The 46,757-nt window shown below is 43.4% G+C and carries 31 protein-coding genes, 2 tRNA genes and 1 pseudogene; 3 read left to right on the top strand and 31 right to left on the bottom strand.

Annotated features, from left to right (window positions below):
* Window positions 1–152: 152 nt before the first annotated feature.
* The 14 genes from HDC92_RS25280 to HDC92_RS23835 form a co-directional block, all read right to left on the bottom strand.
* Window positions 153–278 carry a hypothetical protein gene (locus HDC92_RS25280; RefSeq protein WP_255484666.1) on the bottom strand — a complete coding sequence of 42 codons (126 nt, stop codon included), beginning with the start codon at window positions 276–278 and terminating at the stop codon, window positions 153–155.
* Window positions 275–1,954: a trypsin-like peptidase domain-containing protein gene (locus HDC92_RS23895; RefSeq protein ID WP_183877400.1), complete on the bottom strand. Its 1,680-nt coding sequence runs from the start codon at window positions 1,952–1,954 to the stop codon at window positions 275–277. Before HDC92_RS23895 ends, HDC92_RS25280 begins: the two co-directional genes overlap by 4 nt.
* A gap of 3 nt (window positions 1,955–1,957) precedes the next feature.
* Window positions 1,958–3,070 (bottom strand): TlpA disulfide reductase family protein, encoded by a 1,113-nt coding sequence (locus HDC92_RS23890; protein WP_183877399.1) that lies wholly within the window; start codon window positions 3,068–3,070, stop codon window positions 1,958–1,960.
* Window positions 3,071–3,101: 31 nt separating this feature from the next.
* Entirely contained in the window at window positions 3,102–3,800 is a 699-nt protein-coding gene (locus tag HDC92_RS23885) for a DUF4369 domain-containing protein (RefSeq protein WP_183877398.1), read from the bottom strand.
* A gap of 24 nt (window positions 3,801–3,824) precedes the next feature.
* A complete protein-coding gene (locus tag HDC92_RS23880; protein ID WP_183877397.1) occupies window positions 3,825–4,367 on the bottom strand; it encodes a TlpA family protein disulfide reductase in 543 nt (180 codons plus the stop codon).
* 48 nt (window positions 4,368–4,415) lie between these two features.
* A complete protein-coding gene (locus HDC92_RS23875) occupies window positions 4,416–4,865 on the bottom strand; it encodes a protein-disulfide reductase DsbD domain-containing protein (RefSeq protein WP_183877396.1) in 450 nt (149 codons plus the stop codon).
* Window positions 4,866–4,875: 10 nt separating this feature from the next.
* Entirely contained in the window at window positions 4,876–6,279 is a 1,404-nt protein-coding gene (locus HDC92_RS23870) for a TlpA disulfide reductase family protein (RefSeq protein ID WP_183877395.1), read from the bottom strand.
* A 19-nt stretch (window positions 6,280–6,298) separates the two neighbouring features.
* A complete protein-coding gene (locus HDC92_RS23865; RefSeq protein ID WP_183877394.1) occupies window positions 6,299–7,597 on the bottom strand; it encodes a TlpA family protein disulfide reductase in 1,299 nt (432 codons plus the stop codon).
* Window positions 7,598–7,622: 25 nt separating this feature from the next.
* The gene (locus HDC92_RS23860) at window positions 7,623–8,708 is read right to left on the bottom strand and encodes a TlpA disulfide reductase family protein (RefSeq protein ID WP_183877393.1); all 1,086 of its coding nucleotides are present in this window, start codon (window positions 8,706–8,708) and stop codon (window positions 7,623–7,625) included.
* Window positions 8,709–8,772: 64 nt separating this feature from the next.
* Window positions 8,773–10,260 (bottom strand): RagB/SusD family nutrient uptake outer membrane protein, encoded by a 1,488-nt coding sequence (locus HDC92_RS23855; RefSeq protein WP_183877392.1) that lies wholly within the window; start codon window positions 10,258–10,260, stop codon window positions 8,773–8,775.
* Between the two features lie 20 nt (window positions 10,261–10,280).
* Window positions 10,281–14,066 (bottom strand): SusC/RagA family TonB-linked outer membrane protein, encoded by a 3,786-nt coding sequence (locus tag HDC92_RS23850; protein ID WP_183877391.1) that lies wholly within the window; start codon window positions 14,064–14,066, stop codon window positions 10,281–10,283.
* On the bottom strand, window positions 14,044–14,970 hold the full coding sequence (locus HDC92_RS23845) for a peroxiredoxin family protein (RefSeq protein ID WP_183877390.1): 927 nt from the start codon (window positions 14,968–14,970) through the stop codon (window positions 14,044–14,046). The genes HDC92_RS23850 and HDC92_RS23845 overlap by 23 nt, the downstream gene beginning before the upstream one ends.
* A 9-nt stretch (window positions 14,971–14,979) precedes the next feature.
* Window positions 14,980–16,095, bottom strand: a complete 1,116-nt coding sequence (locus HDC92_RS23840) for a FecR family protein (RefSeq protein WP_183877389.1) — start codon at window positions 16,093–16,095, stop codon at window positions 14,980–14,982.
* 93 nt (window positions 16,096–16,188) lie between these two features.
* A complete protein-coding gene (locus tag HDC92_RS23835; protein ID WP_183877388.1) occupies window positions 16,189–16,791 on the bottom strand; it encodes an RNA polymerase sigma-70 factor in 603 nt (200 codons plus the stop codon).
* Between the two features lie 722 nt (window positions 16,792–17,513).
* Between HDC92_RS23835 and HDC92_RS23830 the strand changes: the two genes are divergently transcribed.
* Both HDC92_RS23830 and HDC92_RS23825 read left to right on the top strand, forming a co-directional pair.
* Window positions 17,514–18,011 (top strand): recombinase family protein, encoded by a 498-nt coding sequence (locus tag HDC92_RS23830; protein ID WP_183877387.1) that lies wholly within the window; start codon window positions 17,514–17,516, stop codon window positions 18,009–18,011.
* A 24-nt stretch (window positions 18,012–18,035) separates the two neighbouring features.
* Complete coding sequence (locus HDC92_RS23825) at window positions 18,036–18,395, top strand: hypothetical protein (protein ID WP_183877386.1); 360 nt, start codon at window positions 18,036–18,038, stop codon at window positions 18,393–18,395.
* Between the two features lie 51 nt (window positions 18,396–18,446).
* On the opposite strand, the gene HDC92_RS23820 is transcribed toward HDC92_RS23825, so the two are convergent.
* From HDC92_RS23820 to HDC92_RS23740, 17 genes are all read right to left on the bottom strand, one after another.
* Window positions 18,447–18,520 (bottom strand) — tRNA-Pro (locus HDC92_RS23820).
* A 55-nt stretch (window positions 18,521–18,575) separates the two neighbouring features.
* A tRNA-Pro gene (locus HDC92_RS23815) sits at window positions 18,576–18,649 on the bottom strand.
* A 231-nt stretch (window positions 18,650–18,880) separates the two neighbouring features.
* Entirely contained in the window at window positions 18,881–20,239 is a 1,359-nt protein-coding gene (locus HDC92_RS23810) for a DUF1080 domain-containing protein (RefSeq protein ID WP_183877385.1), read from the bottom strand.
* A complete protein-coding gene (locus HDC92_RS23805; RefSeq protein WP_183877384.1) occupies window positions 20,236–21,414 on the bottom strand; it encodes a glycoside hydrolase family 105 protein in 1,179 nt (392 codons plus the stop codon). The genes HDC92_RS23810 and HDC92_RS23805 overlap by 4 nt, the downstream gene beginning before the upstream one ends.
* A gap of 27 nt (window positions 21,415–21,441) precedes the next feature.
* The gene (locus HDC92_RS23800) at window positions 21,442–22,848 is read right to left on the bottom strand and encodes a Gfo/Idh/MocA family protein (RefSeq protein WP_183877383.1); all 1,407 of its coding nucleotides are present in this window, start codon (window positions 22,846–22,848) and stop codon (window positions 21,442–21,444) included.
* Between the two features lie 24 nt (window positions 22,849–22,872).
* On the bottom strand, window positions 22,873–24,804 hold the full coding sequence (locus HDC92_RS23795; RefSeq protein ID WP_183877382.1) for a hypothetical protein: 1,932 nt from the start codon (window positions 24,802–24,804) through the stop codon (window positions 22,873–22,875).
* 30 nt (window positions 24,805–24,834) lie between these two features.
* Window positions 24,835–26,865 carry an NPCBM/NEW2 domain-containing protein gene (locus HDC92_RS23790; RefSeq protein ID WP_183877381.1) on the bottom strand — a complete coding sequence of 677 codons (2,031 nt, stop codon included), beginning with the start codon at window positions 26,863–26,865 and terminating at the stop codon, window positions 24,835–24,837.
* Window position 26,866: 1 nt separating this feature from the next.
* Window positions 26,867–29,059 carry a hypothetical protein gene (locus HDC92_RS23785; RefSeq protein WP_183877380.1) on the bottom strand — a complete coding sequence of 731 codons (2,193 nt, stop codon included), beginning with the start codon at window positions 29,057–29,059 and terminating at the stop codon, window positions 26,867–26,869.
* A gap of 6 nt (window positions 29,060–29,065) precedes the next feature.
* A complete protein-coding gene (locus HDC92_RS23780; protein WP_255484665.1) occupies window positions 29,066–31,096 on the bottom strand; it encodes an NPCBM/NEW2 domain-containing protein in 2,031 nt (676 codons plus the stop codon).
* A 1-nt stretch (window position 31,097) separates the two neighbouring features.
* Entirely contained in the window at window positions 31,098–32,690 is a 1,593-nt protein-coding gene (locus tag HDC92_RS23775; RefSeq protein WP_183877379.1) for a glycoside hydrolase family 28 protein, read from the bottom strand.
* A 37-nt stretch (window positions 32,691–32,727) separates the two neighbouring features.
* Window positions 32,728–34,896 carry a hypothetical protein gene (locus tag HDC92_RS23770; RefSeq protein WP_183877378.1) on the bottom strand — a complete coding sequence of 723 codons (2,169 nt, stop codon included), beginning with the start codon at window positions 34,894–34,896 and terminating at the stop codon, window positions 32,728–32,730.
* Window positions 34,897–34,908: 12 nt separating this feature from the next.
* Entirely contained in the window at window positions 34,909–36,480 is a 1,572-nt protein-coding gene (locus HDC92_RS23765; protein ID WP_183877377.1) for a sulfatase family protein, read from the bottom strand.
* Window positions 36,481–36,493: 13 nt separating this feature from the next.
* A complete protein-coding gene (locus HDC92_RS23760) occupies window positions 36,494–38,881 on the bottom strand; it encodes a GH92 family glycosyl hydrolase (RefSeq protein ID WP_183877376.1) in 2,388 nt (795 codons plus the stop codon).
* A 103-nt stretch (window positions 38,882–38,984) separates the two neighbouring features.
* The gene (locus HDC92_RS23755) at window positions 38,985–40,859 is read right to left on the bottom strand and encodes a RagB/SusD family nutrient uptake outer membrane protein (protein WP_183877375.1); all 1,875 of its coding nucleotides are present in this window, start codon (window positions 40,857–40,859) and stop codon (window positions 38,985–38,987) included.
* Between the two features lie 15 nt (window positions 40,860–40,874).
* Window positions 40,875–44,177 (bottom strand): TonB-dependent receptor, encoded by a 3,303-nt coding sequence (locus tag HDC92_RS23750; RefSeq protein WP_255484664.1) that lies wholly within the window; start codon window positions 44,175–44,177, stop codon window positions 40,875–40,877.
* Between the two features lie 198 nt (window positions 44,178–44,375).
* On the bottom strand, window positions 44,376–45,530 hold the full coding sequence (locus tag HDC92_RS23745; protein WP_183877374.1) for a FecR family protein: 1,155 nt from the start codon (window positions 45,528–45,530) through the stop codon (window positions 44,376–44,378).
* Between the two features lie 75 nt (window positions 45,531–45,605).
* Window positions 45,606–46,172, bottom strand: coding sequence for an RNA polymerase sigma-70 factor (locus HDC92_RS23740; RefSeq protein ID WP_183877373.1), 567 nt, complete (start codon window positions 46,170–46,172; stop codon window positions 45,606–45,608).
* Between the two features lie 325 nt (window positions 46,173–46,497).
* Between HDC92_RS23740 and HDC92_RS23735 the strand changes: the two are divergent.
* Window positions 46,498–46,757 (top strand): annotated as a pseudogene (locus HDC92_RS23735) (ankyrin repeat domain-containing protein); the annotation flags it as partial.

The raw sequence follows: 46,757 nt of genomic DNA, 5'->3' as shown, positions 1-46,757 counted from the left end.
CCTAGAGTTATCATGTGATTTGATCAGTTCATTAAAAGTGACTGGCTGAACAAAGTGAAGCTGCCATACTTAAAAAATTGGTTCAATCCTTAACTAGTATACCCTCTATCTTGAATGCTTTAAGTGCGGGATTTTTTTCGCCTGAGCGTCTTTCAGGTCCATGTATAAATCAAAGTCGTGTTTACGTTTAGCCAGGAAATTTTGGCATCCGTTAAAGGGTCGACTACATTTTCAGCGGTATGGATGAATAGGAATTTAACAAAAAAAAATCTTTTCATCTGAATATATTTTTGTGTTTAATATAGGTTTTTAAAAATTCTGCAAGCGTTACTATTGGCATAATGATGCTCGATGTTCTGCTACGCCTGGAAATGTTAATTCCATAAAAATCCCCTGTACTATTGAATACAGGGCTTCCACATTCATCAGCTTTGACCGCCGCATCTTGGATCAGTATGTTTTTGAATCCGTCAGAGCGGTCGCTTCTTCCTCCAGCATAGTCAAAAGATACATGACGCACCGTCGGCTGCCCTTCCAGGTATACATTAAATTGCATCGGATTTCCTTCCCTTACGATATCCAGAGAAATTGAATCGCCAGCGATATACTTTGCAAATTCCTTATCGTAATCCGATGCCGTATGCACCGTAACTCCGTTGATTTTGGTCACCTGATCTTTTGGCTTAAGATAAGCAGCTGTACTCTCCTTGCCAATTCTGTTCAATGTGATTTTTCCGTCTGCGTACTGAGCAGCTGCCCCCAGGTATCCCATACTGGAGACCAAAGGGATATCAGTATACACTGCGCTGAGTACGCCTACCTTAGTAGAATCTTTTGGTAATGCAGTGACCAGGATCTTTCCCAAATCTTTGATTTTAAGTTCCGGATTTTTAACCTCAGGTTTGATCTTAATACCGCGATACAACCGCTCATTATTTTTTAACAATACCAGATCATTTTCCCGATCTCTTTTAACAACCTGAACGGCTACATTTCGGTCACCTATTTTAAGCAAGGGATTGTTGAATACCATAGTGCTTTTACTAATAATGTAGCTGGCATTACCATAGTCAATCAAGGTGCCTAAAATAGGTACCTGCTGTCCCCCGCGAGCACTGCTGAGCATGACCACACTTTGAAGGTTTTTAGCTGAAATAACTGCTAAATCTTCAAGAGCGGGAACAGGTATTACTTTCATAGGCGCTACTTCAGCGGGCAAAGTATCTGCAACCGGGAGCGCGGCATAATCTTTTGCGACATTTAGCGCCGTCCAGTACTTTAAAAAATGATCAACCGGAACATCATAATTCTGATCTTCTTTTTCCTTGATCCAGCTATGAACTCCTACTACGCGGCCATATTGATCGAACAATGGACCACCAGAATCACCTGGTTCCATCTTAGCCGAAGATTCTATAAAGCCATCGCTTAAGTCTATGTCTGATATTCTCCCATACCGCACATTGGGCATTTGCTTGAAAAATGCCCCGGGGTAAGAAATGCTGATTACGGGTTGGTTTATTCGAAGCTCCTTTGCCGGGGCCATCATTGCGAATGGCCATTTTCCCGGTTTGATAATTTTGACCATTGCCATATCGAAATCCATGCCCTTATCCTGGATACCAATGCGCCCCAGCCCCACAGCAATGTGCCTGCTCCCGTCTGGAAATCTAATCTGGTAAACCTGATTGGGCATGGCAGCATGAGAAGCCGTTAAGATATGCCCGGCTTCAGATACCACCACCCCGCTAAAACCACTTTCTTCCCCAATACCATCCTGAACCGTATTTTTAAGGGTATCATATTCAATCATATAGACACTGGCTGCCATCGCTTTTTCCACACAATTGGCAATCAGCTTTTCTATAGCTTCAGGATTACGCTGACAATAACCGCTGGTACAGAAAAGGCAAAACAGACTGAGTATACCCAGTTTAAAATAAATAAGCGACATCGGTTAAGACTTTTTGTTCATCAGCCGCTCAATTTGATCCGCCAGATTTTCTCCGCGGAGATTGATCTCCAATACCACACCATCAGGATCAAGTAACCAGTTTTGTGGTATGGCATCAACGTCGTACAACATGGCTGCTTCATTCTTATTACCTTTGAGATCGCTCACTTGTTGCCATGGCATTTTATCTTCTTTGATCGCTTTAATCCAGGCTTTCTTATCGCTGTCTATAGATATTCCAATAACATCAAAACCCTGATCTTTAAGCCTGTTGTACGCTTTGAGTACATTAGGGTTCTCTGCACGACATGGTCCGCACCAGCTTGCCCAAAAATCAACTAAAACGTATTTACCCCTCATCGACGATAAACTGACTGGTCTGCCCGAAGTATCGCTTTGCACAAAATCTGGTGCTTTTGTCCCGATACTTGTCAGCTTAGCGGTTGCTAACAACTTTGCCCAGCGCTTTCCTTCCGTGCTGTTCTTGTTATCCCTGGAAAGCACATTGTAAAGCGGCTCTAATTTCCGTGCGTCAACCGTCCCACCTATGTACTCATCCAACATGGCAAAAGCAATTGGGGAATTTGGGTTGCTTTTGATATAATTGGGATATACATCATTCATCATATTATCGTAGATGACTTTACTGTCTGCTTCAATTACTTTCAACGCAGACCTATCGTTAGATTTCATGGCCGCGCTATAGGCTCCGTCCATCTCACTCATCTTATTGTAATACCTGGCTAACGAAGTACGGACTTTATTGTAAGCTAAATTTTCCTTTGAACCGGAAACTACGACTTCCTTCAGCGAATTTTTATGGATGACCATAATCCTGGCCGAAGGACCAATAAAGATTTTCACATCCGGCCCGTAACGCCTATGGCTAATGGTCATCATTGCCGATTGCCCGACGCTACCTTTTAGCGTGTAACGATCGTTTTTGACTTTTGCCGAATCCAGTACCATATCTTCTCCAATGATGTAGAAGCTGTAGACATATTTGCCCTCTTTAACCGTTCCATTTACTTTACCCTGCACGGTAAAAGGTTTTTTCTGTGCAAATGCTGCTGCAGAAAGCAGAGCGCACAATAATATAACTGAGATTTTTCTCATCTGATTCTATTTCTTTTTTTGCTACAAGTGTTTACCGGTCACCGCTGATCAGCTTTTTACCAATTAATGAATGACGGGACGCCGGACTGAGTTTCTCCATTGCACGTTTCATCTCCTCATCTGACAACTCCCTGCGCAGAAACTTATAAATGATATAAGCATTGATGTCGGAGTTTGGGTTTTCCGCAAGCCAGGATTTCGCCAGCTCAGTTTTCTTTGCATCTACCAACGGATAGGTAGCGCCCGACCGCCTGACAAAAGCCGTGTCCTGCATCATTCCATCATACGACCCGGTCCTCATTGCCAGCATAATCACGGTATCATTCTGACGCTTCTGAAGCGATAAAATGGGATCATTTTGCTGAATATGATCAAATCGAAGCCAATCTTTCATATAGGGTTCATCCCCAGAAAGCGCAGCCTTTTTCAGCTTACCACGTTCTCCTTTCAGGGTAACATTCCCTGCATCCAGATAGAGTATCCGATTTTCAGGCTTTTTCCCGATCAAACCTACCCTTAATACATACAAGCCTGCACCAGGCAATTTGCAGTCAAATGCAAAGGCATTGGCGCCGACTGTGGCTGTATCGTGGAATTTTTTATTCATCATGTCTGAAAGGATTACCTTGGTATCTGCCGTTAATCCAGATAGCTCCCCTTCAAATTTTAGGTTCTGAGCCTGGCCAGCCAGCGTTACCGACATGGTAAAGGCTAAAAAAAAGTATTTCATTGCTTTAGAAATTAAATAGATTGCTTATTTGTTCCCGTATTTTTTAATGATATCCTGAAGCATGACCTCACTCAGTTCAAAGCCATTTCCGCTGTAACGAACAATTCCAGCCGGATCAATCAATAGCATATGTGGAATGCCTTGTATCTTGTAGTCTTCCCAGGCTTTTGCTTTCTGCATCATGCTATAAAATTCGACTGGAGCACCCGCTGAAAAAGAATAAACTTCCCCCGGATCTTCATCTGTAGTGGCCGCTATAAAAACAACCTGATCTTTATACTTATGGTGCAACTCGTTGATATGCGGGAAACCTGCGATACACGGCTTACAGGAAGGGCCCCAGAAATCAAGTGCAATAAATTTCCCTTTCATGTCCGGCACCTCAGAAAGCCATTCCTCCACGCTCAGTACGGGCGCTTTCATACCAGCGACCAATTTTCCATTATCCTGTGGCACCCTGGCCATAGGAGCTCTTTTTTTTGCGGCTGGAATTTGCTTTGTCTGTCCATATGTGGATCCCGTTGCCAGCATCACAACCATGGTTACTACTATTACTTTTACGTTCATTATCATGATTATTTATAATTTTTGATTTGATTCCTACAGACCTGATACTTATTTTATGGGTATGCTGAAGAATACTTCTGAAGGGGGAAGACATTGTTTGTCATTACAAACCATGAATTTGATTGATCCTTTTACGGTAGCCTGTTTACCTTTTAGTTTCACCTTCTGCTGGAAAACGGCAGTGGTTTCGAAGTAACTGACCTCCATCATGAATACAGGTTCAAACTTCTTTATCGGTTGTGGCTCTACGGTTCTACCCAACAGATCGTATAGTTTTGATACCGGAAAGTAAAAAGATGTGGCCACGGGACCACCTTCGCCTACCTTTTGAGCATAAAGGTGCCAGCCCTTTTCCAGACTTGCTTTCATATATAAGGTTACTTCTTTAGCACTTGTTTTTTTCGCTGCGTAACTCCAGGTGATCGGTTTAAGGATCTGACTGTAGCCGCTCATGCCTGACAGCAAAATAATGGTAAGAAATATTAAAATCCGTTTCATCGCCATCTGTTTAACTTCTTGCCAGTTCTATCATTTGAGAAAGTTCTTCTGCTGCAGCTTCAGCATTTCCTTCGAAACCCTCGATGTTAAAGCGAATTCTGCCATTCCCATCGATAATAAATTTTGCGGGAATTCCCTTTACTTTAAATGAGTCGGCGGCCGGACTTCTTTTGGTCGACTTATCTACAGGATCCATATATAAATCAAATTTATAGTCGCGTTTGGCTAGAAAGTTTTTAGCATCGGTCAATGGGTCAGGCACATTGTCCCAGGTATGAATGAAAAGAAATTTCACATTCGGATCTTTCGCATACCGGTTTGCAGCCATTTGCATAGCCGGGAATGAAGCCACACAAGGACCACACCAGGTTGCCCAAAAATCCAGCACAATCGTTTTACCTTTAAAGTCTGCCAGAGAAACTTTTTTTCCATTCACATCTGTTACTGAGAAATCTGGTGCAGTTTCGTTAACCATCAATTTCGAGACTTGCATCTTGATCTTCTCCACAAAAGCATTTTGCAAGCTGGCTATATAGGCATCAACATCCTTACCCGGATTTAATTTTGCATATCCTCTTCTTACCTGTTCAATGTATTTCTGTTCATGCTTACCTTCTTTTACCGCGTTGGCTAAAACAGGTAGTGCTTCCTCATATTTACCATTCAGGCTGGACAAAAAGGCATAGTTTTCGATCAGCTCAGCATCTCTGTTTTGAATGCTGTTGTAAGCTTCCGTCGTGTATTGATAGGCTTCGTCATTCTTGCCTGCTTTAAAAAGCAGTTTGCCGTAAATATTGATAAAATCGTTATAAGCGGCTTTAGGATCTGCTTTTAAAGGATTACTTAAAGCGGTCTGACCTTTCATTTTTTTCGCATTCGCTAACTCTTTAGTGGCAAGTTCCAAAGCTGGTGTATTATCAATCGCTGCCATCAATTCGATAGCCATTACCAGCGCTCTCAACCTGAATACAGGATCTTCCATAGTGTTCACATATTGAAGAACTTTAGCAGAATTCGGTTCTTCGGCATACAGGCTGGAAAGCATACTTTTTTCCATGTCTAAATTTACTTTAGGATAAGCTTTAATCATGGACTGGAGATGCGCTTCCATATTTTCCGCTCCTTTCAGTTTCAGGAATGAAACCATTCTTTGCATCCTCGCTTGATTACTATCAGGAAATTTTTTAAGTAAACTTTTGGTCGCCGCATCTTTTTTAGCAACATCATTACCATAATACTGAATGAGCAAATCCAGATCCTCTGCGCTGCCATTCCCCAGGTCTTTGATTCTCTGTTGAAGTACAGTTTGATCCTTTTCATTGCGTAACGCTTCCAGTTTCGGGTTTCCCTCTGGTTCTTGTGCCACCATGCTTAGCGTGCTCAGCATTAAGATCACTAGAAGTATATGTTTCATGTCTTGAATTTTAAGTTTACTATTTCGATTTTTGGATTGCTTTTCCCTGTACACGGTCTTTAATGATCTCAACCATAGCTTTTAACTTATAGTATTCCCTGTCTGTAGAACCGGAGTAACCGATAGCATAAAATCTTACATTGCCCATCGGGTCAAATACAATTTTAGTTGGAGTTGCCTGGATATCGTAGGCCTTATTTGGCTCATCATATAACACATCCAGGGTAATCCCCTTTTTCGCAATGAAACTTTTAACAGTTTTTTGCTCTTCGAATAGGTTAATTACAAAAAGCTGGAAAGGTTCATTTTTATATTCAGTCACTACTTTCTCAAATCCGGCGAATGCCGCAACGCAAGGCGTACAACCAGTTGACCAAAAATCAACGACCAGGATCTTTCCATTATAATCAGCGAAGTTTACCATTTTGCCATTTAAATCAGGAAGGGAAACGTTCTTAGCACGTTGCTCACCATTCAGGACTTTTAACTTACCTCCCGGTCCGTCAACTTCTCCACTAATCGGTGCAGAAACATCCGAAATAAAAGATTTTTCTACTTCCTGGTAGTATTTTTTATAAGCTTCTTCCTGAAGGGCTGCAATAAATTTGCCAGCGCCCTGGTCGCTGCCATGAATTTTTTTATAAACCGCTCTAAGCGTAGCGATTAGGCTGGGATTGGAATCCGCATCTCTTACAGCTTTGGTCAGTGTATCCAGGGCTTTCTGGTGCTCACCAGCGGCAGCTAAAACAATTCCGTATCGGTTCAGGTAATTGGATTTCGAGTCTCTGAAATATTTACCTTCTCTCGAACCCTTCACCTTTGAAGACTGCTCAATATTTTTCTTAGCGACAGCAATGTTTCCTAACTTAGCATTGGCCACAGCGCTTACCTCAAGCAGTACCTGCATCCGATCATTTTCTATATCCTCAGCTTTACCTTTTGCCAGCATATCCAAAGCTTCGCCTGAAACCTGTTCAACGATCTTTAGATGCTTATTATCCTCTACCAGATATTCCAGTGCATAAGTAAGGTCAAGGAAGTTTGTATAGGAGAACTTCGGTTCGTTCTTAGTATAATACTTGTAACGCTCCAGATTGCCTTTCGCCAGCCATGCAACAGCCAGAGGAACACGAAATTGATCGTATTGACCAGGTTTCGACTGACCCTCAGTTTTTTCCTGAAGCATGTCATTAAAGTACTTTTCTTTATCCTCAACTTTAACAATGAGGTTAAAATCATTGAAGTTGAATTTTCCCGGTGCTGCTTTCTGCGCCCAGGCGGAACTGGAAATCAGCAGCAGTAAAATCAGTTTTTTCATGCGTATATAGTTTAATTTTCTTCTTTTATTTAATCAATTCAGCAAGTCGGTCATGAAGGTCTTTCCCTCTCAAGTCTTTACCGACAATCTTTCCATTGGGATCAACCAGTACGTTGGCTGGAATCATTGATATATTATAAGCTTTTGTTACTTCGCTCCGGGAGGCCTTAAAGTCACAGAGCTGCTTCCATGGAAGCTTATCTTCGGCAATGGCTTTCAGCCAGAGGTCTTTTTTTTCATCTAAGGAGATGCCAAGAATCTTGAAATTCTTATCCTTAAATTTATCGTAGGCGGCAAGTACATTTGGATTTTCCGCGCGGCAAGGCATGCACCAGCTTGCCCAGAAATCTACCAATACATAGCCTCCTCTGTAAGAGGCAAGCGATATGGGATTACCTTCAGTGTCGTTGATGGTGAAATCAGGGGCAGTTACATTACCGGAAACGGCAAGCTTTGCCTGATCTAACCTTGGTTTCCAAGCTAACACTTTTTCTGATTGCTGCATTCCTTTGCTCAAGGCATTGTACATCGGTTCAACCAATTTTGGCTGTATGGAACTTTGCGTAAACAGGTCCATCAAATCAACGCTGACATAACTATCTGGATAGTTTTTTACCATATCTGAAACCAGTACTTCATAAAATTCCATCCCCCCTGAAGCATCCTTTTGTGCTTTACTTCTGGTCGTCGCTTCATTGCTATAAAATTCCCAGGCCTTTTGCTCTTTACCGCCACCAGCGTACGAAGCGATGCCTGCAGTATCAAACTTGACGTCAATATTTCCATCCAAATAAAACAAGGCTACGTTCTTCATTCCCTGGTTTTCGTTTGATTGGTTTCTGCGGCCCGTCTCACCTGTCGGACGGGGAACAATTAGATTCAATTCAGCCATCTGAGGCCTGCCGATCGTTCCTTTAAATTCAAATTTCCCGTTACTGATCTTCGCAGTATCAGCTCTATATTCCCCTCCTTTGTCATCCGGCGGATAGGACATTACCGCGGCTCTCGCTTTGTGTGTTTTTGGAATTTTCCCGGTAATGGTGTACTTCGCTTGTGCATTTACTAACGCTGGAAGTACCACAGCAACTGCTATTGCAATTAATTTATTCATAAGTATAGCTATTAAAGCGAATTGCGGCCGAAGTAGCAATTCGCTGATTGTGGATTATTTTTATTTATGGATTCTCTTCTAAGCCATTGCTTTCTTTAAGCATGCGTTCACCAAATTTCAGGGCAAACCTTTCTGGTTTCAATTGGTAAGTAGAAACTACGTTACCATTTCCATTGTATATTTTATGGGTGTAATTAATGTGGTTACTGTATACCGGATCCAGAGAAAGGCGACGCATATCTGACCAGCGCAAGCCAGTGATGGCGAATTCACGAATCCGTTCATCTAAAATAAAACGCACCAGAGCTTCCTGATTGGAAGCAATATTCGATGGTACTTTAGCCGCTGTTCCGGAAACTCTTTTTTCCCTCAGAATCTCTAAATCAGCAACAGCACCTGCTAAATCATTGGCACGAGCTTTACATTCCGCAAGCATTAAATACAGATCAGGTAGCGAAGGACCAACATCTGTTCCCGTAAAAAAACCGGAAGTCCTGCGTCTCATGCTCTTAGGATAAGTCTCATTCGAGAAAATCAAATAAGGGGTGTACAAATTCAGGCGCCTATCAGTTGCACCATATAAATTAGCCGTCTCAGGACTGAAAACAAATGCGTCAATAGCCTGTAACTGAAACCAGCCAGCTGTGATATTATAAATAATCTCCGTATTGTTAGCAGCAAGCGGCTCATTATCAAGTCCGAAACCACTATCAGGCAACCATGATCCTGCTGCGTCCGGATCATCAGGGTTAAGCACTACCGAGTAGTCGTATAATTCCATAGGTATGGCAGACTTAGAAACTTCTGCAAATGCGGCATCCAGATGCACCTTTGCAGTGCTAAAGTTTGACATCGCCATATATACCCTGGCCAGGTAAAATTCAGCGGCCAGTTTAGAAATTTTACGGCGATGCGTAAGTACATCTAAATCAGGCAAGGCATCTGTTAAATCTTTGATCACCCGATCATAGCCTTGCTGTAAAGTCTCTCGCTTAAAATCCCTCAGGTTAACATCCGCAACAATGAGATTTGGAATGCCTAAATCAGTCGCTGCAGTAGTTGCATTGTAAGGTTTTGTAAAATCAGAAAGGAACATAAAATTACAGATGGCCCTTCCTGCTTTTGCCTCTGCCAGCAAGGCCATTTTTTGTGATTCTGTACCACCTTTTGAATCCATCACTTCGTTAATGACCTTGTTAAAAAGATAAAGCTTGCGGATATAATTTGATTCATCTGTAATTTCGTCAGGTAGCTGATCCGCATCATATACCCGGTCTTCGTACCTGAAAAGGCGTTGTTGCCGACGTAAAAGATTGCCAGCCATATTATCAAAATCAGGTTGTAAGCCCGCCATCTCGTCCCCCCTGTATACACTCGCATTAAATGAATTGCTCAGATAATTCGCATTCAATATCTTTTCATAATCTTCTGTATTGACGGCTATGGTTTGTCCTTTGGGGATAACTTCCAGGAACTCCTTTTTACAAGAAACCTGCGACAGCAAGGCAAACAGGACTGCTGAACGCAATATATATTTTTTGAAAATTTTCATATCTAATGTCATTTAAATAATTAAAACGTAATATGAGCACCCAAACTCACCGTACCTTGCGCATCACGGGTAGTCCCAACAAACTCCGGATCCATACCTTGCTTATTTGCGGTCCAAAGCAACAGATTATTTACCTGGAACCTGAAAGAGATGGCCTGCGCACGGAGTTTGCTTACGATAAGTTGCGGGATGCTATAGGAAAGCGTGATATCCCTGAGCTTGGCATATGCACCATTTAAGGCATAGCGCTGAGACACACTATAATAACCGATGTTGCGGGCACTTGCAAGCGCAGCAGAAGGTACATATCTCGGAATATCTGTTCTGTTCTCATCACCTGGGACTTTCCAACGATCTAAAAAACCCGGACTTAAGGTATTTTCACCAATTATGGACTCCTGAAATGCGGGATTGTCATTATTCGTAGCAATATTGCCCCCGCTATAGATGATACTTGCACTCAATCCGAAAGATTTATACTGGAAACTATTCTGAAATCCACCAGACCATACGGGTTGTCTCGTACCTGCATAAATCATATCTTCTGGTTTGGTGACATTAAGTGCAGAGGTTACTGTTCCATCAGCTAACCTCACCTGCGGGTCACCAACAGTATTTAAGCCACCATAGTTGTAAACAAAAGTGGTGTACAACGGATAGCCAACAAGCCTGCTTGCATTAATCATTTCACTGCCGGAAACTGGTGGATTTTGACGCAACTGGGTCAATTTGTTCTTGTTATAGCTGAATGTAATTCCACTACTCCACATAAAATTTCTAGTGCTGATATTTGTGGAACTTAAACCAATATCAATCCCTTTGTTCGTTAAGTTTCCATAATTCCCGATTACACTTTCATAACCGGTAAAGGGCGAAGTAGACAGATCACCAATCAGGTCCTCCGTTTTTCTGATATAGCCGTCCACAGAACCATTTAACCTGTTTTTAAGTATCGCAAAATCCAGACCTAAATTATAGACTTTAGTTGCTTCCCAGGTTAATTTCGTGTTTGCAGGAGCCTGCAGGATAAATCCTGCTCCCGTCACATAGTTTGGATCGTTCTGTGCTTCTAAGATATCGTAAGAAGCCGCCGCTCCGGCAAATGGTGCATTACCTGTAATCCCATAAGTTAAGCGGAGATCCAATCGGCCTAACCAGGTCACCGGCTGCATAAAAGCTTCTGAGCCCAGTGCCCATTTCCCACCAATACTGTAGACCGGCCTGTTCTGAGCAGATTTATCCCTTCCGAATAAATTACTTTCATCGATTCTCCAGCTGGCGTTTATGGTATATTTTCTATCGAAAGTATACCCCAGGTTCGCAAAATAGGAAGTTGTTCTGGCAACCCGTCCTTCCCCACCGCCAACGTTATTGCCCGGAAGGTCTATGCTGCCTGCAACAGCACCACTAATTCCGGCAGCTAATCTGGCTAGGTCTACAGGCCTTGAGGTCTGGAGTTGATCGTCCCATCCGTAATAAGTTGCATTAGTACTAACTGGTGTACTGCTGGTTGCCTGTTGGCCCGCCATTATGGATAATTGATGCTTATCCCAATCATGGTTGTAAAGTAATTGATTACGCAGCGTCCAGGCTTTTGAAGAATTTGTACTGACATTTAACTTACCACCAGTTGCGGGAATATTATAAACAGGAGTAACCGTCGGATTTGCAGCCACGGCAAACCGCATCACTTCAATTCTCATGTCATAATTATTCTGGTCCCTGACTGCCCTGGTATTGGTATTGCCAATATTATAACCATAAGTACCCTGAAAATCCAGTCCCTTGATGATATTGGCTTTTACCGACCCTACCAATCTGGCAAACAGACCATTTTCTGTCGTATATGCCCGGTCTTGTTCAAGTAATGGATTAAAGTTTAAATCGACCCGGCTTCGTGCCTGATAAATATTTCTAAGGGAGTCAGGAAGTACAATGAATCCATTTTCTGTTGGTATGCCATTTAAATAATTTATGTTTAGCGGATTTCCGCTTGCATCCTTAAACATCTGATAGGGAACGATACTGCGCTCTGGTTGGTAGGTATTTCCATTCCTTGTGACCGTATTTGTCAAATCTGCATTTACCGCAACAGTAATTCGCTTGTTCAATACCAGACTGTTGTTCAGGTTAATCTTATACTGATTATACTGTTGCCCGGGAACATTACTTTGACTACCGATATGGTTCAACGATCCATAAAAAGTATGCGCTTTTCCTCCCCCTGAAACTGATACAGTTTGGTTCAGGGTACCGGCATCGCGAACAAAAAGGTCCGCTATCTGAGCGGTGTTGGACAGATTCGCTAAACTATCTAATTTAAAATCCGCCTGAGCCTGGGTGATCAAACTCCTGGCGCGGTCGTATTGAATTTTCAAATGTGGTACGCTACCATAATTTTGAGTAACGGCTCTATAATTCTTATTAAAAGGTAAGTATTGAGGAAACAATTCCCGGGCTACAGCGATAAACTGTTGCGAATTTAATCTCGGCACGTAATCCAGATCCGGATGCCCTTGAAAAGCATAGTAACCGTCATAATCGATTCTAAGGCCCTCACCTGCTTTTCCTTTTTTTGTAATGATTACAATTATGCCGTTTGCAGCTTTTGCACCCCAGATCGAAGCAGAAGTAGCATCCTTTAAAATGGTGATATCTTCTATATCCTGCATATTAACTTGTTCGATGTTACCTTCAAATTCAATCCCATCAATTACAATTAAAGGCCTGGTAGAGGTTAGCGGAGCAGCACCTGGAGTGGTAATAGGAATAGAACTTTGTCCGCGAACCAACAAACCACCCGGGCCACGGGTGGTCAGACCGGGCACTAGACCTTCTAAACGGGTCAGGAGATTGGTCGTACTTGTCCTATTTAACATCACTTTCATATCAGGCTTGCCAAATGAACCTGCTGCACGTTCCCTGGAGATCTGCTGGTATCCTGTATTGAACGTGATCTCTACTTCCTCCAGCTTGTCAGTTGAAACCTGCATTTGTATGGTACCAAGGTCCCTGCGGGCCGCGCGCTCTATCGGCTGATATCCAACGTAAGCAATTAATATTTTAGCATTGTCATTCACGTTTTGAAGATAAAATTCACCCCTTTCATTGGTGGTTGTCCTGTTATTGGAATCGTCAACAAACACAGAAGCGCCCGGTAGCGGTTTTCCGTGCTCATCAATAACCTTTCCCCGGACATCTATATGCTCAAACGCAGATTTGATCTTATCCATCAGTGTAGGTTCACTTTGTTTTTTGATCGTGACAATTTTACCTTCAATCGTGTAACTCAGTGACGATCCGGCAAGAACTTTTTTCAACACTTCATGAATGTCACCGTTCGTTACACTTACATCAACCAGCTTGTTTTTTGGTATGATTTTCCCGTCATAAAAAAAATCATAGCTGCTTTGCGTCCTGATTTCTTTTAAAAGGGATTCCAGTGAAGCATTTTTACGGTTAATCGTGATCTGCTGGCCGAATGTCGAGGCAGTGACCTGCAAGATGGATGCTATTAATATTACGGTGGTTAATCGCATAATCAGCATGAGTTTAAACAAGGAAGACGGACCTGTCCCCCGATATCTGTTAGAATTTTTATACATTTGTTTAGTTTGGTTTATCACAGCAATCCTTTTCTTTCCACGGACCAGGTTGCTGTAGTTGACATTTTCTGTTAATTCCAAGCTGTGCCAGTTCCAACCACGTTGGGACTGGTTCTTTTCAATTTCTATGGTAAATTTCTCTTCATGTTTGGTTGGTTTAGGTTTACAATCAGGTTTATTATATCTTAAATAGTTCTGCAAGCTTTGCTTCCAATTCCTTACCGTGCAAGTCCATAGCTATAATGTTTCCTTTATGATCAATCAGCAAGTTTCTGGGAATAGCAATAATGTTATATTTTTTACTCATAGGAGATTCAAAACCCTTCAAATCACTCAGATTTGTCCAGGTGTAGCCATCCGCCTGACTTGCTTTTTCCCAGGCTGTGGCGTCAGTATCCAATGAAACAGCAATCACATCAAAACCTTTAGATTTATAATTTTTATATATAGGAATTAATTCGCGCCCTTGTGCACGGCATGGTGCACACCAGCTCGCCCAAAAGTCAATAAACGTATATTTACTTTTTGAGGTAATGTCCTTTGATGACACGGTCTTCCCATCCATATCAGCCATGCTGAAATCCTCGTAAGCAAATGAGCTCCCGGATTTAGTCTGTGAATTACTGGTATTGCTTGTCCCCTCAGTAACGGCATTTCCCTTTAGATGATCATCTAATTCCAGTGTAAACTGTTTTTTCGATGGTGGCAGGCACATCTGATTGGTACATGCCATGTATTTTACGGTAAAGGCCAGGGTGGTCTTCCTTTCAGATTTAAGTTTTAGGGTCTGTGTAAATGTCACCCCTTTTGAGTAATAGGCTAAACTTCCCCCCTCTTTTTGCTCTTCTCCTTTTTCTGTCATCTCCCCAACAAATTCTACGTTGTCATCCTGAACAAATAAAAATTCCGTAGGCATTCCCATACCACCTGCTGCCCCCTGAGGGTAAATGTGATAAGGCACCTTAACCACAGCATGCAGTTTGATCTGATAAGTTAAAGGTGCAATTAGTTCGCTGCTGAATTTCCAGGAAACTGGATGATTATTCTGCGCAAAAGAGGCAAACGTAGTCTGAACCAGTATAATCAATAAAATAATTCGCTTCATATCTTTCAATTATTGCATTACATAAATTTTCTTACCCCTTACCTTGAATTTCACCAATCCAGACGATTCAATCGACTTCAAGACGGTCGACAAAGGCTTATCTCTTGATATCCATCCCCCCGATTCCATATTATCCGGTACAGACTCGTCATAAATGATTTCCATATCATACCACCTGGCAATTTTCCGCATCGCGGTTTTAAACTCGATATGGTTAAGGTTGAAATCTCCATTTTTCCAGTCCACATAATTCTCAACATCAATCTGCCGGACGGCAATCATACCTGACCGGTTTATCGCCTGTTCGCCTGGCTTGATGACTTTCTGTACATTCCCGGCGCTAATCTTTACTGAACCTTCCAGCAAAGTTGTAGCTGTCCCCGGTTCATCATGGTAACTGTTTACATTAAAATGTGTACCCAATACTTCTATCTGCTGACCTTTCATAACTACGATAAAAGGGTGCTCCTTATCTTTCGCCACTTCAAAATAAATTTCACCCTCAATCTGGACGCTCCGATGCTTTCCAGTAAACCTAGAAGGGAATTCGATACTGGATGCCGCATTCAGGTAAGCTATTGTACGGTCAGGCAGGATAAAACTGTATGTACCACCCCTTGGTGTACTGGCAACAAGCGTCTCAATTTTAGTTGTCTTCACACTATCTTGCACCAATACACGAGATCTTGTCGAATCTAGGCCGATCACCTTACCGTCGGCAAGTCTGATTGTCGCCCGGTTGCCACCAGGCTTAATGTCATTGATGTACGCAGATTTTGAGACAGGCTGAGGTCGATGCGGTTCATTAAAAAACCAGAGCCCAAAAACAATTGCGGCAACCGCAGCCGCAGCAACTGCGATCTTCGGCCATAAAAGGATTCTATGCTCTGATTGGGACTGGTTCAGTAAGGCCTGGGTTTTATTCCATGTTGCCTGTCCGTCACCAGCATCAAACGATCTCAATTCATCTGCTACCTGCTGCTCATCAGCGAAACTTTTTAAAAACGCACTGTTTTCCTCACTTCTTGCCAACCAAACATCAAGTTCGGCTTGCTGTACTTCATTCAACTTGCCCTGCAAAGACGCAGTGACCAGTTTAGATATTTTGAATTGTTCCTCCAACATAGCTGTTCATTAACAAAGGCTTTACGCCAATTTAATATAGAAACAACTCAGAAAATGAAACAACCCAAAAAGGGCAATTTATTTTCAATCCCGTTACCGGCCTTCCAATGCCAATAAAAAAGCCAGCATTAATGCGCCTGTAATTCCTCTCCTGAGCATTGCAGTTTTTAACAACTCGACCGAGCGGGACTTATAATTGCGTACTGTTTGAACAGACAGGTCTAACTGCATGGCGATCTCATCTGTTTTCTTGTGTTCAAAATAAATCAGCTTAAACACTTCCCGATAATTTTCCGGCAGGAGTTCAATTTCCTGTCGCAGCTCGCTGAGCACTTCAGAACGTATGATCTGATAAAGCACTGTATCTTCATTTTGAGCAAGCTCATCCTGAAATACCTGTTGAACCCTGGTTTTGATTTTGAGGTGCTTCAGGAAATTAAGACAGGCATTCCGGCAACTGATGTATAGAAAAGCCTTTACGCTTTCATCGGTTTCGAAATTGGCCCTTTTGTTCCACAGTACCACAAAACAATTGGCGACAATATCCTGTGATTCTTCCTGATCCTGGATTAACTTGGTCGCGAAATACAGCAATGACTTATTGTACATCTGAAAATAATGTGACAATGCCTGATCAACACCTCCTCGCAATGCATTAATCCAGTATTGATTATCGTTCTCATTATTGTCTGCCATCTAGATACGGTGAATAGAATTCCGAGGCCAATATCCGTATTTATTCTGGGATTGAGAAAACCGGAAGTGCACAATAATGATGCTTTAATGGTGCTCTTGCGAAAAAGTCAGGCGTTAAAATTTCTAACAATACATCTCATCTCATTTAGCGATGAACCAATTTTTATCAAAGGAGTCTTACCATAAGACCAGAATGAGAATACAACATCTCACACCGCAAAATGGTGGACATACTGACCAAGCGCGGAACGCTAGCTCAGCTTATTCTGCTCAAAAAAATAAACCGGAATTTGTCAGGCCACAAGCCCCGGTTTTAAATTAACGCCTTTAGATTTGTATCAAGCTAAAATTAATGGATTTGGTCATCTTTTAACCTTCACATTTTTGTGTTGGCGACCAAATATATTGAACTTAGTTTAAAAGTTAACACTGACAGAGGCGACTTATAATTAACGCGAGGCAAAAGGCCTATCGAGAGATTATTGATCCCAAACACCAAATCCGGGTATCCAAAGCCATTTTTCAGAGGTTAGCGAAACCTGGCCCTGGATAAATTTTTTCCGTATAGGCCAAAATAAACAACCACAGACGGCTTTCGCCCCCTGTTTTGATCAATCCTTATTGAGTAATTTTTTGTATTTAAAAGCTCTTAAAATCAGCCGAATGACCAGTTTAAAGTGTATTTAGTGTACACTTTGTCCCATCCTGAAATTACTTGTTATATGGGACTGGCACCAGTAGGTTACACAAATAAAACATCTGAGGATGGTCGTAAATACATTATACCGCTGGAACCGGATGCTTCAATTATCCGCTGGGCATTTGAGGAAATTGCCAAAGGGATATTCAACACGGAACAAATTTTCAATGAAGCTTGCAACCGTGGTTTTAAACGTGCGAAAAGTCTCTTTCATTTTGCTATGCGCAACCCGGTCTACTGCGGAAAGATATTTGTTCCAAAATTTAAAGACGAAGAAGCCCAGTTCATCAAGAGCCAGCATGAACCCTTAGTTTCCGAGGAAGTGTTTTATCAGGCGCAGGATGTACTGGATGGCAGAGGCAGACAATACCAGCCTAAAATCGTAACCGCTGAAAAATTCCCATTCCGTGGCTTCGTGAAATGTCAAAGTGATGAAATAGAACAGTTTCTCCCGCGCAAAGAAGTTAGGCATTTATATGCTATAGTAATCAGTGAACATTATCATGGGCAGACTAAATAAATCCAATCGGAAAAGCGGGTGGTATTGAAACAGATTAAAGACCTGGAAGCAAAACTTTCCAATGCCCGTAACTTAATTGCATCCGGAAAAATAGATGACGATGATTTCAGGGCATTAAAAACTGGTTATACCGAACAAATTGTTCATCTGGAAGAAAGGCTAACCACGATTCAGCGTGACAGTACAAATGTCGAAGATTTATTAAACGAAGGTATCGAACACCTGCTAAAACTGGACAAAGGGGCTAAAAAAGCAGATACAGCGGATTTACGAAGATTAGTGTCAGCAATGTTCCCAGAAAACTTCACATTCGATGGAGTAAATATTCGAACCGCCCGAATGAACACTATCCTGCAGTATATTTATCTGATTACCAAAAATTAGATAAAAATAAAAAAGGACAAAACAGAAATAAATCTGATTTGTCCTCTCAAGTCGGGGTGGCAGGATTCGAACCTACGACCTCCACATCCCAAATGTGGCGCGATACCGGGCTACGCTACACCCCGAACTGGTACCTTCTTTTTTTTTAAAATAACCATTGCTCAGCTAAGCAATTTTTTGTCGGGGTGGCAGGATTCGAACCTACGACCTCCACATCCCAAATGTGGCGCGATACCGGGCTACGCTACACCCCGAACTTGGTATCTTTTCTCCCTTTTTCGAAGGGATTGCAAAGAAACAATTTAAAATTGATAAATCCTACTTTGCTTTATTAATTATTTCAATTATAGCTAAAAATTCTATGGCGCAAATATAGGAAAAATATCAGCACAACAAATCTGGAAGCCATTATTTTTCATATATCTTATAAAACATTGTTAATCAATCTATAATAAAATCTTCTTTTGATACACCAAGCGATAGCACTAATTAAGTTCCCTTATTTTAATGTTTTTATAATACACCGCATTACCATGGTCCTGTAACAAAACCGGTCCCCGTTCTGCAAGGCCAAAACCTTCTTTACCGGCAAATTTACTATGGGCTACAAGCACTTTGTAGATATTGCTTCCACGCTGATACTCAACTACCTTAAATCCATTTAACCAATGCTGTACCAGGTTATTGGGGTATACAATGATCTTACCCTGGTTCCATTCGCCTATATTTTTCTTAAAGCGTGCATCCAGCTTATCGGCCGGAATCAGGTCATACAAACTGCTCATCGTACGGTTCCCCGCAGTCCCCAGCTTTGCATCGGGATGACGTTCATCATCCAATATCTGGTATTCCAGTCCCAGGCCGGCGCGTGCAGCATTTTCCGACTCCATTACAAAATATTTGACCCCGGAATTGGCACCTTCTGTTAACTTGAAATCGAAGTTCATTTCAAATGCCTTGTATTGCCTGGCGCTGAGCAGGTCGCCATATTTATTTTTTGCGCTGCTGTCAGCAGGCATAATTTGCAATATCCCATTTTCTACTTCCCAACCTTTTTCAGGCGGGCTTTGTTTTAAAACGGCCCTCCATCCCCTCAGGTCTTTTCCATTGAACAATAAACTAAAACCCTGGGCCCGTTCCAATGGGGAAAGGGTATTGAGCGTATAATTGGCTACGGGTACCGACAAATCCAATGGCCTCGGCCTCATAGCAGCACCCGTTTGTATTTTAATGTTCCGCCATTGGATCTGTGCACCACCTGCCCGCTCTTTTACACCATGCACCTGTAAGGCAATAAATCCTTTCGCAGTCATATCATCCACCATATAGGCAACAGGCACATCGTTTACCCAGGTCCTGATCACCGGTCCTATTGCTTCTATCCTATACTTGTTCCAGCCTTTTTTTACAAATGCTTTCTTAGCAGCAGGATGCATCTCTGTCTGGTACATCCAGCCCCGTCGTGCTTCGTCATAAATACCACCAGACCAGGCCCTGTCAGAAGGGTCAACTTCTACCTGATAACCCCTCACCCTACCATTGTGATCAGCAGGATCAGACAAACTCCTGAACTGGATACCGGAATTCATCTGGCCTACTTTTAATTCCAGTTCCAGGATAAAATCTCCGTAGTCTTCATTGGTAGCCAGAAATGAATTCGGCTCAGCAGTTACTGTAGTACCTATAATACTGCCATTGATCACTTCATATTTTGCTTTGCCATTCAATTGGTGCCATCCTTTCAGCGTTTTTCCATCAAATAAATTTTTCCAGCCCGCTGTTTGGGCGTACACACCTGCCGTGCTGAATAACAGCAACAGTGAAACTAATTTTCTAATATTCATTTACGTAATCCTTTATATTGTTCATAGGCAAGCCCAAACATGATGAATGCGCCATAGCCAAACCCAGTACCTTCTGTTATTTTTCGGCCCAGGTAATAATTCTCATCACCAATACAGGTACCACCTGAAACTCTCGAAGGCACCTGATATCCGTTACCGGCATCCCTTAGGCTATTTTTGATGATGCCATTGTAAGACCGATCTGCCATCGGCCCGTATTTTTTCTGGTCCAGCATGTGCATTTTTAAGCCCATGGTAATGGTATAGGCAAACATGGCGGTAGCAGAACTTTCCAAAAAGTTTTTAGGTTCATTCACTAAAGTCGGCAACTGATACCAATGGCCTGATTCACGGTTTTGCAATGGGGCAATGGCTGCTACATACTGTAAAAAAGCCTTTTCCAATTGTTTGCGGTACTTTGATTTTTTAGAGATGGTATTCAGGGCATCTGAAAGCGCCATACCGATCCAGCCGTTTCCACGCGCCCAGATTTCGCTGCTTTTCCTCGTAACCGGATCCGGCCAACCCATAATACTGCATCCATCATTGTAATCAGCCTGGTCTGCATCCCAGCCATGTACCCACAGACCGGATTTCGCATCAATCAGCTTTTCCTGATGTGCTTTAAATTGCTTCACAAAATCAGCAATATATTTCTCATCGCCGGTTAACCGGTACATTTCCAGCAAAAACATATTCAGCATGTATACGGTATCGTCCCATAACTCCACCGTTTCTGCCCGATGAGAAACGCCACCATTCGGGGCACGCGGAATTTTCAAATAGTCGGCATAAATCTCATTGCATTTATCGAGGTATTTTTTTTCACCTGTTATCCTGGCAAGAAAAGCCATGCCATGCGCCGAAGCTACTGCATTTGGGTGCTTACCATTTGCCACATTAAAACTGGCATCCATAGCCTGTTTAATATAATTGAGGTATGTTTTTTTCTGCACCTCACCTGAGGCATTATACAACTGGACCAGCGCATTCAAAAAAGTGGCCTGTCCCCAGTCCCATTTGTATTGGGCAGCTGGCATGTACATCTCACGGCCATGACGGTCTACCGCATCAACCCAGGACTGGGAAAAAACAGGAGTGGATGCTATACCAAAAATGGATACGAACCATAAACAAACAGCATGTTTCATCGAAAAATAATTTAAGTGTTTCATCAATAAATAATTTAAAAACAGGTGCCCTTACATTTTATAAAATTGCGACCAGCCTTTTCTTGGCGGAGGGCCAGCCAGCAGTTCGTTACCAATTTTACTATTGCTGATCTGCTTTTTATGGGCATCAAAAACAAGCCTGGTATTTAAACGCTGTGCCAATACCCCCAATGCCATTACCTGGCACAATGGGCCGGCAATAGCAAACGAGGAACGGCAATCTTCCTCACCTTTGCAGGCCTTTAAGAAATTGGCAAAATGATTTGACGGACTCTCCGGCACTACGGGCAGTATAGATGCCATTTCTTTTGCTTTTTCTGCAGGGATGATCTCGAGTGCTGAACCATGCGAGCCACCCTTAAAGGTCAACTCTTTTGAATAAATTATTTTTCCGGGATATCGTTTGGTATTGGCAGCCCCTGCTGTTGGTGGCGGAATATTTTTGGCCCGTACATATTCACCAAAACCTTCAGGTAATTCGGGACGGTTATTAAACCCATCATACCAGGTAATGTCACAGGCCGGCATATGCCCACGCTTTGGAAATTTAAACAATAAAGTAGAGCCCTGCGGAAATAAAAATGCACTATGTCCTTCCATTTTAACCGGATTGACTTCAGTAGGTAAACCGAGTTCTAAAAACTGATGTGCCGTATCGATGATGTGCGCACCCCAATCGCCCAAAGCGCCATTCCCAAATTCATACCAGGAGCGCCAGTCGCCATTGATATAGCCCTTATTGTAATCCTTAAAAGCCGACGTACAGAGCCATTTATCCCAATCCAGCGTTTCAGGAATGGGTTGTGCCGGTAAAAAACCGGAAGCTGTCATGCCATGCCACCTGCGGCCATTGTTCATAAAGGCAGTGATGGCGGTAACGTCTTTAATAATGCCTGCTTCAGTCCATGCTTTAAACTGAAAGTAGTTTTCTTCGGAGTGGCCCTGGTTGCCCATCTGGCATTTTACCTTATATTTTTTTTCCGCATCCATCATCAGCGCCACTTCGTTAAACGTATGCGCCATTGGTTTTTCTACATACACATTTTTGCCCTGATTCATGGCCAGCATGGCTATCGGAAAATGAGAAAAGTCGGGCACACCAATGCAAACAGCATCAAATTCCTTACCTATCTGATCAAACATTTCCCTGAAATCCTTAAAACGTTTTGCATTCGGAAACTTGTTCATGTTCTCCAGCGTATGTGGCGCTCCCATATCCACATCGCAAAGCGCCACAACGTTCACCAGCCCCGTTTTATACAGAGAATTCAGTAGCTCACCGCCCCTGTTGCCAACGCCGCAGCAGGCCAGGTTTACTTTATCGCTTGGTGCGGTATGGCCAAAAGGTTTCCCTAACACATAGGATGGCAGGATCATGAAACCGGCAACAGCCGCCAATGCAGATGAACTGGTTTTTAAAAAATCTTTTCTTTTCATATCGTTTATCGTTGGTTACGAGGTTTATTTTACTTTATATTTTTGCATAATGGGCCTGCCAATTTCCACTCCATCTACCTGGAATAAAAAGCTGGCAGGTAAAGGCGATGGATTGTAATAGGCCAGTCGCTTCTTACTGGAGAGATCTGCTTTTACCCCCAGCTTGCCATTCGCCGTCACCACGGCAACTTCTACCACCCCATTTTGCACATTCACGATCAGGGGAGCCGACAGTACTTTCTTCCTGAATTTCAAAAAATCGGCAGCTGTCTTTATCCCTTCTTCTACTTTCCACCACATGGCAATGGCCGCTTTGCCGTTATTGGAGTGCCGCAATGTCAGGCGCATGGTTTTGTTGTGTTTCAATTGAAACTGTTCCCTGGACGACTGATAATTGAAACCATCGTTATAAAGTGATGCGCGGCCTTCTCCGGTATCATCCCATATCAGGCGGAAGGATATAGCTACATCTTCAAATCTTGCAAAGAACGTCCTGCTGGTATCAAGTTCAATTCCCTTACCTGCATCCGGGACATTTATCTTTTTATTGCCCATCCAGATTTCATCAAATACATTGGGTAAAATAATGGTAGAATTGAGGTAATCATTGGTACAATTGTGGTCTTTTTCTCCGGCAGCCAACAGCACAAACTCAGCCTTGTTCTGAGCAGATTGGAGGAATGGCATTAGGTGCCTGGTTTTGTTCCAGCCCCCATTTGCAGGATAATTGGCCGGCATCCGGCTTTTCATTTTTTCGCCCATACCTGTAGCGGCCCAGGTACCATAATGGTCATCACGCCCTTCCAGTACGTAAGCAATATTGGGCATGGCAGGTATACGCTCACTACTCAGGTACACCACAAAAGGCTTGTCATCCGGGCTATAAGTTTGGTTGGACGAGGCAATGGATACTTTATTGCCCACAAAATCGCAGGCATAAGTATTGGCCAGACTATCCCAGCGCTGCACAATGAAACGGTTCTTCCGGTTCATCAGTTCTTTCTGACTGGCCGATAAGCCTAATTTTTGCAGGGCCGATAAACAAATCTGGTTAAACAGGTGTACATTGTTATTCTGGCCGCCCAGCAATGGATTAATATATTTTTCTTCGAGCAGGTCGCGACTAAAAACACGGTTGTAATCACGGCTATGGGCTCCGCCAAGTATACCCGCCCGTTTGTTGTAATGCGCACTTAAATCAGTCATTAAAAAATTCAGGGCATCTGCAGTCTTTGTTTTAATGTCATTGTCTTTTAAAAAAGTATGCATCAGCAATAAAGACTCCATATCAACCCCGCTGTAAGTTGGGCTGTCATATTCCCGGTTACCATATTGTGCTACATGGTTCAGCCAGGTATCGAAAAGCTTACGTCCGCTTTCGAGCATAGCGGGCCGGTGATAAACCTGGCCCAGGGCCAGCAGGTTCCATATTTTCATTAAATATATATTGGTATAAGAGATCCGCACTTCCTGGTTCAATACCCCATTACCGGCCAGCATAAAAATTTCGTCGAGTGTTTTTACCGCAGCCTTTGAAAGCCGGTCGTTAAACAATAACTTAACCAGAATCCCATACTGCACACAGAACTGCACATTATTGCCATCGCCCACATCAAAGCCACGCTCCTGCCAGCCCCAAAAAATATTGCCATAAATACGGCCTGCCGCCGGGTCCGTGATCATCCTGGTCTGCACCTTTTTCAGCAACCACTCTACCTGCTCGTCTTTCAGGAAACGGGTGTCCAGGGCATCTGCCAAAAACATGAAGCAGTCCCTTACACCTATTTGCGGAGGATTGGCCTGCATAGCCGCCCATTCTTTTTCCAATACGGCTTTACGTGCTGCAGGGTTTGGCATAGCAGGTACTTTATAACCTTCCGGCTCCTGGGCCGCCACACGTAACACAAAGCCGGCAATGCTTAATATGACCACGATTACCGTTACGATTGTCTTCATAATTTTCTGTTTATAACTGATAAAAAAATTTTATTTCAATAAAGCCAATCCAACCGGAGAAACTTTAAGCATCACCACACCGTGATAAGGAACAGTCGTTGTGAATGGTCCACTATATTGCCCCAGGGATTTTTGCCGCCACACATCTCTGATCTGCCATTTTCCTTTCAGGCCTATTTTAGTAAAATCCAGTGCATATGGTTTTTCTTTTTCATCGCCCCAGCGAAAATAAGACTGGGGTGTTTCTCCATACCCGGCAGTGTTGAAAATACCTATACCATAAGCACCGTCTTCCAGTTGTTTTACCCAAACCTCTATGCCGGCCTCACGCAATAAAAGCCGGCCAGCTTTCCCAAGTGGATCCTGGTTAATGGCAATCACTTCATCATTGGTCAACAGGTTTAGTGTAAATGCATCCAGCTTCTCAATAGGGCAGCCAATCAACATGGGTGCGGCCAGCAAACTGAATATGCTAACATGGCTATACTGTTCATCTGCTGTTAATTTTGTAGGATGCATTACCGGACCCATTGCAACATCACCAACAATCATCATATCCGGATCGGCCCAATGTCCGGGGCCAGTATAGGCTGCCCATTTATCGATCGAGAATACCGTAGTGTACAAACTATTCCAGCTATCTTTAATATCAGGGCCGGTTCGGTACATATGTGAAAGGCGCATCCAGTCTTTCACTTTTTCAAAAGGTGAATTGTTGGATAAACTGAATACCACATCACGGCCTGATTTTTTCAGGGCATCGGCCATACGTTCCGTAGAATTTACATCTATCCGCCAGTCGTATTTTAAAAAGTCAAAGCCCCAGCTCGCCATTTGTCTGGCGTCTATTGTTTCAAACCTGTATTTTCCGATGTGCATAAAAGATTGCCTGTTCACTTTAATGCGCTCATGTGTTTCCCCTCCTGCCGGAAAATCAGAGGAGCCACCTACATACCCGCCATAACTGGAAACATAAGGTGTAGAATACAAACCAGCTTTTAAACCCAATGCATGTATCGCATCAACCATAGTTTTAAAGTCGGGAAACTTCTCATTCGGTTGTAAGGCGGTGTCTGGCCCGGTTCTCACTCCCTGCCAGCTGTCATCAATATTGATATAGTTCCAGCCATGGTCGCGTAAACCTTTATTTACCATAGCCTGGGCAGAAGCCATTACTTTTTCCCGGTCAATTTTAGTTTCCCACGAATTCCATCCATTCCAACCCAGTGGGGGTGTCAATGCAATGGTATCCCCAATTTTGATCACTAATTTTTGCTTCGCTTCACCGAGGTTATTTTTAGCCTTCAGCAGTACACTGTAGTTTCCTTTTTCTTTAACTACCCCGGTAATGATGCCGGTTGATGCAGATATGGATAATCCTTTGGGTAAACCAAGCGCCGAAAATTGCATAGGCCGCCTGCCCGTTGCTGCTATTGTGTATAAGACAGGATTGCCCGGACTTGCCCCAAATACTTTGGCCGAATTTATTTTAGGTGTTTGTTTGGGTAGCGGGGTCAGTATATATTTCTGGTCTGGATACCGCAGGTATCCGGGCAAATGCCCCTCTTTCATTTCCAGTTTGGCATTGATCCAGTTGGCATAGGTCCTTTTATTACCAACACCACCTACCTGATCCGTAACTAGTAGTCCAAGTTGTTTAATTCCGCTCAAATCTACCTCTACTTTCAGCGGCTCATCTCCAACCCTCCTTTCTTCGCTTTCAAACAATATTTTACCGTCGCCCAATACATAAAACCGCAGGGCTATGTCCTTATTGCCATGGTCATCAACTGCCGCCATTGCCGAAAAACGTATGGCCTGTTTAGAAAGGTCAAATTTAAGGATACTGATGCTTTGTGCCCCCAATCCCCTTAAATACTTAACACCCTTTACACACATGGTATCCTTACCATAGTTGGCTTTTACCTCCACCGGACGGATGCCGTCTGAAAAACTTTGGATAGGGAGGTCGTCCAGCCATACTACATGGTTTTGCGCAAAACTTAATAAAAATGAAAAGGTTAATAAAAGTGTAAAACATCCGGATATGAATTTATTCATGTTAGTTTGTTTGAAGTGTTAAATTTTCTACATCACCTTTTGCGGGCCGGGGCACAACTACGGTAAATAAATGGGTAGCTGCATCCTGGCTCAGTTTCCCTTTGCTGGATTTTATGCGCTGCAGGGAATAGCCCTGTAAGGTTACCGCTGGTTCCCCTTTGGCAAACAATACTTTTACCTGCAGTTTTTTTCCGACATCGATGATACCGGCAATGCGTTTTTTTCCCGTAGCCGTTATTTTTCCGGCATCTCCCAGAAAGGCAATTCCTGAAGCGGTGATGGGTGCCACAATGTAAAAGGCATACTTTTCTTCCGGCAAGTCTGCACTAAATCTTTTTCCTGCCTCCAGCACTTGCACCGTATGTTTTTGTGGATTAAATACGACCGATCGGCCTTTCATCGACAGTTCGGATAAACCAAAACTGAACTGGTTGATCTTAGTGGTATCGTTTCCAAATGCAAAAACATAGCCTGTTTTTATGTTACCATGTAGCGTGTGCGTGGCTGCTATTATAGGTTTTTCTTCCTTACGGGCCATTTGCACGTAATTCTGGTCCAGCGGCAATAATGGTTCGTCCGGCTTAACCAGCACACCATCGGCACGGCAGGCCATCAGGATATTTTTCTTGCTTTCTGTACCAATCAGGTCACCGGTGCCTACCGGACCTGCCGATAGCACAGATACAATCATATTGTCGATTTCAGAACTTTTAAAAACATCACTCCAGGGCCAGATGCCCATTTCATAAGCCAGCTGTGCAGTAAATAAAAAGTACATCCATCTTTTGGGCATAAAGCGATCTCCCGCTGTCCTGATGGTAGTCAGGTTATTGTATTTTACACCTTGCATAAAATACCTGGGCAAGCCCATGCAATATTGCAGGTTGATGCCCGCATCCTGCGCCGCCTTTGCCATATGATCTGTAAAAGCATTGGCCACATTGATATCCGATTTCATTTCCGGATTATTGGTATAGATGTAATTGATCCAGTCCTGCTCGTATACCGCTACTCCCGAACTTTTCAGATAGCCCATAATTTCTTTCCAGAAAGCCGGATCAATCGCTCCGATACCACTGATCTTAAACCGTTTGTGGTAAGGACTGGCACGATCAATCCAGCGGTTATGCGTTACCAGTGGCAGTCCCAGCTGCTGCTGAAAAGCAGCAAGCCCGTTCGGGAACAAAGCGGTGTCGGCTTTGTATTCCATTAAACCACCCGACCGGTTCCAGGGGCCTTCAGGAAATTCCGCTTTCTTTTTTGTGCCACCGGGTACATTGTGTACACTCGTAGTGGATTTCTGGTACCACCAGCTATCCAGCTGCATATAGCCCAATGGAATGCCCTCTTTTTTATAATGTTCTTTAAGGGCCAGCAGGGTACCATCATAACCTTTTGCCGGATCGTAATTGTAATAATAATCACCGCCTACATCGGTCCAGCAGCCAAAGTATTTGAGCACTACATCGGCATCATTTGCCGGAATTTTTCTGTGATAGGTTTTACGCAATGCGGCACCCCATTCGTCCCAGGTATTGCGTATACCCTTGCGCATCACCAGGATAGAAGAATGGGTAAAACCTGCGGGAAGCTTTTGTACTTCCGGATTAAGGCCACTCCTCACGTGGGTAGTACCGTCACCTGTCATCAGCGACACCATAAAATCCGATGCAGGCGATAAAATGGCAGCGTCGTTTTTACCATTGAAGAACAACCAGGGGGTAGATGTTTCCTCTAAAAAATACTGTGCCAGGGGAAATATCCGGTTATGATAACTGTAGTGGTACAAAGAGTCTGGCATGCGGGTAAAATCAGGAAAGGCCTCCGTAGACTGGCCATCTGCCCCCTTTGGGGTGGTTAAAGAAAACAACACGACCGGGCATCCTGCATACCAGCGGATACTACCCTTATACAGATTATTGCCTTCCCACTGAAAAGAGATATCGGTATATGTTCCAATAACGTCTTTTCCCTTTTCTTTTTTTAAACGATTTAGGGCCTTCCCTATACTGCCACTCATGGTCCATTTGAGGCTGGATGAGCTGACCGAATAATTTCCTGTTTTTGCATCAACCTGCACATAGATATCCTGTTTCGGCTGGGCTTGCGATGAAAAACTGATGCTTAGAAAGATCAGCAGCAACAGCACTGCCCCATATATCTTTAGCTGAACTATTTTTTTGATGAACTGCATAATGTCTTAATGTTTTGTTGATTGATGGGCCGATAACCTGATCATTACCACGCCATGGTGCCTGATGCCGGTGTTAAATGTTCCTTCAAATTCACCTAGGTTCTTTTGCCTCCATACATCACGTATGGTATATTTTCCCTTCAATCCTATTTTTTTCAGATCCAGGGTAAAGGATACAGGCTTTTCATCACCCCAGCGAAAATAAGACTGCGGCGTTTTGGTATATCCGTCGATGTTAAACAGGCCAATCGCATACTCCTTATTTTCCAGTTGTTTCAACCAGATCTGCACACCGTTTTCTTCTCCAACCAACCTTGCAGGCCTGCCCAGCGCGTCCTGGTTTACAGCAATCACTTCATCATTGGTCAGCAGGTTTAGCGTAAAGGCATCCAGTTGTTCTATAGGGCAGCCAATCAGCAGCGGGGCGGCCAGCAAACTGAATAAACTCACATGGCTATACTGTTCATCCGGAGTAAGCCTGGTTGGATGTAAAGGAGAACCGGTAGTCACATTGCCCAATATCATCATGTCCGGATCATTCCAATGCCCCGGTCCGCCATAAGGGCTCCATTTATCGAGTGTAAATGCACTTACGTAGAGGCTTAACCAGCTATCCCTGATATCCGGTCCTGTACGGTAACTATTGGTTAACCGTACCCAGTCTTTTACGTTGCTGAAAGGAGCCGAATTGGAAATGCTGTAAAAGATGTCTCTGCCCGAATTTTTCAGGGCTACCGACATGCGTTCTGCCGAAGGTACTTCTATCCGCCAGTCATATTTTAAATAATCAACTCCCCATTCCGCCATTTGCATGGCATCTTCTTTTTCGAAACTGTACTTGCCGATATAGCGGAAAGCTCTTTTATTGTCCCGCACAGCATCAGGGAAAAATCCATGCTCCAGGTTGGAAGAACCACCAGGATAACCCGCGTAACTGCTAATCCAGGGAGTGGAATAAACACCGAGTTTTAAGCCCAGGCTATGGATATAATCTGTCATTTGTTTAAAAGAAGGAAACTTTTCATTGGGCTGAATGGCATTGTATTTTCCACCTCTTTGCCCCTGCCAGGCATCATCGATATTGATGTAAGTCCAGCCATGATTGGCCAATCCCATTTTTACCATGGCATCTGCTGATGCCATTACTTTTTCCTGGTCAATTGCTCTTGCCCAGGAGTTCCACCCATTCCAGCCCATAGGTGGTGTCAATGCAATGGTATCCCCAATTTTTATCCTCAGCTGTTTAACAGACTCACCGGATGAATTTCTAGCTTTCAATGTTACGGTATACACCCCTCTCTCTAACACCTTACCTGTAATGATACCTGTCTTCGCATCAACCTGCAGCCCGTCCGGCAAATTGCTGGCTGAAAATACCAGGGGCCTTTCGCCGGTTGCAGCAATAGTATACAAAAATGGATTCCCCGGTCTGGCACCAAACACAGCCGCAGAATTGATCTTAGGTTGAGTTCCGGCAACAGGGGTTAAAATAATCCGTTCATCTGTATTGGGAATGTTGAGTGGCATCTGCTCATCTTTCATGATAAATTTAGCATCAGCCCAATTGGAGTAGGTTTTGGTTATACCCTGCTCAACAAGCACCAGCAAGCCCAAACGCTTAATTCCTGTTAAATTTACATTTAACCTTCTGGGTTGATCTCCCCATTTCATATCTCCGCTTTCAAAAAGAATTTTCCGGTCACCGATCACATAAAACCGATACGGCAAACCTTTCATCCCCATATCATCTACACCCACCACCGCTGAAAATGCTGAGGCGTTTCCATTCAGTAAAAAACTCAGCACACTGGTACCATTCACACCAACCCCTCTGCTGTAAGTGATGCCTTTCATACGGATCGCCTCACCGGAACCTGAAGTCTTTGCCAGCACTGCCGGAATCCCTTCCGAAAAAGTGCGGATACTTAAATCATCCATCCAGATGGTATTGTTTTTTTGTCCGTAAACCAGCGTGGTCCCCATCAAAACACAGCCTATACAACATAGAAGTACTTTAAACATTTGCTTCAGCTCCATTTTATCTATAATTTGTTTTTAAAATCCCTTTCGCTTCAGTAACCGGCATTTCCAGCTGTTGGAAACTGATGCCATCCGTATTGTTCAGTTGAATCACCGGCAGCTCTTTTACAGTCGGAATTTTCATGTTGCTGAGTTTCATTCCTTTCACATCATCCAGCACCATTGCAGGTCTGAAATCATTTTCCAGGTAACTTATTTTTACATTGATCATTTTTATACCTGCAGCATGCCGGATATAAAATCCCCAGGCAGGCAGTTCACCAAACATGGAGAACTCAGGATAGTTAGCCGGGTTTTCAGGAATTTCAGTGATCTTATCCAGGGGTATATAAGCGATATTTTTATTGGCCCTGCCACCATAGCTGATCTCTATATTTTCAAGGGTAACATCTTCTACAGGATAGCCCGGCAAACCTACAATCGAAGAAGGGATGAGGTTGTACGGCAAAAAGGGATGTCCGTAAATGTGAAAATTAGACGGACGTACTGGCATTTTATCAAAACCCGGACGAAGGTGATCCGGTGGTCCTTCAATCGGGTAACCCTGATCGGGTTTTAACAAAGGGGTCTCCACTTTTACATTCGCGATATAGATGCCTTTTAAACTGCCCACTACCCCATCTGTATTGCGGTGCCCGCGACGTATAAAAATGGCATTACCGGTATTTTTGGCCACCACGTGCTGAATGTCAATATTTTCCAAAAAACCACCATCTACCGATTCGAGTGCAATAGCAGACCGGTAAGTATCAAAGATGCTAAGATTACGGATCTTAAAATTGCGAAAGCCCCCGGAATTGCGGGTACCAAACTTCAGTCCGTTTGCGCTCGACCTTAAGGTACAATTGTCTACAAAAACATTCTCGCATGAGCTCTCTGGATTTTCAGATTTGAAACAAAGCGCATCATCAGAGGCATTGATGAAACAATTGGTTATCCTTACGTTTTTCGAATCGGTAATGTCCAGGCCATCATTGTTCCAATAGGCCGTACTTTGTACGGTAATACCATCAATAATTACTCCATTACATTCCCGGTAATCCTGTACCCAGTCTGTTGCATCTTTCAGGGTAACCCCCGTCACCTTTACATTGGTACAGGAAGTAAAGGTCAGGATCATTGTCCGTCCTATTCCCGGCCGTTTGTACAGCCAGCTCGAATCCTGCTTCATTTCCCCGCTCCGGAGTTTCTTAAAAATATCCAGCATCAGTTCCTGGCCCTGCCCATCAATGATCCCTTTGCCACTAATCGAAATGTTATTTTGATTTTTTGCGGACACGAGCGCTGGTCTTCCGTTATAGGCCCCATAATCAGCCCGGTCTGTAGACCCGAGCAGGCGGGCTCCCAGTTCCAGGTGCAGGTCGACACCAGATTTTAAGAACACCGGCCCCGACATAAAATTACCTGGCGGAACAATTACCCTTCCGCCGCCACCGGCAGCGGCTTTATCAATCAATTGCTGAATGACGGCAGCATTGTTGGTTTGCCCGTCGGCCACAGCTCCATTGGCCGTGATCAACTGGTCTTTTACCTGGCAGTTTGCAGAGATGGTGTATATCAATGAAAACAATAACACTAGTTTATATTTCATAACCTTTTATTTTTTAAATCCTTCAGGACTTTGTGTTTTACAATTTATTGATCAAAGGTGTAGCTGATCTTTTGCCGTCCGCAATGGTCATTTGCAGGATGCCGTTCTTTTTTTCCATATAAAAGTCTACCGGTTTCGAAAAGCTCAACACCAGCTGCCCGTTCCGGCTTAATGACTTACAACCGGCTGCTGCAAACTTTTTGACGCCTGTTTTTTTATCCGCAGCAAGAACCGCAAGCCCTTTATATTCGCCGGTATACTTATCGCCGTTAATGCGCAGGGCAAAGCTTGCAGTCCGACCCGTTCTCAGTGAATTCAGATCTGTAAAAACATAAGAGCCATCTTCGTTTTTACAACCGTCAGGCAAAAAGTTCTTTTTTAAACCAAGCCTGGAAAGCCCTTCAATCTGATACCCCCGCACTGTGGCTTTATCATAAATGGATTTGAACCTTGCAGCAATCAGCTTGCCTTTAAAGTCACGGTCGGCTTTCCCTTCAATCATCAGTTTGCCACCTTGTTTTTGATAAGCTTCCAGAAATTTCAAAACGGGTTCCCTTGCATATTGAGGATTCAGAAACAAGACCGCATCAAACTTATGTCCGTTCATCACCGGCTTGCCATCCTTGCCTATAGTTAAGGTCTGGTTTACAATTAAATCGGAAGGCACCAGGGCATTCAGATAACCTGCCTTCCAGATTTCAAGGGCTTTATTTTCTATCCCCAGCTGATCATTGATGTCGTATACGCCCCTCTCGGCATCATTTGGATACCAGTTGCTCAGCGCCTCCATACCAAAAATTACCAGCAGTTTTACCTCCGGCAACGATGGGTTAAATTTGTTTAACAAGCGCGCGCAGTTTTCAATTTTGTTGATGCTATCGATAGCTTCCGGGAATTCAAGATCAAACCGTAAGGGTCGCTTATCATTTAAGGCATGATAATGTGTGCGGATGCCATACCGCAGGTCATGGATGGCTTTTACAACTACAGGCGACAACTCCGCATCATAGTATTGGTTATACATGGCATTCATGGGGTGCGACATGGCCACGCCCATTTGTGTGGGCAAAAATGTTTTCTCATCCGTTTGTCCGTAAGCACGCGGGGCAGTCCACCAGCCAATTCCATTGGCCCATATTTCATCGTTGATCAGGCTATTGTGGTAAGTATTGTGGATGCCACTGAATATATTTTTACCAAATATTTCTCTCGATTTATGGAATACAGCTGTTTCAACCCTTAATGCACCCTTACGCATAAATTCCATATAGGCGTTGATTGCCGCTATTCTTACTTCAGGTTTTCCTTCAGGTGCATACCGGCCATCGAATAAGGTTTTGGCCAGGTCCTTCCTGGTTTCAGCTGCATATGCTTTCGCCATTGCAGTAGAATACCAGCGCCCCCTGAAGGGCTGGGCGGTTCGCTGGTCAAATATTCTTTCAATGAATTTGTTCCCATATTCATCCAGCGCAAACCCATCAAAAGGGATATCAGCAAAAGTGGTCATTGCTTCCGTAAAACCCTTGATCTCCACATCATCCCACATGCTGCTCTGGCTGCAATACTGCTGCGTCATGATGCAGGCAGTTTGTCCTTTTAAAGCTGCACCAGCCTTGATGCTGACCTGCACCGTTGCTTTATCGGGTAAAACAACTTCGCAGCTACTGCTGATGTCTTTCAATGTAGCCGGATCATAAAAGCCTTCGCCGGTTTTTTTAAATGCATACACCTTAAACAGGTCTGATTTTAGCAATCGGTCTGCAAAACGGATATACCTGGCTTTTGCGGTAAAAGAAGCACTGCCGCGCTCATCAAGGGTAACTTCGTTTTCAACAATCATCCGCTGCGAACCCTCCATCGTTTTATCTTTGTAATTTCCCCACAACTGCAAACCAACTTTTATTCCTTTCCGGTGCCCTTCGGCTACCAGTTGTTTAAAAAAAGGGTGCAGCAGTTTCAGATCATAAAAATCAGCACCCTCCCTTGCGGTTAAAAACAGCATGGTGTAATTACATTTGCTGGCAATGCTGTCTATATTGGCCAGGGCCTTTTTGGTATCAGCTATAAGCGCTGGTGTAATAAACCAATAGCCGATCTGCTCATGGTTTTCATTCGCAAATTTTTGAACATAACTTATCTTTTGTGATTGTGCGCACAGTATATTACTGAAACAAAACAGCACGATAAGTACAAATATTTTCTTCATCTTTATTCAGCTTTATTTTGCACGTTTTCCTTTGGGCGCTGCTTTTATTTTTTCCAATAAGGCGCTTAGTTCTTTTACTTTTTCAGGATACCGGCTATACAAATTTGTCTCTTCTTTAATGTCTGTATCCAGGTTGTACAATTGCCCCGCAGCTTGCCCTTCGGTGGCCTTAACTATTGAGGGTACCGAAAACCCTCCGGAGCCCAAACCGGCAATCAATTTCCAGGGGCCTTTCCGGATATCATAAAACCCTTTGGAAGAAATATTGACAATGGCCGGCTGTTCTGCAATCCCGGCAGCTTTACCAAGCAATACCGGTAAAATGGAATAGCTATCTTCCGTTTCAAACTGGGCAGCATGGTTACCAGTTAAATCGGCACAGGTGGCCATCAGGTTGGCAAGGGTGGTTGTTACATTACTAATGGTTCCTGCTTTTACTTTGCCGGGGTAACGCACAATAAAAGGAACCCTGTGGCCACCTTCATAAGCATCGCCTTTCATTCCCCTGAATGGCCCCGCAGCATGGTGGCCATATTGCTGCACAAAATCATCCCGCCAGTAAGGCCCGTTGTCGCTGGTAAATACCACTAAGGTATTTTTTGATAAGCCCAGGCTGTCCAATACCTGCAATATTTTACCTACTGCAGCATCAACTTCCTGTAAGTAATCACCATATTCCCCTGCCTGCGATTTACCCCGGTATTCGGCAGTAGGCATCCATGGGGTATGTGGTGCCGGCATAGGGAAATACAGGAAGAAAGGATTTTTTGTTGCAGCCTCTTTTTTAATAAAATCGGTGGCCTTATTGGTAAAGGCAGGCAATACACCGTAAAAATCAAATGAGGGACTTTTTAAGCCGGCCCTCCAGAAGGGGCCGGTATAGCCGCTGGCCAATTTATTGCCTGGTGTATAGCCTGTAAGCGGCTCTGTTAGCTGGTCATTCTCCAGATAGGCATATGGCGGCATGTCCAGAGAGGCAGGCAGCACATAGGAGTAATCAAAACCTTGTGTACGCGGGCCACGAACGGGTGCTCTTCCAAAATCTATCTGATCCGGATTCATTTCATCGGTAATGCCGTACAGCCTGTCTTTGTTAAAGGCCGGATTAATAGAATCTTTGAATGCTTCTTTTGGCATCCAATCCAATCCTAAATGCCATTTCCCAATTACCGCTGTGCGATAGGAGCTTGTTTTCAACAAACTGGCTACCGTTGGCAGGCCTTCTTCTATCAATGTTCTGCTATACCCTCTCAATACACCTACCGGAAGCCTGCTGCGCCAGGGGTAGCGACCGGTCAGAATAGAATAGCGCGAAGGCGTGCATACAGATGATGTGGTATGCGCATCTGTAAAGCGCATGCCCTGCTCGGCCAGTTTATCAATGTGGGGTGTATTTACTTTTGCACCTGCATTGTAAATTTTAATATCGCCATAGCCCAGATCATCAGCCAGAATATATACAATATTGGGCAGCTTCTTTTGTTGCTGGGCCTGCAATTTTGTTTTGCCAAACAAAACCAGGCAAACTGAAAAAGCAAATGCGGTTACCCAGGTACTATACTTCTGATAGGTTATTTTTTTCATATTCGGGATCTATTTATTGTACGGTAGACATAGATGGAGGCGCCATTTTTAAATTACTGCCCCATAATTTATTGGGCTGTGCGCCCATTTGCAAAATCAGCTGACCGCCCTTTACCAGGGTTTCATGTAAAAACCAGGGCTGATCTAAAGGTTTCCCATTGAGGCTGGCCGACTGGATGTATACATTTTTAGCACTGTTATTCTTAGTGCTGATCACAAATTGTTTACCGCTGTAATATTTCTGGTTCAGCTGGATGGTAACCTTGTCAAAGATGGGACTGGTAATTTCGTAAAACGGCTTTTCTGAAGTCCCGCCGTTAGTAGAGAACAAGCCAATTTTCATGAGTACGGCCAATGATCCCATCAGGCCCTGGTCCTCATCCCCACTGTACCCTTTTTGCGGCGAAATACCACTGTAAACAGAATCGATCAATTGCCTGGTCCAGTATTGGGTAAGCCATGGTTTACCGGCATAGTTAAACAGAAAAGGTGTTTGCATACAGGGCTGGTTGCCGTAGTTAATGTAAACCCTTCTGTTCAGTTCCTGGTCTTTAGGGTTTTCAGATTTACCCGAAACAAAACCATGCGTTCTTGCTTTGGTAAACGACTCATTTAATTTGCCGGTAAAAGCATCAGGTCCACCCATCAATCCGATCAGTCCCTTTACATCCTGTGGTACAAACCAGGAATATTGTGCCGCATTGCCCTCCACAAACCCATGCTCATATTTTAAAATATCAACCGGCTGGTTCCAGTTGCCAGTCCTGTCTTTTGTCCACATCCAGCCAATCTCTTTATTGAAAACATTTTTATAATTCAGGGCCCTTTTGTTAAACAAAAGAAAGTCATCGGTTTTACCCAAAGCTTTGGCCATTTGCGAAAGGGCATAATCCTGATAGGCATACTCAAGCGTTTGTGCAGTGCCGTCCTGGTGATAGCCGTACTTAATGCTGCTCAGCGGATACGGAACATAGCCCAGGCCTATATAATCTTCAATTCCGCCGCCTTTAAACGTGTTGTGCTCATAGCCGGCCTTGCTCATCATTCCGCCAGGAAAATGGTCTTTCCGCATCCCTTCATAAGCTTTATTTACGTCAAAACCACGGATACCTTTCATATAAGCACTTACAATAAATGGAGTCATTGTGGCCCCTGTCATCACATAAGTATAATTACCGCCCGAAGGGCCACGTGGAATTAAGCCGCCATTTTTATACATCTCTAAAAAAGAATTGATAAACGACTCCGTTACCTCCGGGTATACGAGGTGCCACAGGGTATTGAGCGACCATTGTGCACCCCAGAAAGAATCTGAATTGTAGGAGTTGAACAGTGGTTTGCCCTTGGCATCCAATGGCATTTGCCTGGCTACAGGTTTTGACCCGGTATTGTCGATATAAGTGCCACTTACATCACTTACGATACGTCTGCCTTGTAAGGCATGCCAAAGGTCGGTATAAAAACGCCTTTGGGCTGTCAGTGTGCCACCTTCTACTTCAATACGGCCAAGCCAGGCATTCCAGTCATTGGCAGATTCCTTTACGATGCGATCAAAATCCCAATGTGGCAATTCAGTCTGCAAATTTCGTTTCGCTTCTGCTGTACTTACATATGAAATGGCCACTTTCATTTTACGGACTTCATTTTCTGCAGTTTTAAAGCGGAGAAAAACGCCTGTATGCTCACCTTCAACCCGCTCTGTTAAGGAGAGGATCTTACCATTTTGCCAGCCATTAAAACTTTCGAAATCCTTGTCAAATTCGGCTATAAAAAATATGGTGATCGGTTTAGGCCTCCGTACCGTTGCAGCCATGGTTACGGCACCTTCAATAGAATGTGCACTTGTTCTTTTAACACTGGCCGATTGCGTACCGGATGAGCCGAGTACGGTTGTAAAATCAAATAAAATACTGGCAGACGGGGATTTTGGAAAACGATACCGGTGAAAACCAACCCTTGTGGTAGAAGTCAGCTCGGCCGTAATGCCATAATCTTTCAATACCACTTTATGATAGCCCGGTTTGGCTACCTCTTGCTGGTGCGAATAGGAAGAGCCATAAGCAGAAGGCCCCAGATGTCCTTTAAATTCGCCGGTAGTAGGCAATACAGGTATGCCCGATAGTTCCCAGCAGTGGATATGGCTAAAACATTTAATGGTATCCTCGTCATAACGGTAGCCAGAGTTCCAGGTACCATCCAGTTCCATATCCGGGCTCAGGTTAACCATACCAAAAGGCCTTGATGCAGAGCTGAAATAAAAAAATCTCGAATGGGAAGCATCTACCATGGGTTCAACCAGCGCTGTCTTTTCCAACGCAGGCCGGCTGGTATTTTGCGCGAAAACGCAGGCACTGGTTACCCATAAAATGCTTAAGGGTAAAAGGCATTTTTTTATACACATAATAATATTGTCAATTTTTAGGATTCAATAGCATGGTATAAAAAGGATTTATCCACATCAACGTGAACAATGCGAATAAATCCCTTTTTACAACATGTTTATCTTAATAACCCAGATTCTGAGACATGGCCGGGAACGACAGATCAATCTCACTTTGGGGGATCGGCCGCAGGTAATGCGTGTCCTTGATCGTATTGCTCTTTATCGCCCATGGATTGTATTTCAACACCCGCTCAATCAATTTTCCTGTTCTTTTTAAATCGAACCAGCGGTCATATTCGCCAAGCAGTTCACGGGCCCTTTCATCCAGAATAAGGTCGATGGAGATATTGGCCGGTGTAGCCCGGTAAGAAACGGTTTCCAGAGATCTGATATCGCCAGGGAATTTAGCGCATTTTGGATCCGCAGCAACTTTAGTACCCAGGGCCCGGTTAAGCACTTTATTATAATACACATCGGCAGTACCCAACTGACCGCCTGTAGCGCCTTTAACAATTGCCTCTGCAGCAATTAAATAAGCTTCGGCAGAGCGGAAAATAGATTCATTGAAAGTTCCGTATGCATCGCCATAAGGAATATTTGGCTGCCAGAACTTCCACATAATGGGTTCTCCCGACGGAAAACCACTTGCAGCCACACCATTTACAATATTATAGCCCCCTCCCCATTCGCTTCCGTTAATCACCGAATAGTTTCGGGTGCCACCAACATCTACACCTCTGTCTTTAAGTGCAGTTGCAGGATTATTCCATGGACGGTAGTACACTACCGTGTCACCACTTTTAATATTGATCTTAAGGTTGGGATCTAACAAGGGTAATGGCTTAAACCCTGTAACAGGTAGTAAGGCATAACCTACTTCTAAAAAATTATGGTCGTAACGGCTGTCATTTTGAGGGTCATAAAACCTGTAAGTAGCCGCTGCCAGCGGGTAAATAGGCTGTGAGCGGTTGTAATCACTTGTTCTGCCTTTAGTACCAGGAAAACTTTCAGCCGTACCACCAAAAACAGAATGCAGGTTATTACCTCCGGCAGCATCTACAGCAAAAGCCGGATCGGTTTTATTGGTCAGCACATCAGGGTTATACTGTACCGAAAAAACAATCTCCGCGTTTTTATCATTCTGGGCACCGGTGTATTGGGTAAGTGGGTTTTTGGACCGCACCGGAAACAAATCTTTATAATTTGCCGCCAGTGGATAGGCCGCAATGATCTTGTCCGCATATTGCAGTGCCGACGTAAAATCGGCATTGGAACCGCCAAGTGCATTTTTAAAATTCCAGCCACGGGTTAAATATACACGGGCCAGCAGGAACTGCGCAGCGCCTTTTGTGATGCGTCCGTAATTGGATGCTACCGGAGGAAGCTTTGACTCTGCATCCAGCAGATCAGCCAGAATCTGTTTATATACCTCTGCCGAAGCGATCCTTGTTGCTACTTTACTTGCACTTTGTGTTTCTGTTAAGGGCATCGGTACATCGCCCCATTGCTGCACCAGGTAAAAGAGCACCAGGGCCCTTAAAAATTTAGCTTCGGATACACGGGTACTTTTTAAGGTCTCATTCATGCCTGTAACGCCATCTGCCCTGCTGATTGCCGTATTTACCCGGCCAAGTTCTGTGTACAACAGCGTCCACAGCACCCTGAAATCATCCAGAGAAGAATTCAGGCCTGCGTCGTACTGGTTTAACGAGCCTGCATTGGGCGTTGTAGTTGCAAATTTCGGGTCATTGTAAGCACCCGGACTAAAAAGGTCGGTGCCTAGTAAAACCAGGCTCCGGGTTTGATGGATATTCCGCAGCAAAGGGTAACATGACCTCACCAGGTCCTCAAAGCCCGCTTCTGTTTTGTAATAAACATCTGTTGTGAGTGTAGAAACCGGCGTTTCATCGAGAAAAGAGTTTTTACATCCAGGTGCAACCAGCAACATTAATGAAATGGCCAGTATGGTATATTTTGTAGTGAATCTTGATTTCATTGTAGTCGATTTAAGTTAGAAACTGATGTTTACACCCAAAGAATAAATTGCCGATGGTACATCGTCCTGGTAAATAGCCGAATTAAATTCAGGATCAAAGCCGGTATACTTGGTAAAAATAAAAGGATTGGAAACCTGGGCATAGAACCTGGCATTGGCAATTTTATATTTACTCAGAAAATTCCTGGGCAAAGTATAACCTGCTGTGATGTCAGATATCCTTAAAAAACTTGCGTCCTGGTAGTTGATCGCACTTCTATATGGATTGGCTACATAAGGTGAAAAATAAGTATTGGAAGGATTGTCTTTGGTCCAGTAATCTAAAGAAGCCAGTGAATTGTAGCGGGTACCCAGTTCACCAAATGTTCCTGACAGGGTTGAATTGCTGTATTGTCCGCCATTCCTGTAATAAAGGAAGAAAGAAAGATCGAATTTCTTGTAATTGAAACGGTTGGTAACTCCCAGCAGCCAGTTTGGCAACTGCGTACCCAGTACTACCCGGTCATCAATATCACCGGAAGAAGAAATCTTATTGTCCTTGTTCTGATCAACCACACGCACAGAACCAGGTAGCTGCCCGTAAACTTTTGCCTGGTCCACATCGGCAAGCTGCCAGATGCCGGCAAACTGGTAATCGAAATTGGCACGGATGGGATAACCCACAAACAGTTTGTTTCCTTTATCAAAAGTCTGGCCTCCGCCATACAATTCCAGCAGCTTGTTGTTGTTTTTGGTAAAAGAAAACGTACTGTTCCATCCAAAGTCAGGCTTCATGATGTTCTGGGTATTTAAAGTGATCTCTACCCCCTTATTCTGGATTTTACCCACATTGGCAATTACCTCGGTAAACCCGGTTACAGTTGGCATTTTTTGATTCAGGATCAGATCCACTGTTTTTCTGTTGTAAATTTCAATCGCTGCAGTAATGCGGTTGTTGAAAAATCCCGCATCAATACCAATATTTAACTCTTTACTTCTTTCCCATTTCAAGCTCTTGTTACCAAGGTTGGCAGGTGCAAAGCCCATCGCTGCTGCACCATCAAAATCGTAACCTGTATTTAACAGGAGTGCCTGCGTACTGTATGGGTTTACCGTAGCATTACCTACCTCGCCATAGCTGCCCCTGAGTTTCAGGTTAGAGAATATATTGAGTTCTTTAATGAACTGTTCTTCGCTCATTCTCCAGGCCAGGGCAACAGATGGGAAAAATGCCCATTTATTGCCTGCTGCAAGTTGAGAAGCACCATCTGAACGGCCGGTAACTGTCAGTAAATATTTGTCATCGTATCCATAATTGATCCTGCCCATGAAAGAAAGGAGTGAGCGCTCTATCAGGTTACTGCTCCTTGCAGTAATCGTACCGGTATTTAAAGCATACCAGTAAGAAGTATAAGGCAGGTCTTTTACAGCAATACTGGTGGTCTCATCCCGCTGATAATAGGCACTATAAAGACCCGTAAAACCTATGGAATGTTTTCCAATATCCTTTTTGTAACTGAGGATATTGTCGAAAGTATAATTTGCCATCCCCTTGGTATCCAGCTGGGTCCTTGGCAAACTCCCGATCTGAGATTTCGACCAGGTACCACGCCAGTCCCCTATTTTGGCATTGCTGTAGGAAGCCGAAAGAGAACTCCTGAAAGACAAACCTTTAAGCAGCGACACTTCAACATAAGCATTGCCCAGGGCGGTAAGCGTCATTGTTTTAAGCAAAGATGTTTTGGGATCAATATCGGCAAGCGGGTTGGGTACCTGTTTATCATTGATACCCATCCATATGGCCAGTCCATCCACATTGATATCCGCATTCTGGCTTGGATTGGTCAGGTCTGCATAATAAGGTGTTCCGGTCGGACGTGCCCTGTATGCACCCCTTAATGATTCCTGTGAGCCCCAGTTCTGATCGCTATAGGTTACATAAGAAGTGAATCCGGCCTTCACATGCTCACCCAGTTTACTGTCCAGGCCGGCATTTAAATTGTAACGTTTATAACCGGTATATTTAACATTACCCTGTTCATTTAAATAACCACCCGAAAACCTGTAGGTAGTTTTATCCGTACCTCCGGACAAGCTCAGGTTATGACTGGTCTGAATACCATTATGGGTAATCAGATCGGCCCAGTCAGTGGTTCTTCCTGCATCAATGTTTGCGGTTTCGGCAATCGTAAAAACCGTTCCGGTAAGCCCTGCTGCAACCATATCTGTATAGGCAAGCTTATAAAATTGCGGTGTGGTCATCATTTCAGGCCCATGAGCCATCTTTTTCATGCCCACATAGGCATCATAACTTAACTTCAGCTCACCAGATACACCTTTCTTTGTGGTCACGATAACCACTCCATTTGCACCCCTTGCCCCGTAGATAGAGGTGGAAGAGGCATCTTTAAGGATATCCATAGATTGGATATCATTGGGGTTAAGGGTATTTAAGTCTCCGCCCATCAGTCCGTCAATCACGATCAGGGGCTGGGTAGAATTATTGATCGTATTTTCACCCCTGATGGTAATGTTATAGGGCGCACCCGGCCGGTTACTCGCTTTGGTTACCGTAGCGCCCGCAACTGTTCCCTGGATAGCTTTAGCAGCCAGCACCGGGTTAGACCTCACAATGTCTTTTGACTGGAGCGAAGAAAGTGCACCGGTAAGGTCTCGCTTTTTAACTTCACCATAGCCAACCACCACAATTTCATTCATCTCAATATTTGCTACACTAAGCGAAACACTCATATTGCCCTGCCCATCATAAACTACTTCCTTATTGGTATAGCCAATAAAACTAAAAACCAGCACATCCCCTTTTTTAGCTACCAGCTGAAATTTCCCGTCCGTATCCGTAACAGCTTTCCCGGTATTGTTTTTCACTTTAATGCTCACACCAGGCATAGGCATGTTCTTTTCATCAACTACCCTTCCGGTAACCCGGTCAAATACGGCTGGGGTTGACACACTTAAATCAGCCTGTTTCAATACGATGACCTGGTCTACTATCGTATAAGTCAGCGATTTATCTTCAAGCAATTGTTCCAGGGCCTGCTCCAGGGGAACATTTTTCAGAAAGACGGTGAGCTTTATCCGCGGATTGATCAGTTTATTGTCGTAAAAGAATTTGTAGCCGCTTTGCTTTTCAATAGACTTCACTATAGATGAAAAGGCCGCATTCTTTTCATTAAGGTTTATCCGTTGGGAAAACACCTTTGCAGATAAATGCAGACAGGTAATGGTTATTAAAATTACGGTTAGTTTCATAACCCTGATGGTTTGGCTCAGGGGCAAAATCCACAAAGGTGGGATTTTACCACATTGGTTTAATTTCATACTTTTGTACGGTTAGGTTAATGGTTTGATTTCTGTCAATAAGAATTTTAAGGTTAGCCTGACTTTTCCAGGTCCCGACGGCAATCGGGATCTGGTTTTATCTTTTCATTCCTATTGTAAGGAACTAGGGTAATCTTCGAAGGGTTCGTGTAGCTATTTTTCCATATGCATGAATTGGTTTATATTTGGTTATATTGGTTATTTAACGGTTAATGTTCTGCCCTCCAGTTTAAAGGTGAGCCCACTCAGTTCCAGAATTTTTAAAATCTTCATCAGGCTATATTTTCGGCTTACTTCTCCTACAAATTCATGGTCTTTAAGATTACCGGAAGCATACACTACATCTACATCATACCATCTTGATATCTGACGCATCAGCTGGGGCAAACTTGCGTTATCCAACAGGAAATACCCGTTTTTCCAGGCCATTACAGCAGCAATATCTGCCTCGCGTATTTTAAAACCTCCACCTTTTTCCTTAATTGTCCCCTGCTCTCCCGGTTTAAGAAAAGCCTCGTCATCTGCATGAACCAATTTTACAGCCCCCTCCAGTAATGTCGTCCTAACCGCTTTTTCGTCCGGATAGGCCATTATATTAAAGTGCGTTCCCAAAACAAGCACACTTGTTCCCTTTGCGTTCACTGTAAAAGGCATTTTCTCATTTTTAGAAACCTCAAAATATGCCTCACCACTCAGCTCTACATTACGCATTTCACCGGTAAATACTGTTGGGAATTTTAAGGAAGAAGCGTCATTTAGCCAGACCTTGGATCCATCGGACAGCAAAATCTGGTATTGTCCTCCATTTGGTGTACTGATGCTGTTATACTCCATGGCTGCATTCGCCTGATTTTTGGCGGGCCCCAAAACTTTATAAACCAATTGCCCGTCAGCTGCTTTAGTGATGGATATACCTGATCGTTTAACCAGATCACCATTGCTGGCATCGGTAAGCGATATTTTAGTACCATTGTTAAGTGTTAAGGTGGCTTTGTTCCCACCAGGGGGCCTGTCATGAATATGAACTGCTTTTGAATCCTGCTTTTTTGTGACGACGGCAGGATTGAGTTTATAAAAATAAAAACCTATTGAGACAGTGATCAGCAGAACTGCTGCAGCCGCATAGTTGAAAAGTGAATAAGATTTTTTCTGTTTTAAGGGGACTTCAATCGCTTCCGAGATGCTTGTATACATCTCCTTTTCAATTTTCTGTTTTTCTCCCATGGTCAAGGTATCCCAGTCTTCAGCTTTTTGAAAATGCATATAAAGTTGATTGTACTGGGCCAATTCTTCAGTCGTAGCTGAGCCAGATTCGATCTTTTCCAGAAGTTTAAACAGTTTTTCCTTTTCCATAATATTGGGCGACATATAAGTAAGGCGTTTTAAAGTACCTTAGCCCCCAAAGGAAAATAAAAAAAATATTTATGCTCAGATCAGCGGAAACCAGCAGCTCAGGTTACCCAAAGATCCTTTAAGTTTCTTAAGTGCAATGGTAATCTGGTTCTCTACTGTTTTTTCCGAAATACCCAGCTTTCTTGCAATCTCTTTATTACTGAGGTGTTCATTGCGGCTCATCTTGAAAATTTCCCCACATTTATCGGGAAGTGTGCCCACAAATTGGGTAATGAAGCTCTGCAATTCTTTTACCTGAATGTTTTCCTCTATCGTATAACTTTCCGGCAGGCTTTTAGCAATCTCTAAAAAATTCGCTTTCACCTTATCCTTCCTGATATAGCTGATCATTTTGTACTTCACTGCACTGAGCAGATAACTGTGTACAGTACTGATTAAGTTTATTGAATTCCGGTGTTCCCAAAACCAGATAAATATTTCCTGGCAAACATCCATGCAGATTTCCCTGTCCCGGCAAATATTAAATGCACTTTGATATAGTTTCTGCCAGTGACGCCGATAAAGCATTTCAAAGCCATGATGATCGTCCTTCCGAATCATTTCCATTAGTTCCTGATCTGAAAATACAAGGTGCTCCTGCATATTTGGTATGTTGCTCAGTGCAAGTTACAAAAATAGTCACGACTTTTTTATGCAATTAATTTACCCATGCGGAGAATATACAAATGCATCTAATAAAAATATTAAAATATTCGTCTTCAAAACAAATAAAAAAGCCGCCTTTTATAGGCGGCTTGTGTTTTTCTTAGGCGTTTTAGCTGGTCAATTTTGCAGCATCGCGCAAAGCCAATATCAGGTTGATTACTGCGGCATCAATTGGTATTTTTAGATCATATTAGTTATTTATCCTGGCTAATTATGCCAAATTTATTAGTTTTAATAGTGCAAACCATCATATTTAATCTACATGACCAACTATCCACAAATCCTGATCGATATCGAAACCCACAACGTCAGCGGTATCCAACATTATTTCAAAAATGGAGGCAGTCCGAATGACGTGCTGAACAACTTGCCCCTATTCACCACCATGGTAGAAATGTATAGCCGCGGGCCAAAATTTCACTTTTGCATACAGGCATTTATAAACGCGGGGCTCCAATTTGAAGACGAAGCCTTGCTGGCGGTTCTGGCGGACGATGCAATCAAGCTTGAAAATATCCTAAA

It is taken from the genome of Pedobacter sp. AK017 (genome assembly GCF_014200825.1).
Lineage (GTDB): Bacteria > Bacteroidota > Bacteroidia > Sphingobacteriales > Sphingobacteriaceae > Pedobacter > Pedobacter heparinus.
This window is presented reverse-complemented; position numbering and strand designations above follow the sequence as displayed.

Coding starts and splice junctions, on each gene's coding strand:
- HDC92_RS23830 (WP_183877387.1), top strand. CDS start 17,514: ATGGGACTGGCACCAGTAGGTTACACAAATAAAACATCTGAGGATGGT.
- HDC92_RS23745 (WP_183877374.1), bottom strand. CDS start 45,530: ATGGAAAAGGAAAAACTGTTTAAACTTCTGGAAAAGATCGAATCTGGC.
- HDC92_RS23890 (WP_183877399.1), bottom strand. CDS start 3,070: ATGAGAAAAATCTCAGTTATATTATTGTGCGCTCTGCTTTCTGCAGCA.
- HDC92_RS23760 (WP_183877376.1), bottom strand. CDS start 38,881: ATGTGTATAAAAAAATGCCTTTTACCCTTAAGCATTTTATGGGTAACC.
- HDC92_RS23805 (WP_183877384.1), bottom strand. CDS start 21,414: ATGAAACACTTAAATTATTTTTCGATGAAACATGCTGTTTGTTTATGG.
- HDC92_RS23895 (WP_183877400.1), bottom strand. CDS start 1,954: ATGTCGCTTATTTATTTTAAACTGGGTATACTCAGTCTGTTTTGCCTT.
- HDC92_RS25280 (WP_255484666.1), bottom strand. CDS start 278: ATGAAAAGATTTTTTTTTGTTAAATTCCTATTCATCCATACCGCTGAA.
- HDC92_RS23880 (WP_183877397.1), bottom strand. CDS start 4,367: ATGAACGTAAAAGTAATAGTAGTAACCATGGTTGTGATGCTGGCAACG.
- HDC92_RS23765 (WP_183877377.1), bottom strand. CDS start 36,480: ATGAAAAAAATAACCTATCAGAAGTATAGTACCTGGGTAACCGCATTT.
- HDC92_RS23870 (WP_183877395.1), bottom strand. CDS start 6,279: ATGAAACATATACTTCTAGTGATCTTAATGCTGAGCACGCTAAGCATG.
- HDC92_RS23770 (WP_183877378.1), bottom strand. CDS start 34,896: ATGAAGAAAATATTTGTACTTATCGTGCTGTTTTGTTTCAGTAATATA.
- HDC92_RS23835 (WP_183877388.1), bottom strand. CDS start 16,791: ATGGCAGACAATAATGAGAACGATAATCAATACTGGATTAATGCATTG.
- HDC92_RS23885 (WP_183877398.1), bottom strand. CDS start 3,800: ATGAAATACTTTTTTTTAGCCTTTACCATGTCGGTAACGCTGGCTGGC.
- HDC92_RS23755 (WP_183877375.1), bottom strand. CDS start 40,859: ATGAAATCAAGATTCACTACAAAATATACCATACTGGCCATTTCATTA.
- HDC92_RS23795 (WP_183877382.1), bottom strand. CDS start 24,804: ATGAAGACAATCGTAACGGTAATCGTGGTCATATTAAGCATTGCCGGC.
- HDC92_RS23810 (WP_183877385.1), bottom strand. CDS start 20,239: ATGAATATTAGAAAATTAGTTTCACTGTTGCTGTTATTCAGCACGGCA.
- HDC92_RS23780 (WP_255484665.1), bottom strand. CDS start 31,096: ATGGAGCTGAAGCAAATGTTTAAAGTACTTCTATGTTGTATAGGCTGT.
- HDC92_RS23750 (WP_255484664.1), bottom strand. CDS start 44,177: ATGAAATTAAACCAATGTGGTAAAATCCCACCTTTGTGGATTTTGCCC.
- HDC92_RS23790 (WP_183877381.1), bottom strand. CDS start 26,865: ATGAATAAATTCATATCCGGATGTTTTACACTTTTATTAACCTTTTCA.
- HDC92_RS23875 (WP_183877396.1), bottom strand. CDS start 4,865: ATGAAACGGATTTTAATATTTCTTACCATTATTTTGCTGTCAGGCATG.
- HDC92_RS23865 (WP_183877394.1), bottom strand. CDS start 7,597: ATGAAAAAACTGATTTTACTGCTGCTGATTTCCAGTTCCGCCTGGGCG.
- HDC92_RS23860 (WP_183877393.1), bottom strand. CDS start 8,708: ATGAATAAATTAATTGCAATAGCAGTTGCTGTGGTACTTCCAGCGTTA.
- HDC92_RS23845 (WP_183877390.1), bottom strand. CDS start 14,970: ATGAAGCGAATTATTTTATTGATTATACTGGTTCAGACTACGTTTGCC.
- HDC92_RS23785 (WP_183877380.1), bottom strand. CDS start 29,059: ATGCAGTTCATCAAAAAAATAGTTCAGCTAAAGATATATGGGGCAGTG.
- HDC92_RS23775 (WP_183877379.1), bottom strand. CDS start 32,690: ATGAAATATAAACTAGTGTTATTGTTTTCATTGATATACACCATCTCT.
- HDC92_RS23740 (WP_183877373.1), bottom strand. CDS start 46,172: ATGCAGGAGCACCTTGTATTTTCAGATCAGGAACTAATGGAAATGATT.
- HDC92_RS23800 (WP_183877383.1), bottom strand. CDS start 22,848: ATGAAAAGAAAAGATTTTTTAAAAACCAGTTCATCTGCATTGGCGGCT.
- HDC92_RS23840 (WP_183877389.1), bottom strand. CDS start 16,095: ATGTTGGAGGAACAATTCAAAATATCTAAACTGGTCACTGCGTCTTTG.
- HDC92_RS23855 (WP_183877392.1), bottom strand. CDS start 10,260: ATGAAAATTTTCAAAAAATATATATTGCGTTCAGCAGTCCTGTTTGCC.